Consider the following 57,671-nt stretch of genomic DNA (forward strand, 5'->3'; position numbering starts at 1 on the left):
ATTTTGAGCACTGCCCGGTGCCAGAATGGCGAGTAAGGTAGCCCTTACAGGTTTAGAAGCTTGTCTAAAGACGGCGCGAAATAATACCCGCCGGTTACCGGTTTGGTGAAACGCAGCATGCCATCACGCTTACCGTCGGTTTCGCCAAACATGCTCAGAAGTTGCTGCTCAATGTTATGCAAACGGGCGCAATAAGCGATGAAGTACAGGCCGTGGGTACCGCTCGCCGTGCCGTATGGCAGGCTCTGGCGCACAATTTTCAGGCCTTTACCATTTTCTTTCAAATCGACACGCGTCAGGTGAGATGTTTCCGGGCGCTCATCACCGTCAATCTCTTCGTTGGCCTCTTTAGTACGGCCAATGATCATCTCCTGCTCGTTCACGCTCATGCGGTTTAGCTGTTTGAGATTATGCTCCCAACGCTGCACGAACACGTAGCTACCACCTGCATCGATGCCATCATTAATGACCGCTACTTCACGGCGCGTTTCTTCGCCCTGCGGGTTTTCGGTGCCATCAACAAAACCACTTAAATCGCGCTCTTCAACCCAGCGGAAACCATGGATTTCTTCTTCAATTTTCAGCGCGTCGCCAAATGCTGCAAGCGCTGCCTGTGCCACAGAGAAATTCACGTCATGGCGCAGAGAAAGAATATGGATCATCACGTCATGTTGCGTTGCTGGCGCAAGACCTTTGCCCAATGGAGCAAAGTTTTTCAACTCGGCCGCACCCACACCGCCGCTGAGATCGCGCCATAGATCGTGACCAAACGCCACCACAGCACCTAAATTCGCATCAGGGAATTTATCCTGAAACGCAGTCAGTGATTGATTAAAGGTTTTACAACCCTGGCGAATAGCATCGAAATCGCCCTGAATACTCGCTTCCAGCCAAACGGCGGCGCGACAATGTTCTGGCAGAATGCCAGATTGAACACGAGACATGAATCCTCCTAAAAAACACACGCCACTCTACGTGGCGTTTATTCCCTTATGATACCCAATTCCAGCAACACCTTATTGAGAAGGCGCAAGCCAGCGGTTATTTTTATCGACGCCAGATAATTTTACTGATCTTCCAGGTTTTGAGCGTATCGTCAGACGGCATCAACTCCTGCCCGCCATGCCATTCGCCGCTGAAAATGTAGCTGATGTGCTGGCTGTCTTTGGCCTTACAATCGACACCGTCACTATCATCTCCAGTCCCTTTGACACACGCGCCAAATGCTTTGTCGTACAGGTCGCTAAAGGTGGTACCAATCTTCACGCCGCTATCGGTTTCGATGTCGCTATCCATAACATCAACGCGGCTTACTGTGCCTTTTTCTCCGTTGACGACAACCATCACGGTTTTGTCATCCATCGCTTCATAGAAGCGAACAATCTCACCGTTATCGGTTTTCATGCCGCTGCGTAAACGGTAGTTATCATTCAATGCGCTGCTGACTGCTTTTTCATCCATCGGTGTGCTGGCATTTAGCTCCCCGACCCCCTTCTCGCTGACTTCAATTGACGAACCAAACCAGTTCCACGGATTTGCCGCAGACCAGTTGACGGATGACAACGTCGAACAGCCTGCTAACACCAGCGGCAGCCCTAATAACATCAGGCGCAGTTTTTTCATCAGAAATTCCTTATTAAGCATGGATACGCGCTTTGGAGTGCAAACTTTCCCAAAAGTGCCCGGTTATTCACGATTGATAGTGAAGTAATCCCGTAAACGGCGGCTGGTACACAGCCACCAGAGGGCAAAAATATCGGCAACCAGCAGCGCTAAAGTGACGCCCGTCAGCACTTCGCCCTGCCAAAGCAATATGAGTTGCCAGGCCAAAACGACGAGCTGTGCGGCAATCAATATCCAGCGCCAGGCGGCCCATAATCGAGCGTATAAATGGCGGCGGCCGCTAATCATAAATGCCAGAGCCGCAGGAACGCCAGGCAATAGCCCGAACCAGAAATTGTCGCGGTCAGGATAGAAGACACCAAGGATGGCATCGCCCTGTTGACGGGACGCTGCCGCCAGCACCAGAACAAACCAAGTTCGCGCCTGCAAAAGAAGGGTACACCAGAACAAAAAAGGTGTTTTCAGATTACCGTGGGTATCGTAATCCGAAGGTGGATACAGCACAGGCATTAATATTCCTGGTCTTCAATCAATCGCTTGCCGAGTAGCATCACATCTTGCTGCTCGTACTCGAGCCGCTCATACATGCCAATCACCAGCTCGTTTTCTTCACGCACCATGATTTGAATTTTTGGGCAACCGCGTGCGATTAGCTTCTTTTCAAGTCGGCTCAGCAGCGCATTAGCGATGCCGCGACCACGATATTCCGGGTGCACGCCAAGGTAATAAGCTGATCCTCGGTGGCCGTCATATCCGCCCATCAGCGAGCCTACGACTTCGCCGCCCACTTCTGCCACTAAGAACAGATCCGCGTCATGATTGAGTTTGCGTTCAATGTCCATCTCAGGATCGTTCCATGGACGCAGTAAGTCGCAACGTTCCCAAAGCGTAATGACTTCTTCGAAATCATCCTGGCGAAAAACACGTATTTCCATGGTATTAGCCACCTGAAAGTCTAAAACAGTGATTATGGCGTTAAGTTTCTGTTTAGCCAATATCTGCCGCAAAACGAGGTAAAAAATGACATACTAGTCACTCATTCATTTTTGGTAATGAAAATCCCACAAATGCTTGTCGTTTACCCTTTGCCGATACGCTATAAATGCCTATCTGCAATTTTAAAGATAAAAATATTAGCCGCATGAGCAAAATTAAATCACTGACGCATCTGACTACCCGCCGCCAGTTACTGCTTACTGGGTTGGCTGCTTTAACGTTAACGGGCGTAAATAAGGCTTTAGCCAGCTCGGAGACTAAACCTCTTAAAACCACCACTAACCACAGTAAACCGAGCAAAAAATCGGGTGGACGTCGGGTAGTGATGCTTGACCCAGGCCACGGCGGTATTGATACCGGCGCGATTGGCCATAATGGTTCTAAAGAGAAACATGTCGTACTGGCCATTGCTAAAAATGTACGAAACATCCTTAAAAGCAATGGGATAGAGGCCAAACTCACACGCACCAGCGATGAATTCATCCCGCTGTACGATCGTGTAGAAATCGCCCACAAACACGGGGCCGATCTCTTTATGTCGATTCATGCTGATGGTTTTACGAACCCGTCTGCTGCCGGTGCGTCGGTGTTTGCCCTTTCCAATCGCGGCGCAAGTAGTGCGATGGCGAAATACCTCTCGGATAAAGAAAACGCCGCCGATGATGTCGCAGGCAGCAAGGTCAAACATAAAGACCAGTATCTACAACAGGTACTGTTCGACCTGGTGCAAACCGACACCATCAAAAACAGCCTGACGCTCGGCTCGCATATCCTCAAACAGATTAAGCCAGTGCATAAATTGCACAGCCGGAACACGGAACAAGCGGCATTTGTGGTGTTGAAGTCGCCGTCGATTCCTTCCGTACTGGTTGAAACGTCATTCATCACCAACCCTGGCGAAGAGAAATTATTAGGCACTCCCGCGTTTCGCCAGAAAATTGCTAATGCGATTGCCTCCGGCATCATTAGCTACTTTAATTGGTTTGATAACCAAAAAGCCCACAGTAAGAAACGTTGAACCCTATGAACTTGCCAGATATCCAGGCCGTTAAAAAATTCCTGCTGCAATTGCAGGACACCATTTGCCAGCAACTGAGCAATATTGATGGCGCTGCATTTGAAGAAGACAGCTGGCAACGCGAAGGCGGTGGCGGCGGGCGCAGCCGGGTGTTACGCGGTGGGAATATCTTTGAGCAAGCGGGCGTTAACTTCTCCCACGTTCATGGCGATGCGATGCCTGCATCAGCAACGGCTCATCGCCCGGAACTTGCCGGGCGCAGCTTTGAAGCAATGGGCGTCTCCCTCGTGGTACATCCGCTCAGCCCGTACATTCCCACCAGCCATGCCAACGTGCGCTTTTTCATTGCCGAAAAGCCAGGCTGTGACCCGGTGTGGTGGTTTGGCGGCGGCTTTGATTTAACACCGTTTTACGGTTTTGAAGAAGATGCCATTCACTGGCACCAAACCGCGCATGATTTGTGCCAGCCGTTTGGCGATGACGTGTTCCCGCGTTACAAAAAGTGGTGTGACGATTACTTCTTTATTAAGCATCGTAATGAGCAACGCGGTATTGGCGGCCTGTTCTTTGACGATTTGAACACGCCGGATTTCGACCATTGCTTTAGTTTTATGCAGGCGGTGGGCAACGGTTATCTGGATGCGTATCTGCCGATTGTAGAACGCCGTAAAGCGTTGCCGTGGGGCGAGCGCGAGCGCGACTTCCAGCTTTATCGCCGTGGCCGTTATGTGGAGTTTAACCTTGTGTGGGATCGCGGAACGCTGTTTGGTTTGCAGACGGGTGGGCGCACAGAGTCGATTTTAATGTCGATGCCGCCACTGGTTCGCTTTGAATATAACTATCAGCCAGAAGAAGGCAGCCCGGAGGCTGCCTTGTATCGTGATTTCTTGCCGGTTAAGGATTGGGTTTAAATCACAGCGGAACGGTCTGCGCCTCAACCACCGCCAGCGCCACCATATTCACAATACGACGAACGGACGCAATCGGGGTTAACACATGCACCGGTTTCGCCACGCCCATCAATACTGGCCCGACTGTCACCCCTTCGGAGCTGGAAACACGCAACAAGTTGTAGCTAATACGTGCCGCTTCGACGTTTGGCATGATCAGGATATTTGCCGAACCTTTCAGTGGGCTGTCAGGCATACGCTCGTTACGAATGCTTTCCACCAGCGCCGCATCACCATGCATTTCACCGTCAATTTCCAGCTCTGGTGCACGTTCGCGTACCATCTCCAGCGTTTTACGCATCTTGCATGCCGCTTTCGAATCGGAGGAACCATAGTTGGAATGCGACAACAACGCGACTTTTGGCTCGATACCAAAGCGACGCACAGTTTCTGCGGCTAACAAGGTAATTTCTGTCAGCTCTTCCGGCGACGGATCGTCATTCACATAGGTATCAGCAATAAAGGTGTTGCCGCTTGGCAACAACAGCGCGTTCATTGCCCCAGCCGCTTTCACGCCTTCACGATACCCAAACAACTTTTCCACCACGGAGAAGTGCTCGTGATACTCACCGATGGTACCGCAAATCATGGCATCCGCCTCACCACGGTGCACCATAATTGCACCGATCACCGTGGTGTTGCTGATCACGGCACGCTGCGCCTGTTCTTGCGTAATACCGCGGCGTTTCATGATGTTGTAGTACTCATTCCAGTACTCTTTGAAACGCGGATCGGATTCGTTATTCACGATCTCAAAATCGCGCCCGGCTTGCATTTGCAGGCCGAGTTTCTTCAGGCGCATTTCGATAACCGCCGGGCGACCAATCAGAATCGGTTTCGCCAAACCAAGTGTAATCAGCTCCTGAGTCGCATGTAGCACGCGCGCCTCTTCACCTTCTGTCAGCACCACTCGTTTTGGATCTTTGCGGGCCTGAGAGAAGATTGGCTTCATAAACAGGTTAGTTTTGTAGACGAACTCGGTCAGTTTTTCGCGATAAGCGTCGAAATCCTGAATCGGACGTGTTGCCACACCGGTTTCCATTGCCGCTTTCGCCACTGCGGGTGCGATTTGCACGATAAGACGCGGGTCGAATGGTTTTGGAATCAGGTAATCAGGGCCGAAAGTCAGCTCTTCTTCACCGTAAGCAGAAGCCACTACATCGCTCTGCTCTGCGTGAGCCAGTTCGGCAATCGCGTGAACCGCAGCCAGTTTCATCTCTTCGTTAATCGCCGTTGCGCCAACATCCAGCGCGCCGCGGAAGATGAAAGGGAAGCACAGCACGTTGTTAACCTGGTTAGGGAAGTCAGAACGACCGGTGCAGATAATTGCATCCGGGCGCACTTCTTTTGCCAGCGGCGGCAGAATTTCCGGCTCAGGGTTTGCCAGCGCAAGAATCAATGGCGCGCGCGCCATCTTCTTGACCATATCCTGGCTCATGGCTTTCGGGCCAGAACAGCCGAGGAAAATATCCGCACCTTCAATCACTTCGTCGAGCGTGCGCTTACCGTTATCTTCCACCGCGTAAGCCGCTTTGGTTTCAGCCATGTTTTCTTCACGGCCCTTATAGATAACGCCTTTCGAATCGCACACAACAATGTTGTGTTTCTGGATGCCCAGTTGTACCAGCAGGTTCATACAGGCGATAGCCGATGCACCCGCGCCAGAAACTACTAAACGCACATCAGAGATATTCTTCTCAACTACACGCAGGCCGTTAAGCACCGCAGCAGTACAGATGATGGCCGTACCATGCTGATCGTCATGGAACACAGGAATGTTCATGCGCTCGCGCAGTTTTTTCTCGATGTAGAAGCACTCTGGCGCTTTGATGTCTTCCAGGTTAATGCCGCCAAACGTTGGCTCAAGTGCAGCAATCACCTCAATCAGTTTGTCCGGGTCCATTTCATCGACTTCGATATCGAACACGTCAATACCGGCAAATTTCTTAAACAGAACGCCCTTACCTTCCATCACCGGCTTGCCCGCCAGTGCGCCGATATTACCTAGCCCTAACACCGCAGTGCCGTTGGAAATAACGCCGACCAGGTTGCCACGCGCGGTGTATTTGTAAGCCGCCAGTGGGTCTTTTTCGATTTCGAGACAAGGTGCCGCAACGCCCGGAGAGTAGGCCAATGCTAAGTCACGCTGGGTCGCCAGCGGTTTGGTTGGCGAAACCTGAATTTTACCGGGGACTGGGAATTCATGAAAATCGAGGGCACTTTGTCTTAGTTGTTCGTCCATTTCTTCGTTCCTTTTTTATCACTCTCAAGGGTCGTAAGGTCACGTTAAGATCGCTTTAGGGCCACGTAGTATCACGCTTGCGCGCGTTCTAAACTTTGAACATCGCCATACTATCAGCAACGTCTTGCAAAAATGTTAGAAAATCAGAGCCATTATGTTACCTGGCATTAACAACAATGCCATGCCTATCTGCTATGCTTTTTAGTTATGCCAACGATGAATTTTCATCGTGAGTGACATGGAGCACTCAAATTAGACTTTGCATTTCAAGGAGATAGTCATGAATCAGTTAGATAGTATCAAGAAATTCACCACCGTTGTTGCCGACAGCGGTGACATTGAATCTATCCGCAATTACCAGCCTATCGATGCGACGACCAACCCCTCGCTATTACTGAAGGCAGCAGGTTTAGCGCACTATCAAACGCTCATTGATGATGCCATTGCTTACGGTAAACAGCGCGGCGACACGCGAGAGGCCCAGGTCGCTCAAGCCTGTGACAAACTTGCGGTCAATTTCGGTGCGGAAATTCTGAAAAGCATTCCTGGACGCGTCTCAACAGAAGTGGACGCCCGTCTCTCATTTGATAAAGAAAAAAGCATCGCGAAAGCCCGCCATTTGATTGCTCTTTATGAAGAGCTGGGCATTGATAAGTCGCGAGTTCTTATCAAGCTTGCTTCAACCTGGGAAGGTATTCGTGCCGCCGAAGAGCTGCAAAAAGAGGGGATCGATTGTAACCTGACGCTGCTGTTTTCTTTTGCTCAGGCACGAGCCTGTGCGGAAGCTGGCGTGTTCCTGATATCACCGTTCGTCGGGCGTATCTACGACTGGTATCAGGCCCGCAAACCGATGGACCCGTATGTGGTTGAAGAAGATCCAGGCGTCAAATCGGTACGCAATATCTATGATTACTTTAAGCAGCACAACTACAGCACCATCGTGATGGGCGCGAGCTTCCGCCGCACCGAACAGATTCTTGCATTAGTTGGCTGCGATCGCCTGACTATCGCCCCTAACTTGCTGCAACAGTTGCAGGAGAGCGAAGAGCCGGTGGTACGCAAACTGGTGCCGCTGTCACAGGGCTTCCGTCGCCCGGAACCTATCAGCGAAGCAGATTTCCGTTGGGAGCATAATCAGGATCCAATGGCGGTAGAAAAATTGGCAGAGGGCATCCGCCTGTTCGCCATCGATCAACGAAAACTGGAAGATTTGCTCGCCGCCAAACTTTGAACGACAACCACGGAGTGAAACATGTCATCTCGTAAAGAGCTTGCTAATGCCATTCGTGCCCTGAGTATGGACGCGGTACAAAAAGCGAATTCGGGCCACCCTGGCGCACCGATGGGGATGGCTGATATTGCCGAAGTGTTATGGAACGAATTCCTGCACCATAACCCGACGAACCCCACATGGGCTGACCGTGACCGCTTTATTCTCTCTAACGGCCACGCCTCGATGCTGCTATACAGCCTGTTGCATCTGAGCGGGTATGACTTGCCGATGGAAGAGCTAAAAAACTTCCGTCAACTTCACTCCAAAACCCCCGGCCACCCGGAAATTGGTTATACACCCGGTGTTGAAACCACCACCGGGCCGCTTGGCCAGGGGCTGGCAAATGCGGTCGGCATGGCCATTGCTGAACGTACGTTAGGGGCGCAATTTAACCGCCCCGACCATGAAATTGTCGATCACTTTACCTACGTATTTATGGGGGATGGCTGCCTGATGGAAGGCATCTCCCATGAAGTTTGCTCGCTGGCAGGTACACTCGGCCTTGGCAAACTCATCGGTTTCTATGACCACAACGGCATTTCGATTGATGGCGAAACCAAAGGCTGGTTTACCGACGACACCGCCAAACGTTTTGAGGCTTATCACTGGCATGTGGTGCATGAAATTGATGGCCACGACCCGCAAGCCGTGAAGAAGGCGATTGAGGAAGCGCAAAGCGTGAAAGATAAACCGTCGCTGATTATCTGCCGCACTATCATTGGCTTTGGCTCGCCAAACAAAGCGGGCAAAGAAGAGGCACATGGCGCGGCACTCGGCGAGCAGGAAGTGGCACTCGCCCGTAAACAATTGGGCTGGAAATACCCTGCATTTGAGATCCCAAGAGAGATTTACCAGGCCTGGGATGCCAGAGAAAAAGGCGAGCAGGCAGAAACGGCGTGGAACGATAAGTTTGCCGCTTACTCCAAAGCTCACCCGGATCTCGCCGCTGAATTTAACCGCCGTATGCACGGTGAAATGCCGGAGGATTGGCAAGACCTCACGCAGCAGTACATTGAAAAGTTGCAGGCCAATCCAGAGAAAATTGCCACCCGTAAGGCCTCACAAAACACGTTGAATGCCTATGGCCCAAGCCTGCCTGAATTGCTCGGCGGCTCGGCTGATTTAGCGCCAAGTAACCTGACCATCTGGAAAGAGTCTAAATCCATCAAAGAGGATCTGGCTGGGAATTACATTCACTACGGCGTGCGCGAATTCGGTATGACCGCCATTGCGAATGGGATTGCCCATCACGGTGGATTTGTGCCCTATACCGCGACCTTCCTGATGTTCGTGGAATATGCCCGAAACGCTGCGCGTATGGCGGCGTTGATGAAAGCCCGTCAAATCATGGTCTATACCCATGACTCCATCGGCCTTGGCGAAGACGGCCCTACACATCAGGCGGTAGAACAACTTGCCAGCCTACGTCTGACACCGAACTTCAGCACCTGGCGCCCGTGCGATCAGGTTGAAGCTGCTGTAGCCTGGAAAGCGGCAATCGAGCGGCATAACGGCCCAACAGCGCTGATTCTTTCGCGCCAGAACCTGGCACAAATGGATCGTACGACCGAGCAGGTCAGCGTCATCAGTCGCGGCGGCTATATTCTGAAGGACAGCGGCGGTACGCCAGATGTGATTCTGATTGCCACAGGTTCGGAGATGGAAATTACGGTACTTGCAGCAGATAAGCTCGCCGCCGAAGGCCATAAAGTACGCGTGGTTTCACTGCCTTCGACCGACATTTTTGACGCTCAGGACGAAGCGTATCGCGAGTCGGTATTACCTTCAGACATTGCTGCACGAGTGGCAGTTGAAGCGGGTATTGCGGATTACTGGTACAAATATGTCGGACTGAAAGGGGCGATTGTCGGCATGACGACTTACGGTGAATCGGCACCTGCCGATAAGTTATTCCCGTTCTTTGGCTTTACTACCGAGAATGTGGTGGCGAAGGCGAAGAAGGTGATGGGTGTTTAGTCGAAAATAAGTATTGTGAATCCCCAGGAGCTTACACAAGTAAGTGACTGGGGTGAACGAAAGCAGCTAACGCATCTGCAGCTTGAAGTATGACGGGGATTATTTGGTGACCCAGAGCGTGGGCCACGACGAACTCGCATTCCACTCATCGCACGTCGGCTCTTCGGCATAACGTACCAGTCGAAAACGCTGGCCATCAAAACGCCAGCGTGTCGCCACACCGCAATCACCAACGCCACGCCCTTTTGCAAGCGTCGTCAGCTCTTTGTTCGTTTCATCATACCCGGCGTTCATCAGCTCTAGTTCAGTGTTTCCACTCCCCGGCGTAAACGGCAGTTTTAAGCGAATTTGTCGAGCAGCAAAAGGTTTCTGCCGTGACACCACCCAGACGAGATCGACCACGTTGTAAGCACCTGCTTCGCACCCGGTAATCAACAATGCTTTGTCATCGCTAAGGGCGAAAACGCGAACTTCACGACGGGCAGGATCGAGCGAACACTGGCTGTTGTTCATGCGCCAGGTCCCGTAATCCAGCAGATCACTCAGTTCCACCTGCGTTAAAGGCGTTGGAGTTGGGTTTGTCAGTGTGACTTCTTTGAGCGCGGGTGCAGGCGGCACGCTCAGCGGTGGATCGTCACCTTTCTTAATCCATGCTGTTTCGCTACCGACTCGCTGCTGTTGGCTGTCAATAAACAACAGTGACGCTTTCAGACCCGCAAGTGAAATACTTCCCCGTCCTTTCGCCAGCGTAATCGCATCGGCGTTCGCCACTTTATCGAGGAAGCCATTAATCGCGTCGGCATCACTGGTTTTGAGATGGTGCGGTGTTTCCTGCCATTTCGCTAAGTCCAGCGTCAACGGTTCACCATCAACCAACAGGCGTGGCGCAATTGGCGGCGCTTTAGGTTCTGCGATGGTCATATTACCGAGATCAATTCTCAGCGTTGCATCAGTACGCGCGCCCGCACTACGGGTCAGCGTCATTACTAATCCTTGATGCAGCCCAGTGTTACGGGCCGCACAAAAATTTTGGTTGTTGCAGGTAACTTGCCAATCGGAGAAAGACTTTTGTGCAGGTGCCGCGAAAACGGAGCTCGCTATAAATAATATAAAAAGAAACAGCGATTTGAACCGAAGGCACATTGGCGACACACATCCTGAAAAGACGAAGAGAATTTCACGTATACCCAAAATAATTCGAGTTGCATCACGGCGGCAAGGGACCAAGTCCCATGGAGCTTACATAAGTAAGTGATCTGGGTAAGCGAGCGCAGCCAACAAAGAGGCAACTTGAAGTATGACGGATATACAAAAAGTGGCGATATCTTCGTCTGGTTGACGTTTGTACTCAATCAGATTTATCGGATAGATTTACTTAAAATCACCTATCCGTAATTCATTGAATAACAATATTTTTAGTTCATGACTCCGCGTAATTGCAGCTGTTGTAACAGGATTACCGTTTTTCCGTCACGAATTTCACCACTTGCGACCATTTCCAGCGCTTGTCTGAAGGGGATTTCCAGCACGTCGATATCTTCATCATCAATACCGCCACCGGCGTTGTCGCGCTGAGCGTCGCTGTATTCCGCCATGTAGAAATGAATCAGCTCGGTCACGCCGCCTGGCGACATATAAAGCTCAAAGACTTTTTCGACTTCCCCGACTTCGTACCCGGTTTCTTCGATAGCTTCTTTGCGGGCACACACTTCCGGTTCATCGGCATCCAGCAGACCCGCACAGGCTTCAATCAACATGCCATCAGGGTTGCCGTTAACCCACGTTGCCACGCGGAACTGACGTGTCAAAACGACCGTTTTTTTATCGCGGTTGTACAGCAGCATGGTTGCGCCGTTTCCCCGGTCATAGACTTCACGTTTATGGCGAATAGCTTCGGCTTCGTTACGGTATAGATCGTAGGTGATATTACGCAGGATGAAGTAATTATCTGAGAGGATTTTATCTTTGATGACTTCGATTTTAATCGACATACCGTCTCCACAGTGAGTTAGGGGAGCCGATCATAATATTCTGCTAAATACTTTTTGTCTTCTGGTTATGAAACGAGATTACCCTAAATAATCCGAGTTGCAGGCAGGCGGCAAGGCCGTAAGTCCCCAGCAGCATAGATAACTATGTGACTGGGGCGCACGGGTGCAGCCAACATACCTGCAACTCGAAGTATGACGGGTAATCAAAAACCGTTTTTTACTTCGCTCATATCCGGGAGCTTATGCGCAATCCCTTTATGGCAATCCACACAGGTCTGCCCGTCTTTGACCGCTTTATCATGCATCTTTGCCGCGACCGTTTTCTGGGCGGTGAAATCCATATAATCAAAGTTATGGCAGTTTCGGCACTCTTGCGAGTTGTTGTTCTTCATTCGCCGCCACTCGTTTTGCGCCATCGCCAGGCGGTGGTCATCAAACTTTTGCGGCGTATCGATTAAGCCAAACGCTTTGGCATATAACTCTTTGCTGGCCTGAATTTTACGCAAAATTTTAGGCCCCCATTCGTGGGGGACGTGGCAGTCCGGGCAGGTCGCTCGCACGCCGCTGCGGTTATTGTAGTGCACTGTCTGCATATATTCTTCGTAGACGTTGGCACGCATTTCATGGCAACCGATACAAAACTCTTCGCGGTTGGTCATCTCCATGCCGGTGTTAAAACCGCCCCAGAAAATAATCCCACCAGCGAAACCAATCAGCAATAACGTGCCCAGCGCCAGGCGGCTCGGGCGACGCCACCACTGCCACATACGCTTGATGATGCCAGGCTTACGGGTTGATTTATCCATAATGACCTCTAGTTCCCAAAGCCTTTAGACGGCGTGAATGTGTTTTCAACAATCGGCGCTGCATCGGTTTGAGGGACATGGCATTGCAGGCAGAAGTAACGGCGCGGTGCCACATTAGAAAGCACGTTGCCGTCGCTATCCATAAAGTGTGTCGGGCTGACGCGCGGCGCACCTGTAGTACGGTAATGTTCAACGCCGTGGCATTGAAGGCAACGGTTGGTGTTTTTACTCACCTGGTAGCCATCAACACTATGGGGAATCATTGGCGGCTGATTCACGTAGTTGAGCGCCATACGCCCCTGCTGTTTTGGCATATGGATTGACCCTTCTGGCGTACCAGAAACTTCGGGCGATTGCGTCAGGTCAACGCCGTTTGCCGCCCACAAAGCGCCACTTACCAGCAGTGTAAATGCCGCAACCCATTGAAAGAACGTTTTAGTCAGGATGGTTTTTTTCATGATTTAATCCCCCTTACACCTTCGCCAGTTTTACAGCGCATTTCTTATAATCCGTCTCTTTCGAAAGTGGATCGGTCGCGTCGAGCGTCAGGTTATTCACCAGTTGCGCTGCATCGAAGAACGGCATGTACACCAGCCCCTGCGGCGGTTTGTTGCGACCGCGTGTTTCGACAATCGAAATCACTTCGCCACGACGCGAGATAACTTTCACTTTGTCGCCACGGCGCAGATCACGCGCCTTGGCATCAAGCGGGTGGATAAACAAAACGGCTTCCGGGAAGGCGCGATGCAGTTCCGGCACGCGGCGCGTCATACTGCCGGTATGCCAGTGCTCCAGCACGCGTCCTGTTGAAAGCCACAGGTCATACTCCAGGTCCGGAGACTCCGCCGCAGGCTCAAATGGCAACGCGAAGATCACTGCTTTGCCATCTGGTTTGCCATAGAACTTGAAGCCCTCACCCGCTTTCACATATGGGTCGTGACCTTCGCTGTAGCGCCAAAGCGTCTCTTTACCGTCGACCACCGGCCAGCGCAGGCCACGTGCTTTGTGGTAATCATCAAACGGCGCGAGATCGTGCCCGTGACCACGGCCAAATGCGGCGTACTCCTCGAACAACCCTTTTTGCAGGTAGAAACCTAACTCGTGGGATTCGTCATTCAACTGCCCTTCAGCCAGTTCAGTGACCGGGAATTTGCTGACGTTCGAGTTAGCAAACAATACGTCGAACAGCGTATTGCCACGGTATTCTGGTTTCTGATCGACAAGTTCAGCTGGCCACACTTCTTCAACTTTGAAGCGCTTCGCAAACTGAACGAGCTGCCAGAGATCGGACTTTGCCTCGCCCGGTGCTTTAACCTGCTGACGCCAGAACTGCGTGCGGCGTTCGGCGTTGCCGTAAGCGCCCTCTTTTTCCACCCACATTGCGGTTGGCAGGATCAGATCCGCGCTCAGTGCGCTGATCGTTGGGTAAGGATCGGAGACAATCACGAAGTTACGTGGATCACGCCAGCCCGGCATACGCTCTTCGGTAATGTTCGGCCCGGCCTGCATGTTGTTGTTACACATCACCCAGTAAACATTGAGCTTGCCGTCTTTCAGCGCACGGTCTTGCGCCACCGCATGCAAACCGACTTTTGCCGGAATGGTTCCCGCAGGCAGTTGCCACATGTTTTCGGCAATCTGACGGTGTTTATCGTTGGTCACCACCATATCTGCTGGCAAACGATGGGAGAAAGTGCCGACTTCACGCGCCGTACCGCATGCCGATGGTTGGCCGGTTAAGGAGAATGGCCCGCAGCCCGGCTGAGAGATTTTTCCGGTGAGCAAATGGATGTTGTAAACCAGGTTGTTGGCCCACACACCACGCGAGTGCTGGTTGAAGCCCATCGTCCAGTAAGAGATCACTTTTTTGTTCGGATCGGCGTACAGCTTCGCCAGCGCTTCAAGCTGGTCTTGCGGCACACCGCTCATCTCAGCGGTTTTTTCCAGCGTATATTCAGCGACAAACGCTTTGTAATCTTCAAAGCTCATCGGCTCAGAAGCGTCAGAACCTGGGTTTTTCGCCGCTTTTTCTAACGGATGCGTCGGGCGCAAACCGTAGCCGATGTCCGTCACGCCTTTGCGCAGATTCACATGCTGCTTAAAGAACGACGCGTTGATGGCGTTGTTTTGAATGATGTAGTTGGCGATATAGTTCAGGATCGCCAGGTCAGTTTGCGGTGTGAAAACCATACCGTTGTCGGCCAGCTCGAAACTACGATGCTGGAAGGTAGAAAGAACGGCGACTTCAACGTTTTCATTCGACAGGCGGCGGTTGGTGATGCGGGACCATAAAACCGGGTGCATCTCGGCCATGTTCGAACCCCACAGCACGAACGCGTCGCCCTGCTCGATATCGTCGTAGCAGCCCATCGGCTCGTCCATGCCGAAAGTACGCATGAAGCCCACAACAGCTGAAGCCATGCAGTGGCGTGCGTTCGGGTCAAGGTTGTTGGAGCGGAAACCGGCTTTGAATAATTTAGAAGCGGCATAACCTTCCCATACCGTCCACTGGCCGGAGCCAAACATGCCGACCGCTTCCGGCCCTTTCTCTTTCAGGCTGGTCTTGAATTTTTGCTCCATGATGTCGAAGGCCTGATCCCAGGTGATGGGAGCGAACTCACCTTCTTTATCATACTGCCCGTCTTTCATGCGCAACAGCGGCTGCGTGAGGCGGTCTTTTCCGTACATGATTTTTGGCAGGAAGTAGCCTTTGATGCAGTTCAGGCCACGGTTAACCGGCGCATCCGGGTCGCCCTGGCTTGCAACAACTCGCCCGTCCTGGGTACCGACTAATACGCCACAACCGGTGCCGCAAAAACGGCACGGGGCTTTATCCCACTTGATAGCATCTTGTTTCCCGACAACCGCACGGGCAACACTCGGTACGCTAAGGCCAGCGGCGGCCGCCGCGGCTGCAATAGCGTTCGCTTTCATAAAGCTACGACGACTGAGTTTCATGGTGTTTCCTCACCTTGCTCATCCTGCTGGTGATAAACCAGCGACACCGCCAGCACGCCCGCAATATTGCGTGCCGACTCGATTTGATTCAGCAGCACGTCACTATGTTCTGCTTCCATAACTACGACCAATTTGCCGTGTTCAGCATCACTTGCCGCGACTTCGCTACCAGGTAGTTCGTTTAATGCGGCACTGACCGCGAGAATATTGTGTGGTTGCGCCTGAATGACCAGGCCTGCGACATGCCAGTTAGCTCGCATTTGCGTGCCTCATCTTGATGGCTGAAACCGGACAACCCGATATACATGCCCCGCAAGCGGTGCAATCGGTGTGATTGAGCAGAGGTTGTGCAATCCCATGCAAAGAAGGGCGAAATGAAATAGCCTGCGTGTCGCAGGTGTCCTGGCAGCTACGGCATTCGATGCTGTTTTTGGCCAGGCAATTATCGCCAATCAACAGCGTGTGTTCCCACGGGGAAACATCACGCGCCAGGAAGAGTTGTTCCGGGCAAGCTTGTGCGCAGGCGTAGCAAAAAGTGCATTCACCGTGATCGAAGTTAACTTCGGGGTAGCCACCCTGGCCGCGTTTCAGGACACGGGTTTCGCAGGCCGACAAGCAGGTATCGCAGCGAGTGCAATCCACAAGGAAATGGTTTTCATCTCCGCTCCAGGGCGGGCGGAAAGCAGTTGCGGAGCGTCGAAAGCTCCCGGTCAATAATCCACGTCGGGAAAAATCAGCCATAAGGCACATCCTTGCATCACAAATGCCAGCCTTCGCAGTGCAGAAGCCGGCAAACACATCTGTGTTATCTTCGTAATTTTCTACGGGTTTTTATAGAGTGATACGTTATGTGACAAAGGGGGAGTAGAGGCATCACCCTTTAGGGGTAAATGCCGGGATGGGATCAAAAAGAAATCGAGTTTGTTAGCGAAACCCATCCCCCGACACTGAGTCGGGGTGAATTTTGCGAAAATAAAGTTATAACTCAGTATGTTTAAGCCCTGTCAGTACCCCTCGTTGTATAGTGACTTTCTTCTGCACTTTCAGCTCACCTATAATTTTAAGAATGTAGCTTCTTGATAAACCTGTCTTCTCTTGTACATATTGTAGAGCAGTGATGCTGTATTTTATATTTGTTGGTTCTCCCTCCAGACGTTTCAATGTTTCACAAATCACTTCATAGGAAGACATTTGCGTCAGGATATCATTCCACTTGCACACCTTTGCGGCATAGTTGTGAACAATATAAAACATCACTTGCCAGAGATTTTTTTGGGTAATTATTTCAAAAGCCTGCTCACGAGGTAGTACCCGGAACACGGCATATGATGTAGTTTGTAAGTAGACATCTTCCATAATACCAAGGCCGCAAATTACTGGACCCACCAGACGCGCAACAATGTGTCTCCGGTCTCTGGAACGTATAGTAAGCTCACCTTCAAGCAGCATATAAAATTGCTTCTTTTGGTTCAGAAAAATAAGTGAGTTCTCTTCAAAGCAGACTTTTTCTGACTTTGGCGACAATCCAGCAATTATCTCTCTGATGCATTTAATGACTTTTGTGTTATCGGCGATAATGTTTGTCATCTTGATAATCTTATCTTTAATTTATGTTATTGGTTTTGAATATTACTGCGGGCATATTTCTTCGCTGGAGATTATATGTTAAGGCTGCCTTTTAAAATCTATAAGTACATTTTAGGATTAAATGTCTTATTTTGGAAAGTTAAACATTTGCACATATTGTTATTCATTTGTTGCTTTACATATCTAAAAATAATGATAGCTAGTATTAATCATTCTTAAAACTAGGGTATAAAAAAATAAGTCCATTAGCTTCTTGAATAACACCCATCCCAAAATAGACACTTCATCCAAGAATAGACACTTCCGCTAAAAACCCGAAACAGTAAGTAAAATGTACGGAATCAGAGCAAGGACGCAAAGTATCAATAGGAATGGTGCTATATGAAAATTATTATAATGTCTAATGATAATTATTTTTCTGAGGGGCTTAGTAATCTTCTGAAGATACACTCCCCTATCTTCGGATTAAGTGATATTTATCATTGCAATACTCTTTCTCAGGTACTGGCTTACAGAGAGCTAAGTAACATTGATCTTATTCTCACAGAGCTATATGGCAATAACGAGAGTGCGAATGATACCTATAATTTTATATGTAATATGAACGAACATTATGAAAAGGTAAAAGTAGTTATTATTGGGGACCCATGCATTAACTACTCGATTATTTTTGGCCCTTGTATAGCAGGCGTTTTAGACCGAAAGGTTACTACCAAAAATTTTGTTGCAAATGTGCATGGCATTACTGACCTACATACCAGGAAAATAGCATGTAGCAACGTAAAAATCAGTCACATGGAACGCAGCATTATTAACATGCACCTTACCGGTGAATCTAACAATGAAATATCAAGATTGTTAGGTATTAGTATGAAAACGGTATATACGCATAAAAAAAACTGCATATCCAAATTAGGACTCCGCAACAGAAATTGCTTGTCACTACATTTTAAATCATCGCTAATATAGAAGCAGGATATTTTCTATGAATCAAAGGAGAAGGAAAGAAGTTGTGCAGTAAAATAAATACCTAAGGACGATATTATATCACTTACAAAATTTATACGTATATGGATGGAAAAATATGAAAATCATTTTCAAAACATAAAGCTATCACTGCTCTTCCTCGCGACAGGAACAGCCTATGCTCAGTCCACTGTCACTTTTACTGGTGAACTTTCTGGCCAAAGCTGTAGCATTGCTGTAGAGAGTAATGATATTACCGTGCCATTTGCTACTATTCCTATCAGCACCTTTAATGCAGATGGCGTGAAATCAGTAAATAAGGATTTTACTATTGATTTAACTGATTGCCAGGACGTTATTAATACACCAGGCATTACTTTCACAAGGACCCAAATAAAAAATCCAATGATGGAGCCTCTATTTTTGCTAACAACTCCAGTGGTGGTGCAACCAATATTGGTGCCGTTATTTACTTAGGCAACGATGCTGTAGTGAAAAATACAGCAATGGCATCAAATGCTGTTATCACTGGTGGTGAAGGAACTATCGAAGCAAAGGCTAACCTGATCGCTACAGGGCAAGCGGCAAAAGGTAATACGGATGGCAAAATCAGTATTCCTGTAACATTTAATATTTCGTACAACTAACATTGGTTGGCGTAATACAAAACTTTAGGTTGATTATGAATTCCTTTATTAAAACTCTTATGTTATTTACGGTGTTAACTTCCCCATAGGCCAAGGCCAGTGTCATCGTGGATGTCACACGCTATGTCTTGAATGGTGATAAGACTGAGGCAGCGCTAGCTGTCGAAAACAAAGACAAAAATGTTAATCTTGTTCAGTCTTGAGTCGAACCCGCAGATAAAGATATCATTCCTGATGCTTTTGTTATTACGCCTCCATTATTTCGCTTAGGGGCTGGCGAGCGCAACACTCTACGCATTATCCGCGAAGCCAGCGTCTACCTGCTGATCGGGAATCCAAATATTGGCTTAATATTAAAGGCATCCCAGCATCAATAAGCAAATCGCAGTCACTCATATTATTTTTATTATAATAAACAATCCTTTTTTTCCGTACGATTTTTGGTGTAGCCTCTCTGAATAACAACCCAAAAATAACTTTGAAACTATTGAATGGTTTTTCATTGGTTTTGTCTTCTGCATTCATCACATGGTCTACATCAGTTTTCTTAGAGTCTTTAAAATATAGTATTTTTCTTACTGAGTGGTATGAGAGTCAGCTTTATCCGTCTTTGACAGCGACATAGCGCCAGTCCCAATACTGGTGCTATGTCATCATCAGCCGAACTTAGAACTTATACCGAGTTTACAATAAAGGGTAAACCAGCCTTAATTAAATCGTTGGGGTTGGACTTCAAGATATTCCATAATCCCTGTAGCAGCATGACGCCCTTCCGCCATCGCCGTGACAACCAGATCAGCACCACGGACCGCATCACCACCAGCAAAGATTTTTGGGTTGCTGGTCTGGTAGCGTAATTTATCTTCAACGCTGGCAAGGATCCTCCCCCAGCTATCAAGCTTCACACCGTGCTCTTCAAGCCATGGCATACCATGAGGGTGGAAGCCAAATGCCATAATTACAGCATCGGCTGGCATGATAAATTCAGAGCCTTCAATCGGTTCCGGACGACGGCGACCTTGCTCGTCTGGCTCGCCCATTTGGGTGCGCAGCATACGGATGCCCATCACTTGCCTACTGTCATCCAGTTCAATATTCAGCGGCTGCACATTGAACTCAAACATCGCCCCTTCTTCCCGCGCGTTTTTGACCTCTTTTTTTGAACCCGGCATGTTGGCTTCATCTCGGCGATAGGCACAAGTGACTTGCTGCGCGCCATGTCGCAAAGAAGTACGCACGCAGTCCATCGCAGTATCACCGCCACCGAGCACCACCACTTGTTTATCCGCCATATGGATATACGGCTCGTCAGGCAACTCTGGTAATCCCATCACCTGTTTAGTGTTAGCAATCAGGAACGGCAGCGCATCGTAAACACCCGGCGCATCTTCGTTCGGCAATCCAGCTTTCATTGAACGATAAGTCCCAACACCAACAAATACCGCGTCAAAATCAGCCAACACCTGTTGTAGAGAAATGTCGCGGCCAATCTCGGTATTGAGTTTGAATTCAATACCCATCGAACTGAAGATTTCACGGCGACGACTTAACAGCAATTTATCCAGCTTGAATGCGGGAATACCAAACGTGAGCAGCCCGCCGATTTCAGGATGGCGGTCGAACACTGTGGCTTTAATCCCATTGCGCGCCAGAATATCCGCGCAGGCTAGGCCGGCAGGCCCAGCACCAACCACGGCAACGCGGCGACTAGTTGGTTTGACATAAGAAAGATCCGGCGTCCAGCCGCTGGCAAAGGCTTTATCGGAAATATAACGCTCGATATTGCCGATAGTGACCGCACCATATTCATCTTTGAGGGTACAGGCACTTTCACATAAACGGTCTTGTGGACACACACGCCCGGTCACTTCTGGCAGGCAGTTTGTCTCGTGCGAAAGCTCCACAGCTTCCAGAATGCGCCCCTCTTTGACCAGTTCAATCCAATGCGGGATATGGTTATGCAGCGGGCAAGTCCACTCGCAAATGCTGTGCTCGCCACATTTCATGCAGCGGTCAGCCTGGTTTTCAGCCTGATTTTTATCAAAGGTGAGATAGATTTCATCAAAACCTGTTTTGCGCAAAACCAGGTCAATTTTATCAGGGTCCTGCCGCGCAGGAGTGGCGCGCATTTTTTCTACTTTACTTAAATCAGCACTCAGAGAAAGTTGCGGTGCTGTTTGCTGCGCGGTGGTATGCCACGGCTGAGATTCCTGAGCCGCAGAGCGTAAACGCCGGTTTTTTGCCAGGGCGGCAAGCGTCTCGCTATTAATTAATTTCAGCGCCTTGCTGGGACAATTTTCCACGCAAGCCGGGCCATTTTTACGGTCATGGCATAAGTCGCATTTATGGGCATTCGCTTTAACAGAGCGCCCATCATTAATCGGAGTGGTGAGAACCTGCATCGCACCAAACGGGCACGCTACCACACAGGATTTACAGCCAATGCACTTGTGTTGATTAACCTGAACACTGTCATTAACGCGTGAAATAGCTTCGTTGGGGCAACTGCTTGCACACGGAGCATCTTCGCAATGACGGCAAGTTACCGCATTGCGCCTTCCCTGATGTTTAATAACAGAGATCCGTGGCTGAAATTGTTGAGTGGTCAGAACATGCTTTTCATCATTGTGAGCCATTACGCAGGCGATTTCGCATGCATGACAACCGATACATTGCTGTGCATTGGCAAGAACAAAACGATTCATTTTTACCCCTTTGCCCGTTATCACAAACAGGAGGCTATTTTTTATGGGGGTATGTTATGACCTGGCAAAGTCTTCGCTGGCAATGGTCATTTGCCCAGTTTAATGCGAAATCTGCCAATAACCTGGTAAGGATCAATTTATTTTCGTGTTTAATGAAACATCGTTTTGCACCGGTTTGTTGTGCAAAGGTTGTGTTTCTGGTGTGCAGTGGTTAATTCTGTAAATTTGTTTTGGAAGGAATGCCGAAATATAGCCAACAAGAATGACTGACATCTTACGTTTCTGATACGTTTCGCTCTCAACTATTTCGATGGGTTATTATAAGTGATAGTAAAACGCTCGCTCTCCACGAGCCTTGCCCGAGCTTTCTTTTACATTATTCTGCTATCGCTGCTTTCAACAGGCATCGCGATGTTAACCCTTGCCAGCAGTTTGCGAGATGCCGAAGCGATTAACGTCGCAGGTTCGTTACGTATGCAGAGCTATCGCCTGGGATATGATTTGCAGGGCGACCGCATCAATCTGGACAAACATCTTGAGCAGTACAGCCAGTCACTGCGCTCTCCAGCCTTGCTTAAAATTGAAAAATTCTGGGTTCCTGCTGAAGTCCGTAACCGTTTCGCAGTGATTAACAATGCCTGGTCCGATATGGAAAACCATATTCGCCAGGGCGATTTGCAGTGGTACAAGGCCAACATTACTGGCTATGTGGCGCAAATTGACCTGTTTGTCCTCGCCCTTCAACATTATGCTGAACGCAAAATGATGCAGGTGGTGATAGCTTCAGTGGTAGGTTTTATTGCCATTTTCACGTTGGTCTTTTTCACCTTACGCCGCTTTCGCCACCAGGTTGTGGCACCTCTGAACAAACTAATGGAAGCAAGTCGCACTATTGAACGCGGTGAGTTTGATTACCCGCCGCTAAACACACAACTACCAAATGAACTGGGTTTGTTGGCACATACTTTCACACGCATGTCAGGCGAGTTACATAAACTTTATCGTTCACTTGAAGAGAGCGTGCAGGAAAAAACCCTGGACCTGCAGGAAGCCAATCAGACGCTGGAAGTGCTATATGCCTGCTCACAAGCCCTGACGGTCAGTACCATCGATCAGCACTGTTTTGAACGAGTGTTGCAGCAGGTACGCCAGAAAACACCGGTCAATTATCTGGAGATGAAAACGGGTGAAAACTGGAAAATACAGGAAGGCGTTCAACACGATAAGGAGGCATGGCAAACATTGCCGATCGTGCTTGAGAATAAAGAATTAGGTTTGCTCCGCTGGCAGGCTCCAGAAGGTGTTCCGCCGCTGCCATTAATGCAAAGTCTGGCAAATATGTTGGGCCGTGGCCTCTACTTCAACCAGGCGCAAAAACATTATCAGCAATTGTTGCTGATGGAAGAGCGCGCGACGATTGCCCGGGAATTACACGACTCGTTAGCGCAAGTGCTCTCTTATTTACGTATCCAACTCACGTTACTCAAACGTGCGGTACCGGCAGAAAACCAGCCTGCGCAGCGCATTATTGGCGATTTTTCCCAAGCGCTGAACGATGCCTACCGCCAGTTACGTGAGCTATTAACGACCTTCCGCCTGACACTTCAGCAAGCCGATTTACCTTCCGCATTGCAGGAGATGATTGCCCCGCTGCGCAACCAGACTGAAGCTGTTATTACCATGGATTGCGACATACCCACTCAGGCGCTGGATGCCTCGCAACAGGTGCATTTGCTGCAGATTATTCGTGAGGGTGTGTTAAATGCTATTAAACATGCGCAAGCACAAAAAATCACCGTAAGCTGTAATACATCGGTATCAGGGATTCATTCTGTGAATATTCTTGATGACGGAACTGGAATAGCCAGTCTGACGGAACCCGAAGGTCATTACGGCTTAAATATTATGCACGAACGCGCCACACGGTTAGGTGGCGAGCTGACTATTTCCCGCCCAGCAGAAGGCGGTACGTTGATTACGATGACTTTTCGTTCGCCGCCATCAGACCTGGCAACGCGCGAAACGCCGGTGAACCTATAACGATAATAATGTGAACAATATTGGGAGTTGTGATGAGTGAGAAAAATGTCTGCCAGGTATTAATCGTCGATGATCATCCGTTAATGCGTCGTGGCATCCGCCAATTGCTGGAAATGGATGACAGCTTTAGTGTGGTGGGTGAAGCAAGCAGCGGTGCAGAAGCCATTAGCCTTGCTAATCGCCTGTCCCCTGACCTGATTTTGCTCGATCTGAATATGAAAGGCCTGAGCGGGTTAGATACGCTAAATGCCCTGCGCCGTGACGGCGTCAGTGCCCGTATCGTCGTACTGACCGTTTCTGATTCACGCAGTGATATATTCACCCTGATAGATGCTGGTGCTGATGGCTATCTGCTTAAAGACAGCGACCCGGATGTATTGCTGGAAGATATACATCGTGGTGCAACTGAAGGCGAAGCTTACAGTGAGCAAGTTGCTGAATACTTACGCACCCGCAGCACCGACAAACGCAGTGACGACCCTTTTGCCGTCTTAACCGAACGTGAACTAGATGTCTTGCAAGAAGTCGCTAAAGGTTTGTCAAACAAGCAGATTGCCTCTGGCCTGCATATCTCAGAAGAGACAGTGAAAGTGCATATACGCAATTTGCTGCGTAAACTTCAGGTGCGTTCACGCGTCGCGGCAACCGTGCTTTTCCTTGAAAATCGGGGCTTCTAAGCCCTGTTTCAACAGGTAAAATACCTACATAGCACGAAAATAATTTACATTATCTCCTTATTTCCTCCACGTTTGGACTTGCTGTTAAGGCTAAAGTGACAACTGATATCAATAATCACAATCTGAAGTACTGACGAGGTCCTGACTGAATGGCGAATTTCTTTATTAATCGCCCCATTTTTGCCTGGGTGCTGGCTATTATTTTGTGCCTCACCGGCGCACTGGCTATTTTTTCATTGCCCGTAGAGCAATACCCCGACCTCGCGCCGCCAAATGTGCGAATCACTGCGAACTACCCTGGTGCGTCAGCACAAACGTTGGAAAACACGGTCACTCAGGTTATCGAGCAAAATATGACCGGGCTGGACAACATGATGTATATGTCCTCCCAAAGCAGTAGCGCAGGTCAGGCGACGATTACGCTGAGCTTTAAAGCCGGAACCGACCCTGATGAAGCCGTGCAGCAGGTGCAAAACCAGCTGCAATCCGCGCTGCGTAAATTGCCACAGGCGGTACAAACGCAAGGTGTTACAGTCAATAAAACGGGCGATACCAATATTTTGATGGTAGCGTTTGTTTCTGAAGACGGCAGCATGGATAAGCAAGATATTGCCGATTACGTTGCCAGTAATATTCAAGACCCGCTTAGCCGTATCGATGGCGTGGGCAGCGTTGATGCTTATGGCTCGCAATATTCGATGCGTATCTGGCTCAACCCGAGCAAACTCACCAGCTATCAGATGACCACGCAGGATGTGGTTGATGCCATCAGTTCGCAAAACGCCCAGATTGCCGTGGGGCAACTTGGTGGAACGCCATCTGTTGACATGCAGGCGCTCAATGCCACCATCAATGCTCAGTCGCTGCTGCAAACACCGCAACAGTTTAAAGATATTACGCTGCGCGTGAATCAGGATGGTTCAGTTGTCTCGCTGGGCGATGTTGCAGACGTTGAGTTAGGCGCAGAAAAGTATGATTTCCTGAGCCGCTATAACGGGCAGGCTGCGTCAGGGCTTGGGATTAAACTGGCATCCGGTGCCAACGAAATGGAAACCGATGCGCTGGCGCGGGCAAAAATTGATGAACTTGCGCAATATTTCCCCCATGGGCTGAAAGCAAAAATCGCCTATGAAACCACGCCATTCGTCAAAGCCTCGATTAAAGACGTCGTGAAAACATTACTGGAAGCCATCTTGCTGGTATTCCTCGTGATGTATCTGTTCTTACAGAATTTCAGGGCGACATTGATTCCGACTATCGCCGTACCAGTGGTGTTGATGGGTACGTTTTCGGTGCTCTACGCCTTTGGCTACAGTATTAACACGCTAACCATGTTCGCCATGGTTCTGGCGATCGGTTTGCTGGTAGATGATGCCATCGTGGTGGTGGAAAACGTCGAACGCATCATGAGCGAGGAAGGGTTATCGCCCAAAGAAGCGACCCGCAAATCGATGGGTCAGATTCAAGGCGCACTGGTCGGGATTGCGATGGTACTTTCCGCTGTGTTTGTGCCAATGGCCTTCTTTGGCGGCACAACTGGAGCAATTTACCGCCAGTTCTCGATAACCATCGTTTCCGCCATGGTGCTGTCTGTTTTAGTGGCGCTCATACTGACACCAGCCCTATGCGCAACGCTTCTCAAACCGCTGCATAAAGGTGAACAACACGGCCAGAAAGGTTTCTTTGGCTGGTTTAACCGCATGTTTAACCGCAACGCCGAGCGCTATGAACATGGGGTCGGGAGAATACTCGCCCGCAGCGTGCGCTGGATGCTGATTTATGTTCTGCTACTGGCCGGCATGGTGTTCATGTTTATGCGCCTGCCGACCTCATTCCTACCGCTTGAGGACACCGGCGTTTTCACCACCTCGGTGGTTTTACCGAGTGGTTCCACACAGCAGCAAACGACGAAAGTCGTTGATAAAATTGAACAATATTACCTTACCCAAGAGAAGGCCAACGTCCTTTCAGTGTTCTCCACCATTGGTGCAGGGCCTGGTGGCAACGGGCAGAACGTAGCGCGTATGTTTATCCGCCTGAAGAACTGGGATGACAGGGATTCTGATACCGGAAGTTCCTTTGCCATCATTGAAAGGGCTACTAAAGCGTTTCGTAAAATCAAAGAGGCTCAGGTTATTGCCAGCAGCCCACCAGCGATTAACGGCCTGGGTAATGCCGCAGGCTTTGATATGGAACTCCAGGATCACGCCGGCGCTGGGCACCAGGCACTGATGCAAGCCCGCAACCAACTGCTTGATATGGCGGGAAGTGATAGCTCACTAACCCGCGTGCGCCACAACGGACTTGATGACAGTCCGCAAATGCAGATCGATATAGATCAGCGCAAAGCACAGGCATTGGGCGTCTCCATTAGCGATATCAATAACACGCTACAAACCGCCTGGGGCTCCAGCTATGTTAACGATTTCATGGACAGGGGCCGCGTGAAGAAGGTGTATGTACAAGCTGATGCCAAATACCGCATGCTGCCGGACGATATTAACCAGTGGTATGTGCGCAATAAAGATGGCGGAATGGTGCCATTCTCAGCCTTTGCGTCTTCTCACTGGGAGTCTGGTTCGCCGCGCCTTGAACGCTATAACGGCTATTCGTCGTTAGAAATCGTTGGGGAAGCCGCACCAGGTGTGAGCACTGGGACGGCAATGGATATTATGGAACAACTGGTGCAGAAATTACCGGCTGGCTTTGGTCTTCAATGGACTGGCATGTCTTATCAGGAACGCTTATCAGGGGCGCAGGCTCCGGCGCTCTACGCAATCTCTCTATTAGTGGTGTTCCTGTGCCTGGCGGCACTTTATGAAAGCTGGTCAGTGCCGTTCTCGGTGATGCTGGTTGTTCCGTTAGGGGTAGTTGGTGCGTTGCTGGCAACCTGGATGCGCGGGCTGGAAAACGACGTGTATTTCCAGGTGGGGCTGTTAACGGTTATAGGATTGGCGGCCAAGAACGCCATTCTGATTGTTGAGTTCGCCAACGATATGAATGCCCAGGGCCGCGAACTGGTTGCCGCAACACTCGACGCCTGCCGCCAACGTTTACGCCCGATACTGATGACATCCCTGGCGTTTATCTTCGGCGTGTTGCCAATGGCAACCAGCAGTGGTGCAGGTTCCGGTAGCCAGCATGCGGTTGGTACCGGGGTGATGGGCGGGATGATTTCAGCGACCGTGCTGGCGATATTCTTCGTGCCATTGTTCTTTGTGCTGGTGCGCAGAAGATTCCCGCTCAAAGAACATTCAGATAGCTAACCAACAAAAAGCGACCTTAAGTGGTCGCTTTTTGTATGGCTCAAAGGATATTGAGAATAAGAACATCATGTTCCCATTGTATTTTTTACCCGGTTAGATCATTTACGAAGCATATCTTCAATGAAATCTTTCCAGTTCCCTAGTTCGTGCTCAATCATAACCGCCTCTCTTATAATTGCTTTAATTATACGTAATCCCTTCCATGGAGTGAAGCGGCATTACTTTGCAGCTTCACTGGCTATCTATCATCAAATATTGAGAGTCGACTGCGTATGGACTTAATTATTAGCTCAATAGGTATTTAATAATGTGACGAAACACTTGAAATAAAATGTTTCAGTTACTCCGCAGCTCTGCAAGCCACGAAAATCGGACTTTTCGTAGCACTCAAAGACTCTGAGCACTCTCAATGCCAAACGGCGATAAATTAATCAAAGCAGAAAAAGAATCTCTATTACCTAACTTTTAGATTAGCAATTGAGTTATATTTTTCCTTGCAACTTTTTTATCATTTTATTTATTCTAAATTGCTGCATAAATAATCACTGCCAAAAATAAGGATTTAACCCGTGATAATTCTCTACGGTATTAAAAACTGCGACACCATCAAGAAAGCACGCCGCTGGTTGGATACTCAAGGTGTGGAATATCAATTCCATGACTATCGTGTAGATGGGTTAGATGCCGAATTATTGAATAGTTTTATTGCCGAGTTAGGCTGGGAAGCATTGTTGAATACGCGCGGGACGACCTGGAGAAAGCTCGATGAAGCTCATCGCGCAAGTATTACTGACGCCGAAACTGCAGCAGCGCTAATGCTTGAAATGCCAGCAATCATCAAACGCCCATTGCTCTACGCGCCCGGTCAGCCTATGCTGCTGGGTTTCAATGAATCGAACTATCAGCAGTTTATCAACGAGGTATAGAGCTATGTCTTGCCCGGTTATTGAGCTGACGCAACAGCTTATCCGCCGCCCTTCTCTGAGCCCTGACGACGCTGGCTGCCAGGCGCTGATGATTGAGCGACTACGTGCCATTGGTTTTACTATCGAGCACATGGATTTTGGCGACACGCAAAACTTCTGGGCATGGCGAGGAAAAGGCGAAACGCTGGCGTTTGCTGGCCATACCGACGTCGTGCCTTCAGGTGATGCCGACCGCTGGATTAACCCACCGTTTGAACCGACTATCCGTGATGGCATGCTCTTTGGTCGTGGTGCTGCAGATATGAAAGGGTCGCTAGCCGCGATGGTGGTTGCAGCAGAACGTTTTGTGGCACAGAACCCGCGCCATAAAGGCCGCCTTGCATTTCTTATCACGTCTGATGAAGAAGCCAGTGCCAAAAATGGCACTGTTAAAGTCGTCGAAACATTAATGGCGCGCCATGAAAGACTCGATTACTGCCTGGTTGGTGAACCTTCCAGCACTGAAGTTGTAGGCGATGTAGTAAAAAACGGCCGCCGTGGCTCACTGACCTGTAACCTCACCGTTCACGGTGTACAGGGGCACGTTGCTTACCCGCATCTGGCTGATAACCCGGTTCATCGCGCAGCGCCAATGCTCAATGAACTGGTCAATATTGAGTGGGACAAGGGCAATGAGTTCTTCCCGGCGACCAGCATGCAGATTGCCAACGTTCAGGCCGGCACCGGCAGTAACAACGTTATCCCAGGCGATCTCTACGTGCAGTTCAACTTCCGCTTCAGCACGGAGCTGACTGACGAAGATATTAAACAACGCGTGATTGCCCTGCTCGATAAGTATGAGTTGCGTTACACCCTCGACTGGTGGCTCTCGGGCCAACCGTTCCTTACGTCACGCGGGAAGCTGGTGGATGCGGTAGTGAATGCAGTTGAGCACTATAATGAGATTAGACCGCAACTGTTGACCACCGGCGGCACATCCGATGGGCGCTTTATCGCACGCATGGGGGCGCAGGTGGTGGAACTTGGGCCAGTGAACGCGACTATTCATAAGATAAATGAGTGTGTTAACGCCGCTGACCTGCAAATGTTGGCCCGTATGTATCAACGCATTATGGAGCAGCTTGTCGCCTGACAGGTCGCAATTAACATTAATCATAGCCAGATTAATTGGTGTTGTGGCACGGCAGCCATGGAGCTTATCCCGATGAGCTTACTTGAGTAATTGATTCGGGTAAGTGAGTGCAGCAAACGCCGCCACAACGTCAATTAACAAGGCGAAAGAGGTTATACGCATGGAATGGCTATCGCATTATTGGTGGATCATCGTACTGGTGCTGCTTCTGGGGATTTTCCTTAATGTAATTAAGGATCTGAAGCGTATTGATCCGAAAAAATATATGGCGAATAAACCTGAGCTTCCTCCTCATCGTGACTTTAACGATAAGTGGGATGACGAAGACGATTTCCCAAAGAAAAAGCCTTAACTAACAAATGAGCGGGGAAATCCCCGCTTTTCAGACTACCGAGCCCTTCGCTTTTCTGGCATTCAGGCCAGTGTCTAAAGGCAAGCAGTCAAAACTTAACGTTTTAATTTGGCTACATAAGGCAGATTTCTGTACTTATTTTCCCATGGCATGCCATATCCAATTAATAAGTCATCATTTTCCATCTCATATGCATAATATTGTCTGACGGGGATATCTACTCGACCCGGTTTGACAAAAAGAACAGCAACGCTGATCGATTTAGGCGTGTGGTTTTCTAAGACAAATTGAACAAGGCGCTTCATCGTTCCGCCTGACTCAATGGCATCATCAATGATGATGACATCCCGACCGCTGATATCGATATTCTGATGGAAAACGATCGCTGAGTTATTATTCCTGTCGCCTGGCGTATGCGGGCAGGCAATATAATCCATATTAATATCAAAAATTAACTGCCGGGTCAGGTCAGCAGTGAAGAGGATCCCGCCCGGTACAACCGTAATAATGACAGCGTCATTAAAATGCTGATTGAGTTGTGCAGCAACTTTTGTCACACCCTCGGCAATAGCCGATTCACTAATTATAATTTCGCCAACATGTTCATGTTTCATAGAAATTTCTCTTTAGTTATCAGAGTAATCAACAGATTTAGAATTCGTTAAAACCCTTACTGGCCAGACTCGTTGCCGCCGGCAAGATCCTGCCCCCTCATACCTCAAACAGCGTATATTCTGAAAACAAATCTATCACAAACTATCACCGCAGCAATTTTTTAGATCTAAATATTGCACAAAAACACACTAACGAGCATCATCGAGCAACATTAGACCACCATTAAGTGTGCGTAATGTCGCACAAATCAACATGCTTTATGAGATTCGAATATCACCTGACGTCGTCATACACTCCACCACATAGAGGCTCTGACCTGATGATTAAACTTATTATTACTGACCTGGATGGCACATTTCTAAATAGTAACGGAGATTATGACAGGGCGTTATTCATGGAAGTCAGCGCAATAATGGCCGAAAAGGGTGTTCACTTCGCAGCCTGTACCGGAAAACAGTGCAACAGGGTTGAGGAGTTGTTTGGAGACTACAGCAGGAACCTGTGGATTGTGGGAGACAGTGCAACCCGAATCAAATACGACGGGAAATTTGTTTATCAGTCACTGATCAAAAATGAGTTGGGCTTACGCATCATTAATACCCTTCAGGAAGTTAGCTCTCAACATGTCATCATCGCCTGTACTTCAGAAGGGGCAGTGATCCGCGCCGACCTTGCGCAAAGGCTAAAGGATAAGGTACGAAATTCGTATTCTAGCATGGTTGAAGTAGACGACCTGGGTGCGCTGACATCTGATTTTGTTAAAATTACTGTGTATGACGAGGAAGGTCACTGCCCACAGACCCGGCCTCACCTGTCCACCTTCGAAAATGAAGTTTACATTGTGGTGTCAGAAGCGGCATGGATTGATATTGCGGACTATGGTGTTCACAAAGGAACCACCATACAAAAGCTCCAGGAACTGCTTGGTGTCAGTAAGCACGAAACCATGGCTTTCGGCGATGGCTACAACGATATTGAGTTGCTCGCAATGGCCGAATACAGTTTTGCAATGCGCAATGCCTTCGAGGAAACCAAGGCGGTTGCAAATTTTATCACTGGATACAATGACGCAAATGCAGTCCAGGAAACGATCAAACGGATGTTGGCTCTTCAGTCCTAACGTCTGCTTGCGCAAACCATCAGTGAAGGTTCATTCCAGCCTTCACTGAGGTAGATATGTGGCTAATCAACAATCTCGATGCGAAGATTTTCGCTACTGAAATCCTGCATTCGGGTTTCACGGCTCACCACGACAATATCAATAGCATCACAGGTAGCAACTTTATATCTCGCCACCTGACACATCTTATCTGCAATGACAGCGGCAATAACTTCGTTACTCTGAGCGATGACTTCTTTTTTAAAACAGGCATCTTCATAGTATACGGCTGTGAGCCCAGCCTGTGGGTCGAGGCCACAAACACCGATAAACGTCTGGTCAAAAATCATATTACGGACCTGGTTTACGGTATCTAAACCCAGAGTGCTCCCTGTTTTGGGACTCACTTTTCCTCCCAACAGAATCAACTCCCCTGATTGTCTACTGCTTAATGCAGAGGCAATTTGTGGCGAATTTGTCACGATGGTAAGTTCAAACGACTCAGGGATAAAATCCACCATCGCCAGATACGTTGAACCAGCGTCGATGAAAATACAGGTATCCGGCTTTATCAACTCAGCGCATCGTCTGGCTACATCTGACTTTTCAGAAACACTTTGCGCCACACGGGTTTCAAAGCTCGCTGATTTCTGAAGCTGACTAACAGCCCCTCCGTAGACTTTTTTACATAAACCTTTGCGAGCCAGAACCTGAAGATCACGGCGAATAGTATGTTCTGAAACACCGAGTTGGCGGGCAATGTCGGCGCCAATCACCCTGCCAGTTTCAGTAAGCATTTGATGGATAAGATCCTGCCGCTGCTCAGGGAAAGCATCATAATCGATCACGAAAAACCTCAATCAAACACAATATTGCATGAAGCATAACATGGATGAATTATCTCAGCAGGAACGTGATGTTCTGGTGTGCCCATAGAATCCTGCTGTGTTCAAAATACAGAAGGAGTCTATGAGCTGGGAGCTTCACTCAGACCGAGGGTTCAAAGAAACTCGACAATATCATCGTCGTTTGGCTTACCGCCGCTGAGAGCCTCATCGAAATAGTGCTTCGGCACGGTATAACGCAGGTGATCGAGCGCAATCTGAATGCTGCGCTCATCAATTGCATGGCCCAAATCGTCAATCACATCCAGCGTCACATCACCGCCCAGTTGCATTAACTGTTCGTAAGCATCAAAGGCATGCTTCACATCAATCACTTTATCAACGTCACCATGAATCAAATGAATAGTGGTTGAAGTTGAGGCACTTGGCGGAAGTTGCGCATAACGGCCATTAAAAGCTACCACGCGAGAAGCCAGTTCTGACTGTGCTTTCACTCCCTCAAGCGCCATGATCGCCCCTTGCGAGAAACCAATCAGAGCTGTGGCATTCGCAGGAACGCCACTGTCTTTTTGCAAGTCACGCACCACCTGGACAAATGTTGGCATGATGGCATCAACTCGTGCCTGGCGGTTTTCTTCCGTGACTCCCGCAACGGAAAACCACTCACGGCCTTTATACAGGCCGCTGGGTGCCGGGCCACCTACGCTGACCACCAGCGCATCGGGGAAATGTGGCGCAAACCAGCTACCAATTTCCCCCATTGCTACCGGATTATCGCCAACACCATGAAATAACAGAATCAGTTGCTTAGCCGGGGTGGCAGGGCTTTGAACTACAAAATGGTCGTGTTTCATGGTGTTCTCCTTTAGTTTCTGGAGATGACTATACGCCGGGATTCCATGATGACCATACTGTTTGACTGAACGAGTTAGTGGAAAAATTGCAATTGTAAAAGCGTATTTTTCAGCTCAATGCACTGTTGCTCATCAAGTTTTTCCAGCGCCTTTTGCACTTCCTGCCGCATCGCAATTAACAATGCTTTGCGTCCGGAAATGCGTAATTGCTGGCAAAGAAACTCAACACTTAAACGCTGTTGTACCCGGCCACGTAGTGCGTTAAGGGGTAAATCGCTGGTGAGCAACAAACGGTTCAGAGAGCCCAGACAGGCCTCCACAGGGCGATGTCCAAAGGCAAATCCTGCCAACTCCAGCCAGTCATCACTGTTTAGCGCAGCCTTTTCATCAGGAATAACAGGTAAGGATTGGTCAATCCACGGTTGCAGCCACTTAATATCGCGCTGTAGCCTCTGCTGCTCATGACCAGTCAAAGCTTCACCTTGCTCGGTTAACGGCAATAACGCCATCGCCGTATAGCAGCCACTGCTGGCCTCCCGGTGACTACCTACGCGCACCAACCGGAAGCCACAGCTTTCCCAAAAGCGCCATAACTCGTTAGTAAAACCAAAACTCACCGAAAGATAATCAGCAACAAACATTGCATGATCTTTCACTTTGGCAATCATCTGTTGGCCGCTTTGCTGACGCTGGCGCAGAGGATGCACAGCAATACGGCTGACGCGCAATCCTATAAGTGTCGCAGCTAATGGACTACCGCCATGTGCTGCCAACGATTGCGCCACTAAATTACCACGTGGACGCCGAAATCCGGCCCACACCGCTCGACTGAGATCCTCATGAAGCCCACCCTCCTCCACAAGCCAGGTTGCTCCAATCGTTTCTCCACGACTGATTGCAGCAATAAAATGCTGCCCCGGAGCATCCAGCATCCGACGCCAGTCCAGTGGTGAAGTACGGTAATGCGCGCCAGACAGTAAGCGGTACATCTGTTGTAGTTGTTGCGATGGTTGTAACTCGCTGGCACGTTCAATGACCTGCAAAGAAATCGTACCTTGCGGGGCTGTCGTTATGTCGATTTCATCAAATAGCAAAACCGCGTCGATTAACTTTTCCAGCGGATCATTTGCAGCCCAACGGATGGGTGTTGAAAGAGTGTAGCGCGTCAGTGCGTCGAGACTTGCGCAGAACTTGAGTACAAACCCGCGCCCTGTCCCTTCATAACCCTGAACCGTGGTGATGAGTAAAGCCCGCGGGAAATGGGATATTAGCTGGCGTAGCTGGGGTGCCGGAAGCGCTGCGGCTTCATCAATGATGAGCCAGTCGGCCTGAAATGCATCGGGGTTGGCAAGCAGTGCGTCAGGTGCGACAAAATTGAAACGCTCGCCTGCATGCTCAGCGAGCACATCCGTCGCCGCTTTTCCCGGAGCGGTTACCAGCCCTTTGACTGGAATCCTTTGCAATAACATCCCCGCCAGCGCAGATTTACCACGCCCGCGGGGAGCAGTAACCACCGCAACGCCCGCAGGCATATTCAAAAGTTTAGCCAGAATAGCGGCCTGCTCTGCAAAAGGTGCACCATTGGCTGCATGCCATTGTGGACGTGGCGAGAAAGCAGGGATTTGCAGCGGCTGATACTGCTGCCAGAGCACGCATTCGCTATCTGCACTGATACAGTGCTGTAGATGAGCGATAAAATGCGGAGTAGGAATCGCTTCCGGCTGCTCACTCCAGCGGCTTGAATCGCAATCGGGCTGCATCGGCCAATTGTCCCAGTCGGGAACCAGCAGAACCAACCAACTGCCCGCTTTAAGCGTTCCCGCGAGGGCTGCCAGCGCTTCAGCATCAAGCCCTTCTCTTGCATCAAAGACCGCATGGAGAATCTCACGGCCCAATAGAGTGCGCATTGCCGACGTTGCACAATGAAGCGGCAATTCCGGGGCTGCACCAACCCATAGCCAGTCACCGGGTAATTGCCGGGTAAGAGATTGTACTTGCTGACTACTCCAGGTTTTCTCACCCGCCATGATAATCATACGGCGAATACCAGCATCAGCCATACTGGCGGTTGCTTGCCTTAGCTGCTCCATGGCTTGCGTCCTTGTCACATCTCGTTATTTGGCGGTATTACCGAAGGTATTGCACTGCGCCGGGTCACCGCTATCGAAACCGCGTTTGAACCAGGTATAGCGCTGTTCTGAAGTACCATGGGTGAAGCTGTCGGGAACAACGCGTCCCTGACTCTGTTGTTGCAGTTTATCATCGCCAATCGCTTCAGCTGCATTCAACGCTTCCTGCAAATCTCCGGCATCCAACACTTCTTGTTTTTGCATGCTGTTGCCCCAGACACCCGCGAAGCAATCGGCCTGCAATTCCATTTTTACAGAAAGACGATTGCCCTCCGCCTGGCTTACACCCTGCTGGAGCTGGCGGACTTTAGGTTCAATCCCTAACAATTTCTGCACGTGGTGGCCGACTTCATGAGCAATGACGTAGCCTTGAGCGAAATCACCATCAGCGCCCAGTTTGCTTTTCATTTCATCGTAGAAAGAGAGATCGATATACACCGTGCTGTCAGCCGGGCAGTAGAAAGGCCCCATGATTGACTGACCTGTGCCACAGCCAGTACGTGTACTGCCACGGTACATCACCATTTTTGGTGGTTGATAAGTGCGCCCCATCTTCTGGAAAACTTCTCCCCAGGAGTCCTCGGTCGTTGCCAGAATAACCCGGGTAAATTTAGCGGCCTCATCATCGTTAGGGCTAATGGATCGTTGCGTAGATTGCTGTTGCGGAACGGGCTGCCCACCGAGCATTGAAGTGAGATCGACACCATAATAGCTCGCCACAACGACCACTATTAATAAGATGATACCGCCTTTACCGCCAGGTAAGCGGAATCCACCGCCGCCGCCGCCGCCCCCGAAACTTGGGCCAGAAGAGTTGTTTCGTCTGTCTTCAACATTGTCGCTTTCGCGACGACCTTGCCAGCGCATAGTCGACCTCATTATTCATAACTTGTAATAAGTAGATCGTAGGTGGTTAATTCCAGGATTACCATAGGAAACAAGATGTGAAAAAGCCGGATGTAAAACACATCCGGCTTTAAAGGAAATCTTGCTGTAATACCTAAAATAATTCGAGTTGCAGTAATGCGGCTACGCCACTGCAGCTCGAAGTATGACGGGTAAACTTAGTCTAATTGAACGCCAAGACGACGAGCGACTTCTTCATAAGCTTCAATCAGGCCACCAAGGCTCTGGCGGAAACGGTCTTTGTCCATCTTGTCGAGGGTTTCTTTGTCCCAAAGACGGCTACCGTCTGGGGAAAACTCATCACCCAGTACAACCTCGCCGTTGAACAAACCAAATTCCAGCTTGAAATCGACCAGGATCAGACCCGCGTCATCAAACAGTTTGCTCAGAACATCGTTAGCTTTGTAGCTTAACTCACGCATACGAGCCAAATTCTCTTTGTTCACCCATCCAAAGGTTTCACAGTAAGATTCGTTGACCATCGGGTCATGCATCGCATCGTTTTTCAGGAACAGGTCAAACAGCGGTGGATTTAGCTCAATGCCTTCTTCAATACCGAGGCGTTTAACCAGTGAGCCCGCCGCGCGGTTACGAATTACACACTCAACCGGCACCATATCCAGCTTTTTCACCAGCACTTCGTTGTCGGAGAGCAGAGCTTCCATTTGCGTAGGAATGCCCGCCTCTTCCAGTTTAGTCATAATGAAATGGTTGAACTTATTGTTCACCATGCCTTTACGGTCAAACTGTTCAATACGAGCACCGTCTCCTGCTGAAGTATCATTGCGGAATTCGAGCACCAACAGATCCGGATTTTCCGTGCTGTATACGGTTTTCGCTTTGCCACGATACAACTCAGCTTGCTTTTGCATCTTTCTTACTCCAGGTGTGATTTAACTAAAAATTCCGCTATCTGTGTCTACGCACACGTTTGCGTAGCCTAACAGAAAAAAGGCCAGAGAGCTCTGGCCTTTAAAATGTTACTTGCTGAATGCTGCCTGGAATGCAGCTACCAGAGCATCGTTCTGAGACTGCGTCAGCGTGTGACCTTTCGGATCGATGAACTGCAGACTACTGCGGTTATCGAGGTCGCCCACTTGCAGTTTATAATCGCCACTGGACAGACCCGGGTCTTTCGCCCCTAAATCTTGCCATGCGCTGTCAGACAATGGTTTGTAAGTTACAGCCATGCTGCCTGTTGAACGCGTAGAGTCGGTGACTTTCATGCCCACTTTCTCAAGCGTTGCCGGTAAACGGTTCCATACGACGTTGAATGGACCACGCACCACCAGCATTGGCAGGCCAGTGTCGTCAGCGGCACTTTGAACATCAAGCTGCGTTGCTGCACGACTTTCTTTCGCGTTTTGCAGATCGGTCTGGGTTTTATCCAGTGCCGCACTGATGCTGTTAAGCATTTCTGCACTATAACGTTGCATAGATGCCGCATCAGAAATTGGCTTGCCAGCCTGTTCCAGATTCAGCAGCTTAACCACCACAGCTTGTTGATAGCCCTGAGGTTTCACACTGATTTGATAGCGCCCACGGTACTGCTGATCTTCATCAGCACGGTTCCATTGGACCCAGTCAGTGGTCAGCGTTTGGCTTGCGTCATCACGTTTATCAATACCGTAATTTTTCGCCTGTACAGCGCTTACGACCTGTGGCCACAGCGTTGCACTACGCGCACTTTCAACCATCAGAGTTGCGGTGTCCCCAGTAAACTGAGTACGTGCTCCACTGACCAATGCCAGAGGTTGAGCCGGCGGACGGATATCCAGCTGTTTGCCTACTGCGCCGCTGCCGTTGGTGACCGGAATATTGTATTCACCATTCTGCACCGGGAGGATCATCCCCGCCGGGGAGTGGATTTCCGCGAGGGGTGCTGCATCCAGATAGGATTCATCACCACTAACCTGGCGCTTATAACGCTGGTCGGTGCTACATGCTGCTAACAGCATGGCTAACGAAACCACTGCAACTTTCGCCACCGTCGACTTCTGTACTGAGTAAGCCATCAAATCTCCCTAAACTTTACAGCAAACCGGCATGCTTGAGCGCGCTAACAATCACCGGACGACTGGCTTCAGTCAGCGGTGTCATTGGCAGGCGTAAGGTATCGGTCGCCACAAGTCCCAACTCTCTACAAGCCCATTTGACCGGGATAGGATTGGGTTCAACAAATAATTTATTGTGCAGCGGCATCAAACGTTCGTTGATAACGCGCGCTTGCGCATATTGCCCATTGGCGGCCAGTTTACACACTTCTGCCATTTCTCGCGCGGCTACGTTTGCCGTCACAGAAATCACACCGTGGCCACCCAATTGCATAAAGTCCAGCGCACTCGCGTCATCGCCGCTAACCAGGATGAAGTCATCTTCAACCAGCTCTTTGATCTGGTTTACTCGTGTTAAGTTCCCGGTAGCTTCTTTGATACCAATAATATTTTTAATCTTCGCCAAACGGCCTACTGTTTCAGGCAGCATGTCGCAACCGGTACGAGATGGCACATTGTACAGCATCTGCGGCAGGTCGGTGCTTCCGGCGATTGCTTTGAAGTGCTGATATAGCCCTTCCTGGGTTGGGCGGTTGTAGTATGGAGTTACCGTCAGGCAGCCCACAATTCCGCTGTTTTCAAAACGCTTTGTCAGCGAGATAGCTTCAGAGGTGGCATTCGCGCCAGTCCCTGCGATAACCGGAATACGGCCATCGGCCAGTTCCAGCGTCATCAGTACCACATCACCGTGCTCGTCATGGCTCAACGTAGCAGACTCTCCGGTAGTACCTACCGAGACAATCGCCGAGGTCCCGCTGGCGACATGGTAATCAATCAGTTTTTTCAGGCTTGACCGGCAGACATTACCTTTCTCATCCATCGGCGTCACAAGCGCGACAATACTTCCAGTGAACATTGGCCATCCTCTGTGCTAACAAGTGTCTCAATGGTACGTTTGGTGCAGGATCAAAAGCAAGTCACCAGGTGACGCTACACGGTTGTACGCAACTTTTTTTTATGCTTTCCTTATGATATCTCACCGATTCACAGGAAGAACACGTTTGACACTCTCACCACACCATTATTTGGTCATTACGGCCCTTGGGGCGGACAGACCTGGTATTGTTAATACCATCACCCGCCATGTGAGCAGTTGCGGCTGTAATATTGAAGACAGTCGCCTCGCTATGCTCGGTGAAGAGTTCACGTTTATCATGCTGCTTTCTGGCAGTTGGAATGCCATAACCCTGATTGAATCAACGCTACCGCTGAAAGGTGCTGAGCTCGATTTATTAATCGTTATGAAACGTACCGCCGCGCAAGAGCGCCCGGCAATGCCAGCAACAGTCTGGGTACAGGTAGAAGTGACCGACTCGCCTCATTTAATCGAGCGTTTCACCCATCTGTTTGATGCCCATCACATGAATATTGCGGAATTGAGTTCTCGTACCCAGCCGGCTCAGGATGGCAATCCACCCCAGCTGTATATTCAGATAACAGCTCATAGTCCGGCAGGTCAGGATGCGAATGTTATCGAAGATGAATTCAAGGTCCTCTGTACAGAACTTAAAGCACAAGGCAGTATTAACGTTGTGAATTATCCACAGCAAGATGATTAAGACGGAGAGTTGTAATGAGCCCACTGAAAGCCGGTGATAGCGCACCGAAATTTAGCTTGCCTGATCAAGACGGCGAGCAAATAAATTTAACCGACTTCCAGGGACAGCGCGTTCTGGTTTATTTCTATCCTAAAGCGATGACGCCAGGCTGCACCGTGCAAGCATGTGGTTTGCGCGACAACATGGATGCGTTGAAAAAAAGCGGTGTGGAAGTGCTGGGTATTAGCACCGACAAACCAGAGAAACTTTCACGTTTTGCTGAAAAAGAGTTACTGAACTTCACCCTGCTTTCTGATGAAGACCATCAGGTCTGCGAGCAATTTGGGGTGTGGGGCGAGAAATCTTTTATGGGCAAAACCTACGATGGCATCCACCGTATTAGCTTCCTGCTAGATGGTGAAGGGAAAGTTGAAAAAGTGTTTGATGATTTCAAAACCAGCAACCATCACGACATTGTGGTGAACTGGCTGAAAGAAAACGCTTAATAGCTACGCTAAAAATATTAAAAAAGCCGACTTCACGTCGGCTTTTTACTTTCTCTAATTTAGCTTATCGTCTATCAACACACTATCCGGCCAGGCATGCACCACCGCTTTAATCAGCGTAGCAAGTGGAATCGCGAAGAAGACGCCCCAGAATCCCCACAACCCGCCAAAAATCACAACTGACAGAATAATCACCAACGGATGCAAATTCACCGCTTCAGAAAATAACACCGGTACGAGCAAGTTACCGTCCAACGCCTGAATGATGAGATACACCGCGAAAAGCGTCCAGAATTCAGGGCCAATGCCAAACTGGAATAGCGCCACGCATACTACCGGGATTGTCACGACAAACGCGCCAATATATGGAATCAGCACAGAGAATCCGACCAGCACTGCCAGTAGCAGAGAGTAGTTCAAGCCAAAAATCACAAAACCAATATAGGTCACCACACCTACAACCAGCATTTCCAGCACTTTGCCGCGAATGTAGTTCGTAATTTGCTGATTCATCTCCAGCCATACCTGCCCCGCAAGCCCACGGTTTCGAGGTAAAACCCGGCGAACAGCATTAAGCATCTGTTCTTTGTCTTTGACGAGGAAGAACACCATCAGAGGCACTAACACCAGATAAATTGCCAGCGTTAACAGCCCAACTAATGAAGCCAGTGAATATTTCACCACTTGATCGCCCATCCCCATCATGCGCCCACGCATGTTCTCGGCGATGGCATCAATGATGCCTGCATCAACCAGTGCCGGATAACGTCTTGGCAGTGTGGCGGCATAATCAGAAAGTTTATTCAGCATTCCCGGCATGTCACGTATCAGATAGATACCCTGCTGCCAGGCAACTGGCGCAACTACCAGGACCATCAGCAGCAAAATGCCGACAAACAGCACCAATACAATCGTTGCAGCCCAGGTTCGTGAACATCCGATACGCTGAAGCCGTGCGGTTGGCCACTCCAGTAAATAAGCCAGCACAATCGCCACCAATAGCGGCGCTAACAGTCCGTGGAAGAAGAATAGAATGACAAATCCTGCAACCAGAATGACTAGCAGTGCGATAGCCTCCGGATCGCTAAACCGTCGTCGATACCATTGCAACAACATTTCAAGCATACATCCCTTCCCTGACAGTATTGTGCGAGGAGAGATTGTATCTAAATGTCACTGTAAAGACTTTGCTTTTTATGTCTGTTCAATGGCGGTTTAAAATTGTCGCAGATAAGATAGGTCTCAGTCATGCGGTGGGCTACAGTTCATCTTTGTATGCGAACAAATTCACGTAATACATGTCGAAGATTAACTTTGATTAAACAGGACAGGACGTATGTTCAAGCAGTTGAAAAAATCGCTGGTTGCAACACTGATGGCAGCTTTGATTGCGGGTCCAGTAACTCCAGCCTTTGCGGACGTTAGCGACCAACTGCCAGATATGGGAACTTCAGCAGGTAATACTCTGTCAATTGGCCAGGAAATGCAGATGGGCGACTTTTATGTTCGTCAACTGCGAGGCAGCGCCCCATTAATCAATGACCCTTTGCTCGTGCAGTACATCAACAAACTGGGTATGCGTCTGGTTAGCCATGCCAACTCCGTTAAGACCCCTTTCCATTTCTTTCTGATCAATAACGACGAAATCAACGCCTTTGCTTTCTTCGGCGGCAATGTGGTGCTGCACTCGGCGCTATTTCGTTATGCCGATAATGAAAGCCAACTCGCCTCGGTTATGGCGCACGAAATATCTCACGTCACACAACGTCACCTGGCGCGAGCCATGGAAGATCAGAAAAAAAATGCTCCACTAACTTGGGTGGGTGCATTAGGTTCTATTTTACTGGCGATGGCCAGCCCTCAAGCGGGTATGGCAGCGTTAAGCGGAACACTCGCCGGTACACAACAGGGCATGATCAGCTTCACGCAACAAAACGAGCAGGAAGCAGACCGTATCGGTATTCAGGTGTTGCAGCGCTCCGGTTTCGATCCACAAGCGATGCCAACCTTCCTTGAGAAACTGCTCGACCAGTCGCGTTATTCATCTCGCCCACCAGAAATTTTGCTCACCCACCCATTACCTGAAAGCCGTTTAGCAGATGCACGCAACCGAGCCAACCAAATGCGGCCGGTGGTGACACAATCTTCAGAAGATTTTTACATGGCAAAAGCCCGTACGTTGGGTATGTACAACTCCGGACGTAACCAACTAACCAGTGATTTATTGGATAGCTGGTCTAAGGGAAATATTCGCGAACAACACGCGGCGGCATATGGTCGTGCGCTTCAGGCGATGGGTGGTAATAAATGGGATGAAGCCCGTAAGCTTTTACAACCACTGCTTACCGCACAACCTACAAATGCGTGGTATCTCGATTTATCTACCGATATTGACCTTGGGCAAAATAAATTCGCGGACGCTATCAATCGACTGAAAAACGCGCCTGATTTGAAACAGAACCCGGTGTTACAGCTTAACCTTGCCAACGCCTATGTTCAGGCAAAACAGCCAGAGCAGGCGGCAGCAATTCTCAATCGTTATACCTTCACTCACCCTGATGATAGCAATGCCTGGGATTTGTTAGCGCAAACCGAGGCTGATTTAGGCAATCGTGATCAAGAGCTCGCTGCACGCGCAGAGGTGATGGCACTCGTTGGGCGTCTTGACCAGGCTATTTCGCTGCTCAGTAGTGCCAGCGCTCAAGTGAAATTGGGTAGCTTGCAGCAAGCCCGTTATGATGCGCGAATCGATCAGTTCCGCGAACTGCAAAAACGCTTCCTTCCGTATTCTAAGATGTAACAGGAGTTACGATGTCTACAGCCGTTTCTATTTATCACAATCCGCGCTGCTCTAAGAGCCGTGAAACGTTAAGCCTGCTAAAAGCAAATGGCGTAGAACCCGAAGTGGTGCTGTACCTGGAAACCCCTCCGGATGCGGCAACCATCAAAATGTTGCTCAGCCAATTGGGTTTTGCCAGCGCACGCGAGTTAATGCGTCAGAAAGAGGATTTGTACAAGGAGTTGAATCTGGCAGATAGTGCATTAAGCGAAGAGCAATTGATTCAGGCGATGGTCGAAAATCCAAAGCTAATTGAGCGCCCGATAGTGCTGGCTAATGGCCAAGCCCGTATTGGCCGCCCGCCTGAGTCGGTGCTAGAAATTTTGTAGTGATAATGGCGGATGCCGCGCTGTGTATCCGCCAAACGAATTAAAGACTCAGAATCTCTTTCACAAACGGGATCGTCAGTTTACGTTGCGCCGTGATAGAAGCATGATCCAGCTGATCGAGCGTCATAAACAGCGTACGCATTTCGCGATCCAAACGTTTTAACAGGAAGCGGCCCACATCTTCTGGCAGCTCAAAACCGCGCAGTCGTGAACGCAGTTGCAGGGCCTGAAGTTTGTCTTCGTCGGAAAGCGGTTGCAGCTTATATATTTGGCCCCAGTCAAGGCGCGATGCGAGGTCGGGAAGTTGCAAATTGAGCTGGCGCGGAGGACGATCGCCGGTAATCAACAGACGGGTTTTTCCTGATTCAAGAATGCGGTTATAGAGATTAAAAATCGCCATTTCCCACAGTTCGTCGCCCGCTACACACTCAATATTGTCGATACACACAAGCGAAAGCTGCTCCATACCGTCCAATACTTCCGGGACAAACCAGGTGCGCTTATCAAGCGGCACGTAGCCAACAGCTTCGCCACGTTGTGACAGTTCCGCACAGGCGGCATGCAGCAAATGGCTGCGCCCTCCTCCCTCTCGCGACCAGAAATAGATATATCCGCTGTGATCCTGACGGAGCACGGACTGGAGTGCGGCGAGTAAAGAAGGGTTATCACCCGGCCAGAAACTCGCAAAAGTTTCGTCATCAGGCAAATAGAGTGGCAGTGATAGCTGTGCCGGCGTATTCAGAATTACCTCAACCATAACAGGCAGAAAAACGCGTAGAGTCTAACACAGAAATGAGGATCAATAGAACCGGGCGAACGCGCCGCCCGGCTTGAGGCAAAACTACGAATTTACGTCGTTTTCTTTAGCATCCAGCACCACTTCTTCCGGACGCAGCACACTGATAAGTTTAAAGATCAGGCTCAGACCTACGCCTACGATAGTCGCTAGCGCCATCCCTTTTATCTCAGCAGCACCAATGTGCACTTTTGCGCCACTCACCCCGATGATCAAGATAACGGAGGTCAGGATCAGGTTTTGAGTTTTGTTGTAATCGACTTTTGATTCGATCAGCACTCGAATACCGGATGCACCGATCACGCCGTACAGCAGCAGAGAAACACCACCAATCACTGGAACCGGGATAATCTGGATCGCTGCGGCAAGTTTGCCTACGCAGGAAAGCAGAATCGCCAGAATCGCCGCGCCACCAATAACCCAGGTGGAATAAACACGGGTTATCGCCATAACGCCGATGTTCTCACCATAAGTGGTGTTTGGCGTCGAACCAAAGAAACCGGAGAAAATCGTCGAAATGCCGTTGGCAAACATGGAACGATGCAGGCCTGGGTCACGAAGCAAATCTTTCTTAACAATGTTTGCCGTTACCACCAGGTGACCAACGTGTTCCGCAATAACGACCAACGCCGCAGGCAGAATAGTTAAGATGGCAAACCACTCAAAACGCGGTGTATAAAAGGTTGGCAGTGCAAACCAGTGCGCGTTAATAATTGGTGTGACATCAACCACACCCATGGCGAAGGAGAGTGCATAACCCACCAGCACACCGATAAGAATCGGGATAATCGCCAGGAAGCCACGGAACAGAACTGAACCAAAGATGGTTACCCCAAGCGTAACCAGCGAAATAATGATTGTGGTTGAGTCAGGAGAAGTGCCATCAGCAGGTAGAAGACCGGCCATATTCGCAGCCACACCCGCCAGTTCAAGACCGATAACTGCCACAATCGCGCCCATCGCCGCTGGAGGGAACATCACATCCAGCCAGCCAGTACCGGCCTTTTTGACAATCAGCGCCACGATACAGAACAACACGCCACACATGATAAACCCGCCCAACGCCACTTCATAACCCAGCGGCAGAAGCAGCAGCACAGGTGAAATAAACGCAAAGCTCGAACCGAGATAAGCCGGGATTTTACCTTTACAGATAAAGAGATACAGCAGTGTCCCAATCCCGTTAAACAGCAGCACCGTCGCCGGGTTAATGTGGAACAGGATTGGTACCAGAACGGTGGCACCAAACATCGCGAACAGATGTTGCAAACTTAACGGTATCGTTTGCAGCAGGGGTGGTCTTTCGCTCACTCCAATGGCGCGGCGTGTCATTGTGTTTTCCTCTGAGTATTGTTTTTAGAAATAACGGCTCGAACAAATCAAAAAAAAGCCGACTTTCGAAGTCGGCTCAATTTTTACTTAGTACCAAATATTTTGTCCCCGGCATCGCCGAGGCCCGGAATAATGTATCCGTGCTCGTTCAGACCCTGATCGATAGAAGCGGTGAACAGCTCTACGTCCGGGTGCGCTTTTTCCAGCGCGGCGATACCTTCAGGTGCTGCGACCAGAACCAACACTTTGATGCTAGTGCAACCGGCATTTTTCAGCAGGTCGATGGTCGCAATCATAGAACCGCCGGTTGCCAGCATAGGGTCAACCACCAGCGCCATACGTTCTTCAATGTTAGAAACAAGTTTCTGGAAGTAAGGTACGGGTTCCAGAGTTTCTTCATTACGGTAGATACCGACAACGCTGATACGAGCGCTTGGAACGTTTTCCAACACGCCTTCCATCATACCCAGACCGGCACGCAGAATTGGCACAACGGTAATCTTCTTACCTTTGATTTGATCAATCTCTACCGGGCCATTCCAGCCTTCGATAGTGACTTTTTCAGTTTCGAGATCTGCCGTGGCTTCGTAAGTCAGCAAGCTGCCAACTTCTGAGGCGAGTTCACGAAAGCGTTTGGTGCTGATGTCGTTCTCACGCATCAGGCCTAGCTTGTGTTTGACGAGTGGGTGTTTGACTTCCACGATCTTCATACTCTTTCTCCCAGAGATAGTTGGCCAGCACAAAAAAAATCGCCGGATTATATCGCTTTTTTAACACCGCGCCACCGCTTCGAGATCAACCAGGGTGAAATGAGTATATATCAACAATAATTGCATCCCGCTAAATAAGAGGCTCGCAAACGTTTGCCTGCACTGTTAGAATTGCGGCGTTTTTTATTTATAACCCATCCGCGGGGACTAAGCAGTGACCGACAAAACCTCTCTTAGCTATAAAGATGCCGGTGTTGATATTGATGCTGGTAACGCTCTGGTCGATAAAATCAAAGGTGTAGTGAAAAAGACTCGCCGCCCGGAAGTCATGGGTGGGCTGGGCGGTTTCGGTGCGTTGTGCGCGTTACCTCAAAAGTATCGTGAGCCTGTGCTGGTTTCCGGCACCGACGGTGTGGGTACTAAATTACGTCTGGCGATGGATTTAAAACGCCACGACACTATCGGCATCGATCTGGTCGCGATGTGTGTGAATGACCTGATTGTTCAAGGTGCTGAGCCGCTGTTTTTCCTTGATTATTATGCAACTGGTAAACTTGAAGTCGAAACGGCTGCGAGCGTTATTTCTGGTATTGCCGAAGGTTGTCTGCAATCTGGCTGTGCATTAGTTGGCGGTGAAACGGCTGAAATGCCAGGCATGTACCATGGCGAAGATTACGACGTTGCTGGCTTCTGTGTTGGCGTGGTCGAAAAATCTGAAATCATCGATGGTTCTAAAGTCACCGACGGTGATGTGCTGATTGCCCTGGCATCAAGTGGCCCGCATTCCAACGGTTATTCTTTGGTTCGTAAAGTGCTGGAAGTGAGCGGTACTGACCCGCTTACTACAGAGCTTGAAGGTAAACCGCTGGCAGATCATTTACTGGAACCAACTCGCATTTATGTGAAGTCCATTCTGGAATTGATTGAAAATGTTGACGTTCATGCGATTGCACACCTGACCGGTGGTGGTTTCTGGGAAAATATCCCTCGCGTTCTGCCAGACAACACGCAGGCGATTATTGCTGAATCTTCATGGCAGTGGCCTGCGGTATTCAACTGGTTGCAAAAAGCCGGCAATATCAGCCGTCACGAAATGTACCGCACCTTTAACTGCGGTGTCGGCATGCTGATTGCCCTGCCTGCGTCAGAAGCTGAAAAAGCGATAGAATTTTTGAACGCAAAAGGTGAAAACGCCTGGAAAATCGGTAGTATCAAAGCTTCTGATTCCTCCGAGCGCGTGGTTATTGAGTAATGAGACGTATAGTGGTGCTAATTTCCGGAAACGGAAGCAATCTTCAGGCAATTATCGATGCCTGTAAGCTGAAAAAGATTAATGCCACCGTGGCGGCTGTATTCAGTAATAAAACCGATGCCTTTGGCCTGGAACGTGCGCGTGAAGCAGAAATTCCTGCGCACGCGTTAACAGCTAGCCAATTCGCTGATCGCGCTGCGTTCGATCGTGAGTTAATACTTGAGATTGACGCCTACGCGCCGGATCTGGTGGTGCTAGCCGGTTATATGCGCATTCTTAGCCCGGAGTTTGTCGGGCACTATGCGGGCCGCTTGATCAACATTCATCCATCTTTGTTGCCTAAATATCCGGGCCTGAATACTCATCGTCAGGTTCTGGAAAATGGTGATGAAGTCCACGGAACGTCGGTGCATTTTGTTACTGATGAACTGGATGGCGGCCCGGTCATTCTTCAGGCCGAAGTTCCGGTGTTTGAAGGTGACAATGAAGATGACATTACCGCCCGTGTGCAGAGTCAAGAACACGCTATTTATCCGCTGGTTGTTTCCTGGTTTATCGAAGGAAGACTAGAGATGCGCGAAAATAGCGCCTGGCTTGACGGCAAGTTGTTACCTGAGCAGGGCTACGCAACAGAAGAGTAGCCCTCTTTTATAGCAGAAATGATGGCGAGCAGTGTTAACGCAAACTCGCCTTTTTGCTGACGGTTTTTATCCCTCGTTCATTCATCACTTTCATCACCAGCACCGTTGCCGCCAGCACCAGAGTGATACCATTGGCGATCATCAGCGGCATGTCATTGTTGCTTAACCCATACAGCAACCAGCACAAGACGCCGAACACAAACACCAGATACATACTCAACGATATCGCTTTGGTATCACGGTTTTTCAGGATATGCAGCACCTGCAAAGCGAATGATCCCGTGGTGCAGCACGCCGCCACCGACCCCAGCCATGCGAAATCAGTCATCGACTCTTACTCCTGCGCAATCTTGCAAAACAATAGCCTGTTCGTTCCAGCCTGCGGGCAGTGGCTCAGGGCGGCTGAATTCCAGATTACGCACGGTCAGGCCATGAACACCACTCGCATAAAGAACCGGCAAACCGCCAGGATACTCTTCCACGCCGAATGCTCGCTGGGTTTGCGGATTCAGGCACCATGCGTTGTCCAGCCCCATTCCCGTGGGTGAAAGCGGATTACACGGCGGGCGGATGTCATAAAGCCCCTGCTCTGGCGAAGCGCTGAGTTGTTGCGTGAGCTGTAAACCGTCAATCATGATGCGGCGAATTTGCCCTGGCTGTTCGCTGTGGAAGTTAATTGCCCCTTCGCTGATGCCCGTTAGCCCACGAAACTGGATGTGTTCGATGCAGCCGGGTGTCACTTGCGGGTCACGATGACGGACGGAAAGATAAATCGGGTCGGCTTTGCCCCAATGGCAGGCGTGCGCCGCTTCACAGGCAAAAGTGATATTTGAAAAAATCATGCGCCGCAAATTCCCGCCATCGCGGGAAACCAGGCCAATCCCGCGATTGGACTGCCAGATGGTGCAATTGGTGACGATAATATCTTCAACGTCATCCGCCGTTTCCGTCCCGACTTTTATGGCGCAGCTTTTTGAACGCAGCGTACAGTTGGTGATCACCACTTGCCGGGTCGGTTGCTGAATTTCCGCCGGTTTTTTGCTGGTTTTAAGGCAGATAGCATCGTCTGCGGCACTGAAATAACAGTTGCTGATATGCACCTGCTGGCAGCTATCAATGTCCAGCGTATCGGTATTCGCCATGGTCAGACAGTTATCAACGGTCACGCCATCCATTTTTATCTGCTGACTGGAAACCAAATGAATGGTCCACATCGGTGCCTGTTCGATGGTGAAATCCCGCAGCGTTATCTGCTGGCAATTTTCAAAAACGATGATGCGCGGACGATGCTGCGCGGGCTGGCGATAACCCATTGCGTCGGCTTCTTCACTAAACCAGGCGCTGCCATTACCGTTTATTTTCCCCTGGCCGCACACACTGATGCGTTGCGCATTTCGGGCATACAGGAACGCCCGGTCAGAGCATTCCGCCACGCTTTGCGTCGTTGCCTGCGTAAATTGCTGATAATCGCTGCTGACAATGAGTTCCGCGCCTGCGCATAAGTGCAGGCAAGTATCGGAATGCAGCAGCAGGCCGCCCACCAGGTAGCGGCCACTTTCCACCATCAGCGTTCCCCCGCCCTGTTCTGCCAGTTCATTCAGCGCCCGCTGGAAAATGGCTGTATTGGCATGTCGCCCGTCAGCGCAAGGTTCAAAGTGAGAAAGGTGCAGTTCCATGGTTATCCATCGCAATGAGTAAATGACCGGGTTATCTCAACACGTCTGCATTTTCTTGCGCCATCGCGGCACTCGCAGGCTTTTATGAATGTGCAGAATGCATCACAAAAGTGCTGGATACCGGCGTTTTGCTGTGAGGCAAGTCTCACTGGCCCGATGCTGAAAAAAGTGAAATGCGAAGGAGTTCACGATTAACCCTTTCATCACAGCTCGAAAATCGATCGCCGTCACAAAAACCTTGCCCCAAAAAACAGTTTGCGTAGTGCCTCGCACTTTCACTAAAAACCATCGCGACGGGCATCGTCTCGCCCACCGCTGATCACTACCCTGGATGAACCTCTTTCACGTTCATCGATACGAGACAGACAGCCATGATCACACCGACATCAGCATCAAAAGGTCATCGTGAAGTCAAAACTAAAAATATTCTCGCCTGGGGTATGGGGGACGTTTTTGGTAGTGGCGCTATGACGATTACCGGCCTGTGGCTTCTCTACTTTTACATTGAAGTCGCCGGGCTTTCGCCTGCCGCCGCCGCCTCTATTTTCGCCATCGCTAAAATCTGGGACGGTATTACTGACCCGGTGATGGGCTACATCACCGATAACATCCGCACCCGTTGGGGGCGTCGGCGCATCTTCTTCCTGCTCGGCGCACCGCTTTCTTTAACTTTCGCCTTAATGTGGTGGAGCGGTTACGGCTACTTCTGGTATCTGGGAACCTACCTGCTGTTTAGCACCGTCTTTACCCTGCTGATGGTGCCATACGACACACTTCCGGCGGAGATGACCACCCGTTACGACACGCGTTCAAAAATGTCTGGTGCACGCATGCTGTTCGCCCAGGCCACTGCGTTTCTTTCTGCCCTGATCCCCGGCCAAATACTGGCGCACGTGGCAGACAAAGAACAGGCGTTTATGCTCATCGGCCTGGTGTTTGCCATCCTGTTTTCGTTGCCGTGGATTTTTGTCTGGCGTGGAACCTGGGAGCGCGACAACCTGCCACCACCGCAAACTCAGCAAGGGTTGATGAAAACACTGGGTGCGCTGTACCGCGAAATGGCCTCAACTTTCCGCCTGAAGACCTTCCGCATTCATATCATGATGTACGTCGGCGGTGCCGTCGCCCTCGACATTTTTGGCTCGTTGTTCATGCACTATATGACCTACGTTCTGCAAGTGGGCGCGGGGCTTGCCTCGCAGGCGTTGAGCCTGATGACACTCTGCCAGTTTTTCGCCATTCCCATTTTTACCTGGCTGTGTATCCGCATTGGTAACGGCCATGCCTACAAAATTGCCATCAGCCTGATCATCCTCAGCCTGCTGTGGTTTAGCCAGCTTTCCGCCTCCTTTACATACATCACCTGGTTGCTGCTTGGCGGCGCGATGATGATGGGCTTTGCACGCGGCGGCACCTATCTGATTCCGTGGAACGTGTATAACTTTTTACCCGATGTCGATGAGGCTTATACCGGCGTGCGCCGCGAAGGGATCTACGCGGGCGTGATGATGCTGACGCGCAAGTTTTCCCAGGCTCTGGCGCTGTTTATCGTTGGCCTGGCGCTGGAAGGTTTCGGCTTTACTAAAGGAGCCGAAAGCCAAAGCGCCGCCGCTATCAACGGCATCTGGTGGGTCTTTGTGGTCGGGCCTGGTCTGCTAACAATATTGGCGATGACCGGCGCGTTCCGCTTCCGTCTTAGCCAGGATCGCCACGCCGTTTTGATTACCGAACTCGAACGCCTGCGCGAAGGTGGCAAGCCGGAAGATGCGCCAGCAGCGGCACGCGAGGTCGTCGAAACGCTTACCGGGCACCGCCACGCAAATCATTTATGGGAAAACAAAGCTCACGCTCAGCCCGCCATACTTCAGGAAAGCCGCCAGCCTTCTTAAACGGAACAATAAGGAATTGCATGATGTTAAATCGCCACGATACGCAGCTCGTCATTGAAAAACTCATTGATAGCCTGGTGTCCATCCAGGACGAAGACGGGCGTTATTTGCAACGGTTAAGCGACGGGCGAGTCGTGGATACCAAAGGCTGGAAAGGCTGGGAATGGACGCACGGCATCGGTCTGTTCGGGTTGTTCCGCTACCAGCAATTGACCGGTTCTGTGCGGGCGCAAGAAACCATTGCCGCCTGGTTCCGCGATCGTTTTGCCGAAGGGACGCCGGTTAAAAACGTCAATACGGCTTGCCCGTTTCTGACTCTCGCGTTGTGCTACGAAGAGACGAAAACCCCGGAGTGGAAGCCCTATTTAGAAGCTTGGGGCGACTGGCTTTATCGCAAGATGCCGCGCACCGATGAAGGTTGCTTCCAGCATGTCACTTATGAGAATGACCACTGGCAGCAAATCTGGGACGACACATTAATGATGGCGGTGTTACCGCTGGCAAAAATGGGGCAACTGTTTAACCGTCCACAATGGGTGGAAGAAGCCAAATTCCAGTTTATGCAGCACATAGTCTACCTGACGGATCGTCATACTGGGCTTTGGTACCATGGCTGGAATTTCGATGGCCGCCACCATTTTGCCGGTGCGCTATGGGCTCGTGGCAATAGCTGGATAACCATCGCAATTCCTGAATTCCTGGAAATGTTAGATTTAAGCGCGGACGATGCGTTCCGCCGCCAGCTTTGTCATGTGCTCGAGGCTCAGGTGCGTGCCCTGCAACGCTGCCAGCAAGACAACGGCTTGTGGCCAACGCTTCTTGACGACCCGGATTCGTATGCTGAGGCTTCCGCTTCTGCAGGCTTTGCCGCTGGGATCCTGAAAGCTATTCGTCTGGGTTATTTAGCCGATGAATATCTGCTCGTCGCCGAACGGGCGCTGGAAGGTGTGGTGAACCACATCACGCCACAAGGTGAATTGACTCAGGTCTCTTTTGGTACCGCGATGGGCAACAATCTCGACCATTATCGGCAGATCCCGTTAACGTCGATGCCTTACGGCCAGGCGATGGCGATGCTTTGTTTAGTGGAATCGTTACGTTTACATTTGTAGTTAAAAGGGGTGATGCTTAGCGTCACCCCTTATTTGCAGCAAAATAGGTTATCTCATTAATTTCGCTAACTCCGCCGTCAGGCTGTCAGCTAACTGACGAACACGGCTGGCATCAAACATCACATACATTCCCGGTGAATAATCATCATGTCGCTGGCAAAAATCCTCCATTTCATGTGCCGCGCTGTAGAGCGACTGAATATTGGTGCGGCAGATTTCTCGCATGCTCCAGTTGTTCTCCACGAGCCGCGCATAATGCAGTGTGAAGAAGGCTTTTTGCGCATAGACAAACACCTCGCAATACAGCGAAAAACCTTGCCATTCCTGCAACCAACGCAACTTTAACGCGGACGGTAAATCCACTTCTCGCGCAAAAGCCAACGCCTGCTCGCGGGCGATTCTGGCGGCCTGATATGCATCGTCTTTCTCTTTGGCAATCCGCGAGAGATTGTTTGATGAGCCTTCGATATCGTCGCGGCTAAAATGAATATCTCGCCCGGAGCCGGGCAACCAGTGGTTACGGTTTAATTGCCCGTACAGACTCCATATGGCCTGGCCGTAACTTTCCGGCAGCAAACTGTGGCGATGGAATACATGGTGGCGGGCATAAATTGCGCTGTATAGCGCCTGTTTCCCCTGGTCGAGCAACTGTTGAAATTGGTTAAAAATTTCCTCATCTGGCTGCCAGCCGTAACACTGGTTTAGCCAATAACGCATCATCTGCTCGGTGGTGAGTGAGGGATGATTCCCGGCGAGCATCAAACTGCAACTCACCAGGTTGCATTCGCTAAGCGTGTTGATAATCCAGTGGTTATCGACGCCTTCCCAACTGATTTTGCATAATGCGCCAGTAATCGCGGGGTTACGCGCCTGGCACCAAAGCAAGCGCCCTTGTAATTCATCAATGCGCATAAACGGGAAGTTTCCCCAGCCAACTTCCTCGCCCGCCAGATCGATGTCTATCCATACGTCGCGCCCGGTGGCTTCAAGTAGCGCAGGATTAGAGGGAAATTCAGGCCAGAATCGCTCGGGTGTCAACTTAATGGACACCGCGACAGACTCAGGCAACGGGGCAATCGCCGCCATCACATTTGCGACATCACTGTTGCTTGCCGGGAAAACACGCAAAACCAGGTGCTTGTTTTCACGCTGCATAACATCGCTCATTGCCGCAAAACAACGGCGGTAAATCATCTCACTGTTGCCTGAGTCAGGTGTCACCCCTTCAAGCCAGTTAGGCGTGGAAATGGGAAGCAGGCTGTCAGTATTGGAAAGAGCCACCAGCAAACCGGTAAGCGCTGGAATTTGCTGGCAAATAAGGGCAATTTTGTCCGCCAGATATTGGCTCCAGAATGCCAGGTCGAAGCGCACACCTTTGCGAACATCAAAAAGATGCGGATGGCTAAGTAAAAGATCGGTCTGAAAACTCAGTTCTTTCGCCTGCAAGTAAAAAGCCAGGCCTTTCTGGTGGCAGTGTTTAGCCAGGCGATTGAGGTAAATGCAGCGTGCGCGTTGCTGGGTGGACAACCTGTCGTTGAATTGATGAGGGGTGTAGTCGGTTGGCGAAACCAGCTTATCGAACAGATCAATCTGGCCGACCACCAGAGTGTTAAAAGAGTGAACACAGGCGTAGTCGACAATTTCACAAGCCCGTTCCCAGTTCCAGAATTCCTGATTGTTCAACTCCAGCGCGCGCGTTTGCCACATTCGTTCATTCCTTGAGAAACAAAACGCTATTTTAAATAAAAAACATCCTGTCTTCTGTCTGCCTCCTCACAGTGTGTTATGCAGTAAAAACCTGACTTTATGCTCATCGTTGGACATTCCCCGCCAAAGCTCGCCATAATGGCAGACGTGACGGCATTTTAACGTCCACGAAAACGCAAGTGAGGGCTAATGGGTCAGGATAAGCTGTACATCGAAAAAGAACTGAGCTGGTTGAATTTTAACGAGCGCGTGCTCCAGGAAGCGGCGGATAAAATTAACCCGCTGATCGAGAGAATGCGTTTTCTCGGCATCTATTCGAATAACCTTGATGAATTCTACAAGGTCCGTTTCGCCGAACTTAAACGGCGCATTCTGATCAGTGAAGAACAAGGTACGGCACCTAATTCGCGCCATTTACTCAATAAAATTCAGGCGCGTGTGCTGAAAGCCGACCAGGAATTTGATGGGTTGTATAATGATTTGCTGTTGGAAATGGCGCGGAATCAGATCTTCCTGATCAACGAACGCCAGCTTTCGCCAAATCAGCAAAACTGGCTGCGTCATTACTTCAAACACTATTTGCGCCAGCACATCACACCGATCCTCATCAATAACGAAACCGATCTGGTGCAGTTCCTTAAAGATGATTACACCTATCTGGCGGTTGAGATTATTCAGGGCGCCGATATCCGTTACGCCCTGCTCGAAATCCCGTCTGATAAAGTACCCCGTTTCGTGAATTTGCCGCCGGAAGCCCCACGTCGCCGCAAGCCAATGATCCTGCTGGATAACATTCTGCGTTATTGCCTGGATGACATTTTCAAAGGTTTCTTCGATTACGATGCGTTGAACGCCTATTCAATGAAAATGACCCGCGATGCAGAATACGACCTGGTGACAGAAATGGAGTCCAGCCTGCTGGAACTGATGTCATCAAGCCTGAAACAACGCCTGACCGCCGAGCCGGTGCGTTTTGTTTATCAGCGGGATATGCCTGATGCGATGGTCGAAATGCTGCGTAATAAGCTGACTATCACTAACTACGACTCGATTATTCCCGGTGGCCGCTACCACAATTTTAAAGATTTCATTAGCTTCCCAAATGTTGGCAAAGCCAATTTAATCAACAAACCTCTGCCACGTTTGCGCCATATCTGGTTCGATAAATTCCGTAACGGCTTTGATGCAATCCGCAACCGCGACGTGCTGCTTTATTACCCGTACCACACTTTTGAACACGTGCTGGAACTGCTGCGCCAGGCCTCGTTCGACCCGAGTGTACTGGCGATTAAAATCAATATTTACCGCGTGGCGAAAGACTCGCGCATTATTGAGTCGATGATTCACGCCGCGCACAACGGCAAGAAAGTGACCGTGGTGGTTGAGTTACAGGCGCGGTTTGACGAAGAAGCCAATATTCACTGGGCGAAACGCCTGACCGAAGCGGGCGTGCACGTTATCTTCTCAGCCCCTGGCCTGAAGATTCACGCCAAATTATTCCTGATTTCCCGTAAAGAAGGCGAAGAAGTGGTGCGTTATGCCCACATCGGTACCGGTAATTTTAACGAGAAAACCGCCCGTCTTTATACCGACTATTCCTTGCTGACCTGCGATGCGCGCATCACCAACGAAGTACGCCGCGTATTTAACTTTATCGAAAACCCTTATCGACCGGTGACATTCGAACATCTGATGGTTTCACCACAGAACTCACGCCGCCTGCTTTACGATTTGGTCGATAAAGAAATTGCCAATGCGCAGAACAGCGTACCGTCTGGCATTACTCTTAAACTCAATAACCTGGTCGATAAAGGGCTGGTAGACAGGCTGTATGCTGCGTCAAGCTCGGGTGTGAAGGTGAATTTGCTGGTGCGCGGAATGTGCTCGCTTATCCCAAATCTGGAGGGGATCAGCGATAACATTCGGGTTATCAGTATCGTTGACCGTTATCTCGAGCACGATCGCGTATATGTGTTTGAAAATGGCGGCGACAAAAAAGTGTTTCTTTCCTCTGCCGACTGGATGACTCGCAACATTGATTATCGCATCGAGGTGGCCGTTGCTATTCTCGACCCGCGCCTGAAACAACGGGTGCTGGATATCATTGAAATACTGTTCAGTGATACGGTAAAAGCGCGCTACATCGACAAAGAACTGAGTAATCGTTATGTGCCGCGCGGCAACCGCCGTAAGGTACGCTCGCAGCTGGCAATTTACGATTACATTAAATCTCTTGAACAATCTGAATAACGCACTATGTCGACTATAAAACTATGTTGATGACAAAAACATGCCGATAAAAAAACATGCTCCACGGCCGCAAGAGTTCGCAGCGGTAGACCTTGGCTCGAACAGTTTCCACATGGTTATCGCGCGTGTGGTAGATGGCGCAATGCAAATCATTGGTCGTCTGAAACAACGTGTCCATTTAGCCGATGGTCTGAATGCTGAGAACGAGTTAAGCGAAGAAGCGATAGAGCGTGGGCTGTCGTGCCTTGCGTTATTTGCTGAACGTCTTCAGGGGTTCTCCGCGGAAAACGTCTGTATCGTGGGTACTCACAGTTTACGCCTGGCCGTAAATGCCGAAGAGTTCCTTAAGCGCGCTGAGCAGGTTATCCCCTTCCCGATTGAAATTATTTCCGGTAACGAAGAAGCGCGTCTGATTTTCATGGGTGTAGAACATACCCAGCCGGAAAAAGGCCGCAAACTG

Annotated in this window: 54 protein-coding genes and 1 pseudogene (1 of these 55 only partly in view); 25 read left to right on the top strand and 30 right to left on the bottom strand. The window is 49.8% G+C overall.

Annotation, left to right across the window (positions count from 1 at the left end):
- Positions 1–44: 44 nt before the first annotated feature.
- The 4 genes from M977_RS05390 to M977_RS05405 all read right to left on the bottom strand — a co-directional run bounded on the left by M977_RS05390 (position 45) and on the right by M977_RS05405 (position 2,558).
- A complete protein-coding gene (locus M977_RS05390; protein ID WP_064512924.1) occupies positions 45–944 on the bottom strand; it encodes a Dyp-type peroxidase in 900 nt (299 codons plus the stop codon).
- A gap of 103 nt (positions 945–1,047) precedes the next feature.
- A complete protein-coding gene (locus M977_RS05395; RefSeq protein ID WP_064512926.1) occupies positions 1,048–1,623 on the bottom strand; it encodes an RpoE-regulated lipoprotein in 576 nt (191 codons plus the stop codon).
- A gap of 63 nt (positions 1,624–1,686) precedes the next feature.
- A complete protein-coding gene (locus tag M977_RS05400; RefSeq protein ID WP_064512928.1) occupies positions 1,687–2,133 on the bottom strand; it encodes a DUF2919 domain-containing protein in 447 nt (148 codons plus the stop codon).
- Entirely contained in the window at positions 2,133–2,558 is a 426-nt protein-coding gene (locus M977_RS05405) for a GNAT family acetyltransferase (RefSeq protein ID WP_064512930.1), read from the bottom strand. Before M977_RS05405 ends, M977_RS05400 begins: the two co-directional genes overlap by 1 nt.
- A 206-nt stretch (positions 2,559–2,764) precedes the next feature.
- Between M977_RS05405 and amiA the strand changes: the two genes are divergently transcribed.
- A complete protein-coding gene (gene amiA / locus M977_RS05410; RefSeq protein ID WP_064513158.1) occupies positions 2,765–3,637 on the top strand; it encodes an N-acetylmuramoyl-L-alanine amidase AmiA in 873 nt (290 codons plus the stop codon).
- A 5-nt stretch (positions 3,638–3,642) separates the two neighbouring features.
- The gene (hemF, locus tag M977_RS05415) at positions 3,643–4,548 is read left to right on the top strand and encodes an oxygen-dependent coproporphyrinogen oxidase (protein WP_064512932.1); all 906 of its coding nucleotides are present in this window, start codon (positions 3,643–3,645) and stop codon (positions 4,546–4,548) included.
- 1 nt (position 4,549) lies between these two features.
- Here hemF and maeB read toward each other — a convergent pair whose 3' ends face one another.
- Positions 4,550–6,829, bottom strand: coding sequence for an NADP-dependent oxaloacetate-decarboxylating malate dehydrogenase (maeB, locus tag M977_RS05420; RefSeq protein WP_064512934.1), 2,280 nt, complete (start codon positions 6,827–6,829; stop codon positions 4,550–4,552).
- A gap of 280 nt (positions 6,830–7,109) precedes the next feature.
- Between maeB and tal the strand changes: the two genes are divergently transcribed.
- Together tal and tkt are read left to right on the top strand one after the other, a co-directional pair.
- Positions 7,110–8,060 (top strand): transaldolase, encoded by a 951-nt coding sequence (gene tal / locus M977_RS05425; RefSeq protein WP_064512936.1) that lies wholly within the window; start codon positions 7,110–7,112, stop codon positions 8,058–8,060.
- A gap of 21 nt (positions 8,061–8,081) precedes the next feature.
- Positions 8,082–10,079 (top strand): transketolase, encoded by a 1,998-nt coding sequence (gene tkt, locus M977_RS05430; RefSeq protein ID WP_064512938.1) that lies wholly within the window; start codon positions 8,082–8,084, stop codon positions 10,077–10,079.
- Between the two features lie 99 nt (positions 10,080–10,178).
- Here tkt and M977_RS05435 read toward each other — a convergent pair whose 3' ends face one another.
- The 8 genes from M977_RS05435 to M977_RS05470 form a co-directional block, all read right to left on the bottom strand.
- Positions 10,179–11,222, bottom strand: coding sequence for a DUF1176 domain-containing protein (locus M977_RS05435; RefSeq protein WP_064512940.1), 1,044 nt, complete (start codon positions 11,220–11,222; stop codon positions 10,179–10,181).
- 272 nt (positions 11,223–11,494) lie between these two features.
- A complete protein-coding gene (nudK, locus tag M977_RS05440; protein WP_064512942.1) occupies positions 11,495–12,070 on the bottom strand; it encodes a GDP-mannose pyrophosphatase NudK in 576 nt (191 codons plus the stop codon).
- Between the two features lie 203 nt (positions 12,071–12,273).
- Complete coding sequence (gene napC / locus M977_RS05445; protein ID WP_064512944.1) at positions 12,274–12,876, bottom strand: cytochrome c-type protein NapC; 603 nt, start codon at positions 12,874–12,876, stop codon at positions 12,274–12,276.
- Between the two features lie 8 nt (positions 12,877–12,884).
- A complete protein-coding gene (napB, locus tag M977_RS05450) occupies positions 12,885–13,334 on the bottom strand; it encodes a nitrate reductase cytochrome c-type subunit (RefSeq protein ID WP_064512946.1) in 450 nt (149 codons plus the stop codon).
- Between the two features lie 13 nt (positions 13,335–13,347).
- Positions 13,348–15,834, bottom strand: coding sequence for a nitrate reductase catalytic subunit NapA (gene napA, locus M977_RS05455; protein WP_064512948.1), 2,487 nt, complete (start codon positions 15,832–15,834; stop codon positions 13,348–13,350).
- The gene (napD, locus tag M977_RS05460; protein ID WP_064512950.1) at positions 15,831–16,094 is read right to left on the bottom strand and encodes a chaperone NapD; all 264 of its coding nucleotides are present in this window, start codon (positions 16,092–16,094) and stop codon (positions 15,831–15,833) included. The genes napA and napD overlap by 4 nt, the downstream gene beginning before the upstream one ends.
- The gene (napF, locus tag M977_RS05465) at positions 16,084–16,575 is read right to left on the bottom strand and encodes a ferredoxin-type protein NapF (RefSeq protein ID WP_064512952.1); all 492 of its coding nucleotides are present in this window, start codon (positions 16,573–16,575) and stop codon (positions 16,084–16,086) included. The genes napD and napF overlap by 11 nt, the downstream gene beginning before the upstream one ends.
- Positions 16,576–16,812: 237 nt before the next feature.
- Complete coding sequence (locus M977_RS05470) at positions 16,813–17,421, bottom strand: helix-turn-helix domain-containing protein (protein ID WP_064512955.1); 609 nt, start codon at positions 17,419–17,421, stop codon at positions 16,813–16,815.
- A gap of 795 nt (positions 17,422–18,216) precedes the next feature.
- Here M977_RS05470 and M977_RS26090 point away from each other — a divergent pair.
- From M977_RS26090 to M977_RS26095, 4 genes and pseudogenes are all read left to right on the top strand, one after another.
- The gene (locus M977_RS26090; RefSeq protein WP_425339039.1) at positions 18,217–18,390 is read left to right on the top strand and encodes a response regulator transcription factor; all 174 of its coding nucleotides are present in this window, start codon (positions 18,217–18,219) and stop codon (positions 18,388–18,390) included.
- Between the two features lie 105 nt (positions 18,391–18,495).
- A complete protein-coding gene (locus M977_RS05480; RefSeq protein ID WP_064512959.1) occupies positions 18,496–18,864 on the top strand; it encodes a fimbrial protein in 369 nt (122 codons plus the stop codon).
- 14 nt (positions 18,865–18,878) lie between these two features.
- Positions 18,879–19,034, top strand: a complete 156-nt coding sequence (locus M977_RS25185; RefSeq protein WP_157092041.1) for a hypothetical protein — start codon at positions 18,879–18,881, stop codon at positions 19,032–19,034.
- Positions 19,035–19,261: 227 nt separating this feature from the next.
- Positions 19,262–19,446, top strand: a pseudogene (locus M977_RS26095) (fimbria/pilus periplasmic chaperone).
- Between the two features lie 295 nt (positions 19,447–19,741).
- On the opposite strand, the gene aegA reads toward M977_RS26095, so the two are convergent.
- Positions 19,742–21,739 (bottom strand): formate-dependent uric acid utilization protein AegA, encoded by a 1,998-nt coding sequence (gene aegA, locus M977_RS05485; protein WP_064512961.1) that lies wholly within the window; start codon positions 21,737–21,739, stop codon positions 19,742–19,744.
- Between the two features lie 324 nt (positions 21,740–22,063).
- Between aegA and narQ the strand changes: the two genes are divergently transcribed.
- The 3 genes from narQ to acrD all read left to right on the top strand — a co-directional run bounded on the left by narQ (position 22,064) and on the right by acrD (position 27,722).
- Positions 22,064–23,779, top strand: coding sequence for a nitrate/nitrite two-component system sensor histidine kinase NarQ (gene narQ / locus M977_RS05490; RefSeq protein ID WP_074391989.1), 1,716 nt, complete (start codon positions 22,064–22,066; stop codon positions 23,777–23,779).
- A 32-nt stretch (positions 23,780–23,811) separates the two neighbouring features.
- Positions 23,812–24,456, top strand: coding sequence for a nitrate/nitrite response regulator protein NarP (narP, locus tag M977_RS05495; RefSeq protein WP_064512963.1), 645 nt, complete (start codon positions 23,812–23,814; stop codon positions 24,454–24,456).
- A gap of 149 nt (positions 24,457–24,605) precedes the next feature.
- Positions 24,606–27,722, top strand: coding sequence for a multidrug efflux RND transporter permease AcrD (acrD, locus tag M977_RS05500; RefSeq protein ID WP_064512965.1), 3,117 nt, complete (start codon positions 24,606–24,608; stop codon positions 27,720–27,722).
- A 98-nt stretch (positions 27,723–27,820) separates the two neighbouring features.
- Here the strand turns inward: acrD and ypfM are convergent, their stop codons facing one another.
- The gene (gene ypfM, locus M977_RS25190) at positions 27,821–27,880 is read right to left on the bottom strand and encodes a protein YpfM (protein WP_087867655.1); all 60 of its coding nucleotides are present in this window, start codon (positions 27,878–27,880) and stop codon (positions 27,821–27,823) included.
- A gap of 411 nt (positions 27,881–28,291) precedes the next feature.
- Between ypfM and M977_RS05505 the strand changes: the two genes are divergently transcribed.
- From M977_RS05505 to M977_RS05515, 3 genes are all read left to right on the top strand, one after another.
- Entirely contained in the window at positions 28,292–28,648 is a 357-nt protein-coding gene (locus M977_RS05505; protein ID WP_064512967.1) for an ArsC family reductase, read from the top strand.
- 4 nt (positions 28,649–28,652) lie between these two features.
- Positions 28,653–29,780 carry a succinyl-diaminopimelate desuccinylase gene (gene dapE, locus M977_RS05510; protein ID WP_034459089.1) on the top strand — a complete coding sequence of 376 codons (1,128 nt, stop codon included), beginning with the start codon at positions 28,653–28,655 and terminating at the stop codon, positions 29,778–29,780.
- 160 nt (positions 29,781–29,940) lie between these two features.
- Positions 29,941–30,132 (top strand): YpfN family protein, encoded by a 192-nt coding sequence (locus M977_RS05515; RefSeq protein WP_034459091.1) that lies wholly within the window; start codon positions 29,941–29,943, stop codon positions 30,130–30,132.
- A 95-nt stretch (positions 30,133–30,227) separates the two neighbouring features.
- Here the strand turns inward: M977_RS05515 and M977_RS05520 are convergent, their stop codons facing one another.
- Positions 30,228–30,746: a phosphoribosyltransferase gene (locus M977_RS05520; RefSeq protein ID WP_209438598.1), complete on the bottom strand. Its 519-nt coding sequence runs from the start codon at positions 30,744–30,746 to the stop codon at positions 30,228–30,230.
- A 320-nt stretch (positions 30,747–31,066) separates the two neighbouring features.
- Here M977_RS05520 and M977_RS05525 point away from each other — a divergent pair, with 320 nt between their 5' ends.
- Positions 31,067–31,867, top strand: a complete 801-nt coding sequence (locus tag M977_RS05525) for a Cof-type HAD-IIB family hydrolase (RefSeq protein WP_064512969.1) — start codon at positions 31,067–31,069, stop codon at positions 31,865–31,867.
- A 62-nt stretch (positions 31,868–31,929) separates the two neighbouring features.
- On the opposite strand, the gene M977_RS05530 is transcribed toward M977_RS05525, so the two are convergent.
- The 7 genes from M977_RS05530 to dapA all read right to left on the bottom strand — a co-directional run bounded on the left by M977_RS05530 (position 31,930) and on the right by dapA (position 39,490).
- Positions 31,930–32,694 carry a DeoR/GlpR family DNA-binding transcription regulator gene (locus M977_RS05530; RefSeq protein WP_064512971.1) on the bottom strand — a complete coding sequence of 255 codons (765 nt, stop codon included), beginning with the start codon at positions 32,692–32,694 and terminating at the stop codon, positions 31,930–31,932.
- Positions 32,695–32,846: 152 nt separating this feature from the next.
- Positions 32,847–33,545 (bottom strand): esterase, encoded by a 699-nt coding sequence (ypfH, locus tag M977_RS05535; protein WP_064512973.1) that lies wholly within the window; start codon positions 33,543–33,545, stop codon positions 32,847–32,849.
- A 74-nt stretch (positions 33,546–33,619) separates the two neighbouring features.
- Entirely contained in the window at positions 33,620–35,635 is a 2,016-nt protein-coding gene (locus tag M977_RS05540) for a tRNA(Met) cytidine acetyltransferase TmcA (RefSeq protein WP_064512975.1), read from the bottom strand.
- Between the two features lie 24 nt (positions 35,636–35,659).
- On the bottom strand, positions 35,660–36,541 hold the full coding sequence (gene ypfJ, locus M977_RS05545; protein WP_064512977.1) for a KPN_02809 family neutral zinc metallopeptidase: 882 nt from the start codon (positions 36,539–36,541) through the stop codon (positions 35,660–35,662).
- 197 nt (positions 36,542–36,738) lie between these two features.
- Positions 36,739–37,452 (bottom strand): phosphoribosylaminoimidazolesuccinocarboxamide synthase, encoded by a 714-nt coding sequence (purC, locus tag M977_RS05550; protein ID WP_034459103.1) that lies wholly within the window; start codon positions 37,450–37,452, stop codon positions 36,739–36,741.
- Between the two features lie 108 nt (positions 37,453–37,560).
- Entirely contained in the window at positions 37,561–38,595 is a 1,035-nt protein-coding gene (bamC, locus tag M977_RS05555; RefSeq protein WP_064512979.1) for an outer membrane protein assembly factor BamC, read from the bottom strand.
- Positions 38,596–38,611: 16 nt separating this feature from the next.
- A complete protein-coding gene (gene dapA / locus M977_RS05560) occupies positions 38,612–39,490 on the bottom strand; it encodes a 4-hydroxy-tetrahydrodipicolinate synthase (protein ID WP_034459109.1) in 879 nt (292 codons plus the stop codon).
- A 145-nt stretch (positions 39,491–39,635) separates the two neighbouring features.
- Between dapA and M977_RS05565 the strand changes: the two genes are divergently transcribed.
- Positions 39,636–40,193 carry a glycine cleavage system transcriptional repressor gene (locus M977_RS05565; RefSeq protein ID WP_064512981.1) on the top strand — a complete coding sequence of 186 codons (558 nt, stop codon included), beginning with the start codon at positions 39,636–39,638 and terminating at the stop codon, positions 40,191–40,193.
- 14 nt (positions 40,194–40,207) lie between these two features.
- Positions 40,208–40,678, top strand: coding sequence for a thioredoxin-dependent thiol peroxidase (gene bcp, locus M977_RS05570; protein WP_064512983.1), 471 nt, complete (start codon positions 40,208–40,210; stop codon positions 40,676–40,678).
- 54 nt (positions 40,679–40,732) lie between these two features.
- Here the strand turns inward: bcp and M977_RS05575 are convergent, their stop codons facing one another.
- Positions 40,733–41,803: an AI-2E family transporter gene (locus M977_RS05575; protein WP_064512984.1), complete on the bottom strand. Its 1,071-nt coding sequence runs from the start codon at positions 41,801–41,803 to the stop codon at positions 40,733–40,735.
- A gap of 211 nt (positions 41,804–42,014) precedes the next feature.
- Here M977_RS05575 and bepA point away from each other — a divergent pair, with 211 nt between their 5' ends.
- Positions 42,015–43,478 carry a beta-barrel assembly-enhancing protease gene (gene bepA / locus M977_RS05580; RefSeq protein ID WP_064512986.1) on the top strand — a complete coding sequence of 488 codons (1,464 nt, stop codon included), beginning with the start codon at positions 42,015–42,017 and terminating at the stop codon, positions 43,476–43,478.
- A gap of 11 nt (positions 43,479–43,489) precedes the next feature.
- Positions 43,490–43,846: an arsenate reductase (glutaredoxin) gene (arsC, locus tag M977_RS05585; RefSeq protein WP_064512989.1), complete on the top strand. Its 357-nt coding sequence runs from the start codon at positions 43,490–43,492 to the stop codon at positions 43,844–43,846.
- A 40-nt stretch (positions 43,847–43,886) separates the two neighbouring features.
- Here the strand turns inward: arsC and M977_RS05590 are convergent, their stop codons facing one another.
- The 3 genes from M977_RS05590 to upp form a co-directional block, all read right to left on the bottom strand.
- Entirely contained in the window at positions 43,887–44,588 is a 702-nt protein-coding gene (locus M977_RS05590; RefSeq protein ID WP_226812157.1) for a DnaA inactivator Hda, read from the bottom strand.
- Positions 44,589–44,687: 99 nt separating this feature from the next.
- The gene (gene uraA / locus M977_RS05595) at positions 44,688–45,974 is read right to left on the bottom strand and encodes a uracil permease (RefSeq protein WP_064512992.1); all 1,287 of its coding nucleotides are present in this window, start codon (positions 45,972–45,974) and stop codon (positions 44,688–44,690) included.
- A gap of 83 nt (positions 45,975–46,057) precedes the next feature.
- The gene (gene upp / locus M977_RS05600; protein WP_034459132.1) at positions 46,058–46,684 is read right to left on the bottom strand and encodes a uracil phosphoribosyltransferase; all 627 of its coding nucleotides are present in this window, start codon (positions 46,682–46,684) and stop codon (positions 46,058–46,060) included.
- Between the two features lie 214 nt (positions 46,685–46,898).
- On the opposite strand from upp, the gene purM reads away from it, so the two are divergent.
- Positions 46,899–47,936: a phosphoribosylformylglycinamidine cyclo-ligase gene (purM, locus tag M977_RS05605; RefSeq protein ID WP_064512995.1), complete on the top strand. Its 1,038-nt coding sequence runs from the start codon at positions 46,899–46,901 to the stop codon at positions 47,934–47,936.
- Complete coding sequence (purN, locus tag M977_RS05610; protein ID WP_064512996.1) at positions 47,936–48,577, top strand: phosphoribosylglycinamide formyltransferase; 642 nt, start codon at positions 47,936–47,938, stop codon at positions 48,575–48,577. Before purM ends, purN begins: the two co-directional genes overlap by 1 nt.
- A gap of 34 nt (positions 48,578–48,611) precedes the next feature.
- Here purN and M977_RS05615 read toward each other — a convergent pair whose 3' ends face one another.
- Positions 48,612–48,905: a SemiSWEET family sugar transporter gene (locus M977_RS05615; RefSeq protein ID WP_064512999.1), complete on the bottom strand. Its 294-nt coding sequence runs from the start codon at positions 48,903–48,905 to the stop codon at positions 48,612–48,614.
- A complete protein-coding gene (locus M977_RS05620) occupies positions 48,898–50,253 on the bottom strand; it encodes a glycoside hydrolase family 28 protein (RefSeq protein WP_064513001.1) in 1,356 nt (451 codons plus the stop codon). Before M977_RS05620 ends, M977_RS05615 begins: the two co-directional genes overlap by 8 nt.
- Positions 50,254–50,624: 371 nt before the next feature.
- Between M977_RS05620 and M977_RS05625 the strand changes: the two genes are divergently transcribed.
- Positions 50,625–52,142: an MFS transporter gene (locus tag M977_RS05625; protein WP_483413592.1), complete on the top strand. Its 1,518-nt coding sequence runs from the start codon at positions 50,625–50,627 to the stop codon at positions 52,140–52,142.
- Between the two features lie 20 nt (positions 52,143–52,162).
- Positions 52,163–53,254: a beta-galactosidase BglB gene (gene bglB / locus M977_RS05630; protein WP_064513003.1), complete on the top strand. Its 1,092-nt coding sequence runs from the start codon at positions 52,163–52,165 to the stop codon at positions 53,252–53,254.
- Between the two features lie 48 nt (positions 53,255–53,302).
- Here the strand turns inward: bglB and M977_RS05635 are convergent, their stop codons facing one another.
- Positions 53,303–54,961: a hypothetical protein gene (locus M977_RS05635; RefSeq protein WP_064513005.1), complete on the bottom strand. Its 1,659-nt coding sequence runs from the start codon at positions 54,959–54,961 to the stop codon at positions 53,303–53,305.
- 189 nt (positions 54,962–55,150) lie between these two features.
- On the opposite strand from M977_RS05635, the gene ppk1 reads away from it, so the two are divergent.
- Both ppk1 and ppx read left to right on the top strand, forming a co-directional pair.
- Positions 55,151–57,211 (top strand): polyphosphate kinase 1, encoded by a 2,061-nt coding sequence (gene ppk1, locus M977_RS05640; RefSeq protein WP_064513007.1) that lies wholly within the window; start codon positions 55,151–55,153, stop codon positions 57,209–57,211.
- A gap of 40 nt (positions 57,212–57,251) precedes the next feature.
- Positions 57,252–57,671: the 5' portion of an exopolyphosphatase gene (gene ppx / locus M977_RS05645; protein ID WP_064513009.1), read on the top strand. 1,122 nt of this gene lie beyond the right edge of the window; 420 of the gene's 1,542 nt are visible here — the first part of the coding sequence; it begins with the start codon at positions 57,252–57,254; the stop codon falls past the right edge of the window.

This window comes from Buttiauxella gaviniae ATCC 51604, assembly GCF_001654835.1.
Lineage (GTDB): Bacteria > Pseudomonadota > Gammaproteobacteria > Enterobacterales > Enterobacteriaceae > Buttiauxella > Buttiauxella gaviniae.

What these genes read in the sequence shown, in the direction of transcription:
- M977_RS05480 (WP_064512959.1), top strand. Translation starts at nt 18,496, where the DNA reads ATGGAAAAATATGAAAATCATTTTCAAAACATAAAGCTATCACTGCTC.
- purN (WP_064512996.1), top strand. Translation starts at nt 47,936, where the DNA reads ATGAGACGTATAGTGGTGCTAATTTCCGGAAACGGAAGCAATCTTCAG.
- acrD (WP_064512965.1), top strand. Translation starts at nt 24,606, where the DNA reads ATGGCGAATTTCTTTATTAATCGCCCCATTTTTGCCTGGGTGCTGGCT.
- M977_RS05400 (WP_064512928.1), bottom strand. Translation starts at nt 2,133, where the DNA reads ATGCCTGTGCTGTATCCACCTTCGGATTACGATACCCACGGTAATCTG.
- M977_RS26090 (WP_425339039.1), top strand. Translation starts at nt 18,217, where the DNA reads ATGGAACGCAGCATTATTAACATGCACCTTACCGGTGAATCTAACAAT.
- upp (WP_034459132.1), bottom strand. Translation starts at nt 46,684, where the DNA reads ATGAAGATCGTGGAAGTCAAACACCCACTCGTCAAACACAAGCTAGGC.
- amiA (WP_064513158.1), top strand. Translation starts at nt 2,765, where the DNA reads ATGAGCAAAATTAAATCACTGACGCATCTGACTACCCGCCGCCAGTTA.
- M977_RS05470 (WP_064512955.1), bottom strand. Translation starts at nt 17,421, where the DNA reads ATGACAAACATTATCGCCGATAACACAAAAGTCATTAAATGCATCAGA.
- tal (WP_064512936.1), top strand. Translation starts at nt 7,110, where the DNA reads ATGAATCAGTTAGATAGTATCAAGAAATTCACCACCGTTGTTGCCGAC.
- bamC (WP_064512979.1), bottom strand. Translation starts at nt 38,595, where the DNA reads ATGGCTTACTCAGTACAGAAGTCGACGGTGGCGAAAGTTGCAGTGGTT.
- M977_RS05540 (WP_064512975.1), bottom strand. Translation starts at nt 35,635, where the DNA reads ATGGAGCAGCTAAGGCAAGCAACCGCCAGTATGGCTGATGCTGGTATT.
- maeB (WP_064512934.1), bottom strand. Translation starts at nt 6,829, where the DNA reads ATGGACGAACAACTAAGACAAAGTGCCCTCGATTTTCATGAATTCCCA.
- bepA (WP_064512986.1), top strand. Translation starts at nt 42,015, where the DNA reads ATGTTCAAGCAGTTGAAAAAATCGCTGGTTGCAACACTGATGGCAGCT.
- hemF (WP_064512932.1), top strand. Translation starts at nt 3,643, where the DNA reads ATGAACTTGCCAGATATCCAGGCCGTTAAAAAATTCCTGCTGCAATTG.
- bglB (WP_064513003.1), top strand. Translation starts at nt 52,163, where the DNA reads ATGATGTTAAATCGCCACGATACGCAGCTCGTCATTGAAAAACTCATT.
- narP (WP_064512963.1), top strand. Translation starts at nt 23,812, where the DNA reads ATGAGTGAGAAAAATGTCTGCCAGGTATTAATCGTCGATGATCATCCG.
- ypfJ (WP_064512977.1), bottom strand. Translation starts at nt 36,541, where the DNA reads ATGCGCTGGCAAGGTCGTCGCGAAAGCGACAATGTTGAAGACAGACGA.
- M977_RS05635 (WP_064513005.1), bottom strand. Translation starts at nt 54,961, where the DNA reads ATGTGGCAAACGCGCGCGCTGGAGTTGAACAATCAGGAATTCTGGAAC.
- napC (WP_064512944.1), bottom strand. Translation starts at nt 12,876, where the DNA reads ATGGATAAATCAACCCGTAAGCCTGGCATCATCAAGCGTATGTGGCAG.
- M977_RS05575 (WP_064512984.1), bottom strand. Translation starts at nt 41,803, where the DNA reads ATGCTTGAAATGTTGTTGCAATGGTATCGACGACGGTTTAGCGATCCG.
- M977_RS05515 (WP_034459091.1), top strand. Translation starts at nt 29,941, where the DNA reads ATGGAATGGCTATCGCATTATTGGTGGATCATCGTACTGGTGCTGCTT.
- ppk1 (WP_064513007.1), top strand. Translation starts at nt 55,151, where the DNA reads ATGGGTCAGGATAAGCTGTACATCGAAAAAGAACTGAGCTGGTTGAAT.
- bcp (WP_064512983.1), top strand. Translation starts at nt 40,208, where the DNA reads ATGAGCCCACTGAAAGCCGGTGATAGCGCACCGAAATTTAGCTTGCCT.
- aegA (WP_064512961.1), bottom strand. Translation starts at nt 21,739, where the DNA reads ATGAATCGTTTTGTTCTTGCCAATGCACAGCAATGTATCGGTTGTCAT.
- ypfH (WP_064512973.1), bottom strand. Translation starts at nt 33,545, where the DNA reads ATGAAACACGACCATTTTGTAGTTCAAAGCCCTGCCACCCCGGCTAAG.
- nudK (WP_064512942.1), bottom strand. Translation starts at nt 12,070, where the DNA reads ATGTCGATTAAAATCGAAGTCATCAAAGATAAAATCCTCTCAGATAAT.
- M977_RS05395 (WP_064512926.1), bottom strand. Translation starts at nt 1,623, where the DNA reads ATGAAAAAACTGCGCCTGATGTTATTAGGGCTGCCGCTGGTGTTAGCA.
- tkt (WP_064512938.1), top strand. Translation starts at nt 8,082, where the DNA reads ATGTCATCTCGTAAAGAGCTTGCTAATGCCATTCGTGCCCTGAGTATG.
- M977_RS05625 (WP_483413592.1), top strand. Translation starts at nt 50,625, where the DNA reads ATGATCACACCGACATCAGCATCAAAAGGTCATCGTGAAGTCAAAACT.
- dapE (WP_034459089.1), top strand. Translation starts at nt 28,653, where the DNA reads ATGTCTTGCCCGGTTATTGAGCTGACGCAACAGCTTATCCGCCGCCCT.
- napD (WP_064512950.1), bottom strand. Translation starts at nt 16,094, where the DNA reads ATGCGAGCTAACTGGCATGTCGCAGGCCTGGTCATTCAGGCGCAACCA.
- M977_RS05520 (WP_209438598.1), bottom strand. Translation starts at nt 30,746, where the DNA reads ATGAAACATGAACATGTTGGCGAAATTATAATTAGTGAATCGGCTATT.
- M977_RS05390 (WP_064512924.1), bottom strand. Translation starts at nt 944, where the DNA reads ATGTCTCGTGTTCAATCTGGCATTCTGCCAGAACATTGTCGCGCCGCC.
- M977_RS05620 (WP_064513001.1), bottom strand. Translation starts at nt 50,253, where the DNA reads ATGGAACTGCACCTTTCTCACTTTGAACCTTGCGCTGACGGGCGACAT.
- purC (WP_034459103.1), bottom strand. Translation starts at nt 37,452, where the DNA reads ATGCAAAAGCAAGCTGAGTTGTATCGTGGCAAAGCGAAAACCGTATAC.
- arsC (WP_064512989.1), top strand. Translation starts at nt 43,490, where the DNA reads ATGTCTACAGCCGTTTCTATTTATCACAATCCGCGCTGCTCTAAGAGC.
- napB (WP_064512946.1), bottom strand. Translation starts at nt 13,334, where the DNA reads ATGAAAAAAACCATCCTGACTAAAACGTTCTTTCAATGGGTTGCGGCA.
- dapA (WP_034459109.1), bottom strand. Translation starts at nt 39,490, where the DNA reads ATGTTCACTGGAAGTATTGTCGCGCTTGTGACGCCGATGGATGAGAAA.
- M977_RS05615 (WP_064512999.1), bottom strand. Translation starts at nt 48,905, where the DNA reads ATGACTGATTTCGCATGGCTGGGGTCGGTGGCGGCGTGCTGCACCACG.
- M977_RS05405 (WP_064512930.1), bottom strand. Translation starts at nt 2,558, where the DNA reads ATGGAAATACGTGTTTTTCGCCAGGATGATTTCGAAGAAGTCATTACG.
- M977_RS05525 (WP_064512969.1), top strand. Translation starts at nt 31,067, where the DNA reads ATGATTAAACTTATTATTACTGACCTGGATGGCACATTTCTAAATAGT.
- napA (WP_064512948.1), bottom strand. Translation starts at nt 15,834, where the DNA reads ATGAAACTCAGTCGTCGTAGCTTTATGAAAGCGAACGCTATTGCAGCC.
- napF (WP_064512952.1), bottom strand. Translation starts at nt 16,575, where the DNA reads ATGGCTGATTTTTCCCGACGTGGATTATTGACCGGGAGCTTTCGACGC.
- uraA (WP_064512992.1), bottom strand. Translation starts at nt 45,974, where the DNA reads ATGACACGCCGCGCCATTGGAGTGAGCGAAAGACCACCCCTGCTGCAA.
- M977_RS05435 (WP_064512940.1), bottom strand. Translation starts at nt 11,222, where the DNA reads ATGTGCCTTCGGTTCAAATCGCTGTTTCTTTTTATATTATTTATAGCG.